The sequence below is a fragment of the Cellulomonas soli genome (assembly GCF_052036975.1).
GTDB classification, from domain to species: Bacteria; Actinomycetota; Actinomycetes; order Actinomycetales; family Cellulomonadaceae; genus Cellulomonas; species Cellulomonas soli_A.
In genome coordinates, this window is record NZ_JBQIAR010000004.1 from 1 (window position 1) to 57,671 (window position 57,671).

A 57,671-nucleotide genomic window follows, 5' to 3' on the forward strand; every position below is an offset into this window, starting at 1 on the left:
AGGAGTACCTCGCCGCGCCCGTGCCGGAGCCGCGCTGGCTGCGCGACGGCGATGTCGTGCTGGGGACGGTCGTGACCGCGGCCGCCCTGCTCGTGCTGGGCCCCCTGATGTTGCTGGTGGCCCGCACCGGGGAGGCGGTCGCGGTGCGCCGCGCGCGTTCGCGCACGGTGGCAGGTCGGCCGACGGTGCCGCGGGTGCGGCACCGGTACGCGGGGGGCGTGGCCTGGTGGGCCGCCGTGTTCGGCGTCGGCGCGAGCGCCACGGTGGTCGCCCTGGTCTGGTACCTGGTCGCGATCGCCCGCCTCGCGCTGGACTACGAGCGCAACGCCGCCGTGGTGCAGGGCGGCTGGCTCGTGGTCCGGGCGCTCGGCATCGGGGCGGTCGTCGCCGGCGTGCTGCTGGCCACCCGGGTACGTGCGGTGCAGGCCGTCGGGGGTCGGGCGGCGCCCGGGGCGGTGCGCACCCTGGCCCTGTGGTCGGTGTGCGTGGGCGCGCTGGTGCTCCTGGTCGTGCTCGCGTACTGGGGCGCGTTCCAGCTCGGCGTCTGATGTGGCAGGCTCGCAAGGCCGCGGGCTGGGCACCTGGTCCCGGGACGCAGGTACCGGCGACCAGGTAGGTTCCTCCCGATCCGTCCGGTGCTGGGGACCGGTGTGTGCGTGCTCACCTCACGTGAGGGACGATGTGCGCCGATGCAAGCAGAAGACCTTCGTGCGGCCGCACGAGGGGAGAGGGGAAGCCTGTGCGGACGTCCTGGGGCTCGGCGACCGACCGCGGACTCGTGCGGGACGTCAACGAGGACGCGCTCCTGGCGTACCCGCCCGTCTTCCTGGTCGCCGACGGCATGGGCGGGCACGAGGCCGGTGACCTGGCGAGCCGGATCGCGGTCGAGGAGTTCGCCCAGCTGGCCGGGCAGACCTCGGCCACGGCCGACGACGTGCACGCGTGCTTCCGGCGCACTGCGCGGCGCATCCGCGGTGAGTTCACGCGTGGCCGCCAGGGCGGCACGACCGTGGCCGGCGTGGCGGTCTCCGAGCACGACGGCGGGGCGTACTGGCTGGTCTTCAACGTCGGCGACTCGCGTGTGTACCTGATCGGCGAGGAAGGCATGCACCAGGTCAGCGTCGACCACTCGGTCGTGCAGGAGCTCATCGAGCTCGGCGACCTGGACCCGGCCGAGGCCTCGTCCCACCCGGAGCGCCACGTGCTGACCCGTGCGCTCGGTACCGGCGACGCACCCGAGCCCGACTACTGGTTGTTGCCCGTCGGCGCCCACGACCGCCTGCTGATCTGCACCGACGGGCTCACCCGTGAGCTCGACGACACGGCGATCGAGCGGGGTCTGCGCGCCAGTGCTGACCCCCAGGAGGTCGCCGACCACCTGGTGCGTCGGGCGCTGGATGCCGGCGCACGCGACAACGTCAGCGTGGTCGTCGTCGACGTCGCCACGACCGCGGGCGCCCTGGAGGACGTGCACATCACCGTCCCCCGGGCGGGCACCGCGGGGGAACCCGGGTCGTTCGCCTGGGACGAGATGCTCAACGGCGCGACGGTGCCACGGACGGCACCACGCCCGGCCGGTCTGCCCGGGGCGTCCCGGGTCGGCACGCCGACCGCACCGACGCCACGGACCGAGGGAGCCCCGTCATGATCGTGCCCGAGTACGTCCCCGGTCGGTGGACCGCCGTCGTCGCCGGCGGGACGCTCGCCCTGGTGGGTCCGCACGCGCGTCCGGCGACGGTGCGTGCGCTGTGGGACGAGGCGCCCGCACGCTCCGGTCTGGTGGGCCTGCTCGGCGTCCTCGTGCGGGAGGGCTTCGACGGGCTGCCCCCGTTCGCCCTGGTGGCGCTCGACGGCGACCGTGTGCACGCGGCGCTGCGCGGCGAGGTCGAGGTCGTCGTCGAGTGCGCGCAGGGGCCCGTCGTGCTGCGCGCCGGTGACGTGTCCACCTGGACGGAGCAGGTCGTCGAGGGGGCACGTGCACTGACCGTGCGTGCCGGTTCCCAGGTTCCTGATGCGGTCGCGCTGCCGCTGGTCGAGGGTGTCGTGCGTGCCGACGTCGTCACCCTGACGCTGGTCGCGAACGCCGAACCGTCGACGGCGGGCCGGCGCGCACCCGTGCGCGAGCCCGAGCGTGGTGCCCTGGGTGCCGGGCTGCCCGTGGACGATCTGCCGGTCGACGCGCCCGGCGGCCCGGCGGGCGACCCCGCGCCCCTCGGTGACGGGTTCGTCGAGGACGCACCGGTGCAGGAGCCGCCCGCGCAGGACGTATGGCCTGCGCCCGCGCTCTCCCTCGACGAGGTCCCGCTGAGCGCGCCCGTGAGCCCCGCTCCGGAGCCGGAGCCCCTCGCGCCGACCCCCCACCCGCAGGGGTCGGCCACTGCCCCCGGACGCATGCGCACCCGACCGGGTGTCGTCGAGGCCGCCGAGGCCCTGCTGCTCGAGGACGTGCCGGTCGCCCCGTCCTCGCCCGACGACCACGACGGCCTGACGATCATGTCCAGCGACCTCGCGGCGATCCGCGACCAGCTGCCCTCGTGGGCCTCGGACTCCTTGCCCTCGCCGTTCGGCGCGCCCGGTGCCGTCGGCGCCCAGGTGCCGATCATCACCGGCGCGCTGCCGACCGTCGGTGCGCCCGCCGGCCCCGAGTACCGCCTCGTGCTGTCCACCGGCCTGGTCGTCTCCCTCGACCGCGCGGTGCTGCTGGGTCGGGCCCCGCAGGTCTCGCGGGTCGCCAACCGTGAGCTGCCGCGGCTGGTGACCGTGCCCAGCCCGCAGCAGGACATCTCCCGTACGCACGCCGAGGTGCGCGTCGAGAGCGGGGACGTCCTGGTCACGGACCTCGGGTCGACCAACGGCGTGCAGGTGCTCGACGAGCACGGGCAGACCCGCCGCCTGCACCCGGGCGAGCCCAGCCGGGTGGCCGTGGGCGAGACCGTCGACCTGGGCGACGGCGTGACGTTCACCGTGGAGCGCGGTTCGTGACAGCACGCCGCGAGGCATCTGCACCGCCCCACCTGCCCGGGTACACCTACGTGCGTGTCCTCGGCCTGGGTGGGTTCGCCGACGTGTTCCTGTACGAGCAGGAGCTGCCCCGTCGTGAGGTGGCCGTCAAGGTGCTGCTCGCCGGCAGCCTCGACGACCAGGTGCGCACCCGGTTCCAGACCGAGGCCAACCTCATGGCCCAGCTCTCGCACCACCCGTCGATCGTCACGATCCACCAGGCGGCGATCGCCTCGGACGGGCGCCCGTACCTGGTGATGGAGTACTGCTCCCGGCCAGGTCTGGCCGAGCGGTACCGGCAGGAGCGCATCTCGGTGGCCGAGGCGCTGCGGATCGGCATCCGCCTGTCCTCCGCCGTGGAGACCGCGCACCGCGCCGGCATCCTGCACCGCGACATCAAGCCCGCCAACGTGCTCACGACGGACTTCGGGTGGCCGGCGCTGACCGACTTCGGCATCGCGGCGACCACCGGCCACGGCGGCAGCGCGACGGTCGGCATGTCGATCCCGTGGTCGCCCCCGGAGCTGCTCGGCGACCGACCGACCGGTGACGAGCGCTCCGACGTGTACTCGTTGGGCGCGACGATCTACTCGCTGCTCGCGGGCCGCACGCCGTTCGAGCTGCCCGGTTCGCCCAACGGTGCCGCCGACCTGGTCGGTCGGATCGAACGCATGCCGTTGCCCCCCACGGGGCGTGACGACGTGCCGCCCGATCTGCACGACGTGCTCGTGCGGGCCATGGAGAAGCACCCGTCGCGGCGCCTGCCGTCGGCTGCAGCCGTCGCCCGTGCCTTGCAGCAGGTGGAGGCCGGGCTGCGCCTGCCCGCCACCCCGTTGGACCTTCTCGACGAGCCGCCGGCACCGCCGAGCCCCGCGTGGCCGAACCTCGCGCCCGGGGGAGACGAGGCCACCCGCCTGCGTTCGATCGTCTCCGTCGACCCGCTCGGCGCGTCCCCCAGCGCCACGGAGGACGCCACCCGTGTGCGGCCCGTGGTGCAGGTCGACCCTGCCGGTGCGCGGGTGCCGACCGCCGACCAGGCGAGCGCCGCAGCCGGTGCCCCGGCCCCCTCGGGCCAGGCCGGGCCCGATGTCGTGCTGCTCGCGCCACCGCCGCCCTCTCCGCAGCGCACACGCGCGCCGCGGAGCCGGCGTCGTGCGGTCGGCGCGGCCGTGTCCGGCGCGGTGGTGCTCCTGGCGGCCGTCGCGATCGTGCTTGCCAACCGCGCGGGCGGGCAGAGCCCTCTGCCGCCCCAGGACGACTTCAGCGACGGCGCCTCCTCGACGCGCGGTGTGGAGAGCGTCCCCTCGCCGAGCTCGATCTCGGGTGAGCGCCGCAGCGACGGCACCGTGGTCTTCACCTGGCAGAACCCCGACCCGGAGCCCGGTGACGCGTACCTGTGGGGCGTCCTGACGCTCACCGGCGAGCCCGCGCTCGAGCTGGTCGAGACCGACACCGTGACGGTCCCCGCCGACCAGGCCGGCGGTGAGGTGTGCATCGAGGTCTCGATCGTGCGGGCCGACCGGCGCGCCTCGGCCGAGCCGGCCCAGGGTTGCGTGCCGTGAACGGCGAGACGAACCCCCTGACGACCGTCGCGGGCTGGCGTACCAGGGCGGCCCGTGCGGCCGCGGTCGTCACCGTGCCTGTGCTGGTGGCCGTGCTGGCGCTGCTCGACCAGGGCTTCCCGTTGGCCCGGGTGGACCTCAACGACGGCGCCGTGTGGGTGACCGCGACCGAGCAGCTGCGGCTCGGCCGCTACAACGTGCAGGTCGAGGAGCTCAACGGCGGTGTGGTCACCACCGGCAGCACGTTCGACGTGCTGCAGGACGCCGGCGACGTGCTGCTCGTGGAACCGGCGACCATCTCGGTGATCGACCCTGCGGGCGTGACCACGGTCGCACAGGTCGCGGCCACCGCCAAGGACGTCTCCATGGCCTCCGGGACGGTCGCCGTGCTCGGCGAGCAGGGCGAGGTCTGGGTCAGGTCCGTCGCCACGCTCGAGGGCCTCAGCGTCGGCCAGGACGTGCCCGAGGTCAGCGTGGGCGACGGCGGGTCGGCGGTCGTGGCCCGCTCCGGTGCGGTGCTCGCGGTGGCCGCGGACGGCACGGTGACGCGTGTCGACCTGGTCGACGGCACACCGGCGGTGAGCCCGGTCGGCTCGCTGGAGGCCGGTGCGGTCGACGCTCTGACGGCGGTGGGTGACGAGCCGGTCGTGCTCAGCGGTGCGGTGGTGCGCACGTTGCGCGGCGAGGTGACGCTGCCCGAGGAGGACGTCGTCCTGCAGCAGCCGGGGCCCTCGTCCGACCGGGTGCTCGTGGCGGGGCGCTCGGCGCTCTACGAGGTGCCGCTCGACGGCTCGGACATCGTGGTCCACCGCACCGAGGGTGCCGGTGTGCCGGCGGCCCCCGTGCAGGTCGGGGCCTGCGCCCACGCGGCTTGGGCCTCCGCGTCGGGCTCGTACCTGCGGCTGTGCGACGGCGCGGAGCCGTACGCGGACGACCTGGAGGACATGCAGAGCACCGACGCTCTGCAGTTCCGGGTGAACCGGTCGATGGTGCTGCTCAACGACACGCGCCAGGGCCGGCTGTGGATGCCGCAGCAGGACACCGACCTGCGCGTGCCGAACTGGCAGGACGTGGTGCCGCAGGAGCAGCCGGAGCAGGCGGAGGAGGAGTCCGAAGGTCAGGAGACGACCCAGGAGGTCTCCGCCGAGTGCTCGGCCCAGTCCGCTCCTCCGACGGCTGCCGACGACCAGTTCGGTGTCCGTCCGGGGCGCGCGACGGTGCTGCCCGTGCTCGCCAACGACTCCTCGTCCGACTGCGGGATCCTCGCGATCTCGCAGGTCGACGCCCTCGATCCTGCCTTCGGTCGGATCGAGGCCGTGCAGGGCGGGCGCGCGCTGCAGGTGCAGGTCACGGCCGAGGCCACCGGCAGCGCGACCCTCAGCTACACGATCTCGGACGGGCGGGGCACCACCGCCCCGTCGACCGCGACCCTGACCCTGACCGTGCGTGAACCGGGCACCGACGAGCCTCCTGCGCAGTCGCGCGTCTCCGTCGTCCAGGTCGAGGCGGGTGGGCAGGTGGAGCGCGACGTGCTGGCCGACTTCGCCGATCCTGACGGCGACGACCTGCTGCTGGTGGGTGCGGCCGCCGACCCGGTGGTCGGCACGGCCCGCTTCCGGCAGGACGGCACCGTCACGTTCCTGGCCGGCGGCGACAAGCTGGGGCGCACGCGCGTCACCGTGCAGGTCTCCGACGGCACCACCACGGTCGAGGGATACCTGGACGTGGACGTGCGGGCCGCCGGGTCGTTGCCCCCGCAGGTCGACCCGGTGCATGCCGTGACGTACGTCGACGAGGCCGTCACGCTGCGACCGCTCGACTCGGTGCGCACCACCGGTGGCGAGCCCGCCCGGCTGGCCGGCGTGGACGAGGTGGTCGGCGCGACCGTCGTCACCGACCTCGATGCCGGGACCTTCAGCTTCTCGGCGGCACGGGCCGCCACCTACTACGTGACGTTCGTCGTGGCCGCGGCCCCCCAGCAGGCCACCGGTGTGGCCCGCATCGACGTGCGCGAGCGTCCCGAGCAGGCCCAGCCGCCGATCGCGATGCGTGACACGGCGTTCCTGCCGGCGGGCGGGCAGGTCACCATCGACCCCCTGGACAACGACACCGACCCGGCCGGTGGCGTGCTGGTGCTCCAGCAGGTCGAGACGGGCGACGCCTCCGGGCTGCAGATCGCCGTGCTCGAGCACCGTCTGGTGCAGGTGCGTTCGCAGCGCACGCTCGAGGCGCCCGTCGTGGTGCGCTACACGGTCTCGAACGGCACGGACAGCGCGGTCGGCGAGATCGTCGTCCAGCCCGTGCCACCGTCCGGGACGTCCCAGCCACCCGTCGTGGAGGACGTCGAGGTCAGCGTGCGTACCGGTGGGGTCGTGACGATCCCGGTGCTGCAGAGCGCCTACGACCCCGACGGTGACACCCTCACCCTGGTCTCGCAGCTGCCCGAACCCCTCGCGGCCGGTCAGGGCCTGCTCTTCGTGTCCGGTGACGTGCTGCGGTACCAGGCGCCTGCCACGACGATGACGGTGCGTGCCACCTTCGCGGTGCGCGACTCGACCGGCAACGAGTCGTCCGCGAGCGTGACGGTGCGGGTGCACGAGTCCGATGCCGAGGCCAAGGCGCTGCCTCGTCCGCAGGACCTCACCGCGCGTGTGTTCGAGGGCGACTCCGTGCGCATCACCGTGCCGCTGGTGGGCATCGACGCCGACGGTGACGGGGTGACGCTGCTGGGTGTGGCCGAGCCTCCCGTCAAGGGCCAGGTCGTCGAGGTGGGTGCCGACTACCTGGTGTACGAGGCGCTGCCGGGTGAGGTCGGCACGGACACGTTCACCTACGCGGTCGAGGACTGGGTCGGTCAGCGGGCCGTCGCCACCGTGCGGGTGGGCATCGCCCCGCAGCCCACGGGGGCCTCGCAGGTGGTCGCCCGCGACGACGAGGTGACGGTGCGGCCCGGTCAGCAGATCGAGGTCCGGGTGCTGGCCAACGACGTGGACTCCGCCGGTGGTGAGCTCACGCTCGATCCGACGCTGGAGGTGCCGGCCGGCGTGGAGGCACGTGTCGAGGGTCGTCGGTTGATCGTGCAGGCGCCGTCGGAGGCCGCGGTGCTGCAGATCGCGTACACGGTGACCAACGAACGCGGCGGTCGGGACACCGGGATCCTCACCGTGAACGTCACGGCCGACGCCCCCGTGGTCGCCCCCGTGGCCCGCGACGTCGTCGTGCCCGCGATCGACACCCTCGGCCGCACCGAGGTCGAGGTCGACGTGCTCGCCGTCGCCCAGAACCCCAGCGGCCCGCTGAGCGACCTCGAGGTCTCGGTGCCCTCGGCGGTGGCCGACGTGGCCCGGGTGACGCCTACGGGCACCGTGGTGGTCACGCTCGTCGACCACGCGCAGACACTGCCGTACCTGCTGACGAACACCACCGACCCGACGGGCCAGGCCGCCTCGTACGCGTTCGTCACGGTGCCCGCGCTCGGCTTCTTCCCGCCCACCCGGCGGCCGAACGCGGAGCCGCTCCGCGTCGCGTCGGGCGAGCAGCTGGTGATCGCCCTCGGCGAGCAGATCCAGGTCGCCCCCGGCCGCACGGCGAGCGTCTCCGACCCGCTCACGGTCAGCGCGACGCGCTCCGACGGCACCTCGCTGGTGCGTGACGCCACCACGTTGCAGTTCACGTCGGCCGCCGGGTACGCCGGGCCGGCCTCGGTCACGCTGACGGTCACCGACGCCACCGGCGCGGGCGACACGACGGCGCGAACCGCCACGATCACGTTGCCGATCACGGTGTACGCGCTCGAGGACAACCCTCCGACGTTCCTGCCCTCGACGCTCGACGTCGCCCCGGGGGAAGCCCCGATCACGGTCGACCTGCGGGCGTTCACCACAGGTCCCGAGGGCGAGGACGTCACCACGGACCGCTACACCTACAAGGTCTCCTCCGACCAGCCGGCGGGTTTCAGCGCCGTGCTCACCGGGAGCCTGCTGAAGGTCTCGGCGGACGCCACGACGGCCAAGGGTGCCACCGGCAGGCTCGACCTGGTCATCGGGTACGGCGCCACGGGCACGATCGAGGCGGCCGTGGACCTGAGGGTGATCGCCAGCAGCCGGCGCGTCGCGCTGGTCAACGACCGCACGGTCACCAACGGCGTGGAAGGCAAGGACACGACCGTCCCTGTGCTCGAGGGCGCGTGGAACCCGTTCCCCGACTCGCCGCTGACCGTGGTCGGCGCGACGGTCGAGACGCCCGGTGCGGGCACGGCCAGCGCGACGTCCAGCACGGTCACGGCACGTCCCTCCGCCGACTTCGTCGGCACCATGGTGGTGCGGTTCCGGGTGCGGGACGTCACCGGCGACCCGGACCGTGAGGTCGAGGCGCGCCTGACCGTGGTGGTCCGCGGGGCACCGGCCACGCCGACACCGCCCCGCATCGGTGAGATCCGCGACCGGACGGTCGTGCTCTCGTGGGACGCACCGGACAGCCGCGGGGAGGCCATCACCGGCTACCGCGTGGTGGCCAGCCCGGGCAACCTCGTCACGCAGTGCTCGGCGACGACCTGCACGATCACCGGACTGACCAACGACCAGACGTACACGTTCACGGTCGCGGCGCAGAACGCCGTCGACTGGTCCCCGCCGAGCCTGCCCTCGGCCCCGGCACGCCCTGACGCGGTGCCCGAGGCACCCGGTGCCCCGAGCCTGAGCTTCGGCGACGGCTCGATCACCGCGACGTGGAACGCGCCGGCGTCGCCGGGCTCGCCCGTCAGCGGGTACGACGTGATGATCAGCCCGGCGCCGCTGTCCGGCCCGTCGACCGCGCAGGTGTCCACGACGCATCACACGATCACGGGCCTGAAGAACGGGACCGCCTACTCGGTGGTCGTGCGTGCGCGCAACAAGGCGACGGACACCACACCCGCCCCGTGGAGCGCAGCGAGCATCGAGACGCCCGCTGCGGTGCCCGACGCCCCCGCGGTCACGGCGACCCGGCAGTCCGCCGGCGGGTCCACGCCGGTGATCGTGGTGACGTGGGCCGCGCCCGCCAGCAACGGTGACGCGGTCAAGGGCTACGAGGTGCGTGTCGACGGTGCCACGGTGGCGACCCTCGGCGCCGACGACCTCGACCACGTGATCAGCCCCGCCGAGCGGGGCAGGGAGTACGCGATCAGCGTTCGTGCCACCAACAAGGCGGGCTGGTCCGGGTGGGGTCAGACCACCGGGGAGACCTGGACCGCACCGACCGCACCCCGGTCCCTCACCCTGACGGGCCGCTCCGGAGGGGACTGGGGCCAGGGCACGGCACGGCTGAGCTGGTCCGCGCCGACCGACGCCGGTGGCACGTCGGTGTCGATCTCCCGCTACACCATCACCGACGGCGGCGGTTTCGCGCAGGACGTGCCGGGCTGGCAGACGTCGCTCGAGCTGACGGGTCTGACGGCCGGTCAGGTCGGGCCGTACACGGTGGTCGCCGTCAACTCCCGCGACCTGCCGGGTGAGGCGGCGCAGTCCGGCTCGGCGACGGTGCAGACCAAGCCGCAGCCGCCCAGCCTCTCGGTGACGACGGGCGCGCTCGACCAGGTGAACATCTCCGCGACGCTCGGGGGTGCCGGCGTGGCCAGCGGCGTCCAGACCGCCCAGTACCGTTTCGGCACCAACGGGTCCTGGGTCGACGGGCTGCCGCCGTCGACCTACACCCAGCAGGGCGGCACGGTCACCGTGCAGGTCAGGGCCTCGAACTCGCTGGGCGGCTGGACCGATGTCGTCCAGGCCTCCGCGTCCCCCGGGTCCCCGCAGGCCCCTTCGGCGCCGACCGTCACGCTCGACGGGGCCTCGACCGCGGCCTCCGTGGTCTTCACCTGGGAGGCGCCTCCGGACGGCGGGCGCTCGATCACCCGCTACGACTGGGAGGTGCGCGACGGCAACGACGTGGTCCGCGCCAGCGGTCAGCACGCGGCCGGTAGTACCCCGTTGAGCGAGACGGTGACGGGCCTGCCGGCGGGCTGCCGCGTCCGGGTCCGCGCCGTGAACGTCATCGGGGCCGGCGCGTGGAGCACGGACGTGGCCGTCACATGAGCGATGTCCCGCACCCGCACAGACCCCCAGACCAGCAGACCCCGCACCGAGGAGAGCCCACGATGACCCCCGAGCAGAGCGCCTGGTTCGCCGAGACGTTCGACACCCTCGCCGAGAACGTCGGGCGTGCGCTGCTCGGCAAGGAGCGCACGATCCGCCTGGCCCTGACGGCCATGCTCGCCGAGGGGCACCTGCTGCTCGAGGACGCACCGGGGACCGGCAAGACGTCGTTGGCGAAGGCGGTCGCGGCGACCGTGCAGGGCAGCCACCACCGCATCCAGTTCACGCCCGACCTGCTGCCCTCGGACGTGACGGGCGTGACGATCTACGACCAGAGCACCCACCGCTTCGAGTTCCACCCCGGCCCGGTGTTCGCCTCGGTGGTGCTGGCCGACGAGATCAACCGGGCCTCGCCCAAGACGCAGGCCGCGCTGCTGGAGGTCATGGAGGAGGGAAACGTCACCGTCGACGGCGTCACGCACCCGGTGGGTCGCCCGTTCATGGTGATCGCCACGCAGAACCCGATCGAGCAGGCGGGTACGTACCGGTTGCCGGAGGCCCAGCTGGACCGGTTCCTCATCAAGACCTCGCTGGGCTACCCGGACCGCGCCTCCGCCGTGGAGATCATGGCCGGCGCCAAGGACCGCACGCTCAACCTGCCGGCGCGCATCACCACGCAGGCGGTGGGCACCATGGCCGACCTGGCGCAGACCGTGCACATCGACGCGTCGGTGCTCGACTACGTGGCGCGGCTGACGGAGGCGACCCGCGACGACTCCCAGACGGCGCTCGGTGCGAGCGTGCGTGGTGGCCTGGCGCTGGTGCGCTGCGCCAAGGTGTGGGCGGCCGCGACGGGCCGCGAGTACGTGGTGCCGGACGACATCAAGGACCTCGCCCAGCCGGTGCTGGCCCACCGCCTGGTGCTCGACTCCGAGGCGGAGTTCGCCGGCGTCACCGCCGAGCAGGTCCTGTCGCGCGTCCTGTCGGACGTGGCGCCTCCGGTGCTCCGGGTGGCCTGAGTGCACGTCTCCACCGCTGGCTGGGGGACCGCCGTCGTGGCGGTCCTCGGCCTCGTCGTGGGCCGGTGGCTGGGCTGGGTCGAGCTGGCAGCACTGGGTGTCGCGCTGGCCGCCGTGCTGGTCGTCGCGCTCCTGCTCACGGTCGGTCGCACCCGCTACGCCGTCCGGCTCGACCTGGCCGACCGCCGGGTGCGCATCGGTGAACGTGCCGTGGGTGGCCTGACCGTGCGCAACACCGCGCGGGGCCGCTCGTTGCCGGCACTCGTCGAGCTGCCGGTGGGGGAGGGGCGCGCGGACTTCGCGGTGCCCTCGCTCGCCTCGGGCGCCGAGCACGACGAGCTGTTCGCGATCCCGACCGCCCGCCGCGGTGTGGTCGTGGTGGGTCCGGTGCAGTCGGTGCGCGGCGACCCGCTGGGGCTGGTGCGCCGCACGCTGCGCTGGACGCGCCCGGTGGAGCTGTTCGTCCACCCGCGCGTGGTCCCGCTGGTCGGGGCGAGCGCCGGTGTGCTGCGTGACCTGGAGGGGCAGTCCACGCGTGACCTGTCCGACTCGGACCTCTCGTTCCACGCGTTGCGCGACTACGTGCAGGGTGACGACCGCCGCGCCATCCACTGGCGGACGACGGCACGCCGCGGCACGTTGATGGTCAAGCAGTTCGAGGACACACGCCGCACGCAGACGGCGGTGGTCCTGTCGACCGACCCGGCCGACTACGCCGACCTGGAGGAGTTCGAGACGGCGGTGTCCGTGGTGGCCTCGCTCGGCGTGCAGACGCTGCGTGAGCAGCGCGACCTGACGGTGCTGGCCGGTCCGGGACGGTTGCGGGTCAACACCCCGCCGCTGCTGCTGGACGACTGCTCGCGGATCGTCATGGGCGCCTCGGGCCCGCACGGGCGCACCAAGGGTGCTCCTTCGCCGACGGGGACGGCGCTGCTGGGTCGCCGTGTGGCGCGGGAGGCCTCGGACGCGACGGTGGCGCTGCTGGTCACCGGGTCGGCGCGCACCGACGCCGAGCTGCGCCTCGGTGCCCGGCACGTGCCGACCGGCACCCGCACCGTCGTCGTCTCGTGCGTGTCCGGCGGTGAGGTGGCCGTGCGGACGCAGGGGACGTTGACCCTGGCGTCGCTGCCCACGGTCGACGAGCTGCCCCGGGTGCTGCGGCGGGTGGTCGTGTGAGTGCCCGCACCCCGGCGCGACTGACGATCGACCTGGTCTGCCTGCTCGGCGCCCTGCTGCTCGCCCTGAGCCCGCTGCTGCCGGTGTACGGCGGGACCGCCGCGGTGCCCGCACTCGTCGGCGGGGTGCTGCTGGGGGCTGCGGTGTCCGTGGTCGGTGGTGCGCGCGGCTGGTCGGCGCCGACGGTCGTGTCGTGGTTGCTGGGTGTGTTCGTGGTGACCGGCGGTGCGCTGGCTGCCCCTGCGACGACCATCGGCGGTGTGGTGCCGACCGCGGCCACGGTCACGGGGCTGGCGCGCGGTGCCGCCTCGTCGTGGAAGCAGGTGCTGACGCTGCAGCCGCCGATCGGCACCGGGGGCACGCTGCTGGTCGCGGCGTTCCTGCTGGCCCTGGTGGGCAGCGCCACGGCGACGGCCCTGACCGTGCGGGCCCGACGCCCCGGGGTCGCCGCCTCGGCTGCCGTGGTGCCCGTGCTGGCCGGGGCGGCTGCCGCCCTGCTGGGCACGCGCGAGCCGGTCGTGGACCCCGTGGTGGCCGGTGTGGTCCCGGCGGTGCTGCTGCTGGGCTGGGTGTCGTGGCGGGTGGGTGCGTTGCGGGCGCGCCGCGGTGCGGCGCTGGCGGTGGTGACCGTCGCGGCGGTGGCCGGGGGCGTCCTGGCCGGCCCGGTGATTGTCGGCGACACCCCGCGGTTCGTGCTGCGGGACGAGATCACGCCGCCCTTCGACCCTCGGGACTTCCCGAGCCCGTTGTCGGCGTACCGCAGGTACGTCCAGCTCGACGAGGACGCGGTGCTCTTCTCGGTCGACGGGCTGCCGGAGGGCGCGCGGGTGCGGCTGGCCACGATGGACGCCTACGACGGTGTGGTGTGGAACGTCGCCGGCGACGGTTCGGCGGCGGACTCCGGCGAGTTCCGCCGCGTCGGCGCGCAGATCGACTCCTCCGCGCAGGGCCAGGAGGCCCAGGTCACCGTCGAGGTCGGGGCGCTCAGCGGCGTGTGGTTGCCCACGGTCGGGCAGGCGACCTCGGTGCGGATCGCCGACGCCGAGGCCACCGCGGGGCTGCGCTACAACGACGCCACGGGCGCCGCGGTGCTGACCGGTGGCCTGCAGCAGGGGCTGAGGTACACGCTGGACGTCGTGGTGCCCCCGGTGCCCACCGACGAGGAGATCGGTAGCGCGAGCGCCGCGGACGTGACCCTGCCCGCGCCGCAGGCAGTGCCCGAGGTCGTGGTGACCACCGCGCAGGACGTCGCGCGGGAGGCCGGCAGCCCGGTGCAGATCGCCCGGGTGCTGGCCGACTGGCTCTCGCAGGAGGGCTTCTACTCCGACGGGAGCGACCACCTGTCGTTGTCCGGGCACGGGGCCGACCGCATGCTCACGTTGCTCGACGGTGCGGCGATGATCGGCGACGGCGAGCAGTACGCGTCCGCGATGGCGCTCATGGCCCGGGAGATGGGTCTGCCTGCGCGCGTGGTGCTGGGATTCGTGCCGCCCGCCGGCGAGGGCGAGGGGCCCGTGGACGTCACGGGCGCCGACGTGCAGGCGTGGGTCGAGATCGCCTTCACGGGCTACGGCTGGGTGCCGTTCGACGCGACACCGCCGCCGGAGCAGACGCCACAGGAGGACCTCGAGGAGCAGCCGACCGACCCCGACCCGCAGGTCGTGCAGCCGCCCCCGCCGCCGCCCGAGGCCGTCACGCCGCCGGACGAGGACACCGAGCAGCCCCAGGCGGACGAACCCGCCCGTGACGAGGACGGTGCGTCCACGTGGCTGCGGGTGCTGCGGGTCACGGGCATGGTCGGCGTGCCGTTGCTGCTGCTCGCCTCGCCGTTCCTGCTGGTGCTGGTGCTCAAGGCCCGCCGTCGCCTGCGTCGGCGCCGACGGCCCGACCCGGTGTCCCGCGTGGCCGGCGGGTGGGACGAGGTGCTCGACGCGGCGCGTGACCTGCGCCGTCCGCCGCGTCCGCTCGCGACCCGCCGTGAGGCGGCTGGTGAGCTGGCCGGCGCGTTCGGTGGCGCGGATGCGCAGGGCGCGGCGGTGGTCGCCGCCTCGGTGGGTGCGCTGGCGCGGTCGGCCGATAGGGCGGTGTTCGCGCCGGGTGCACCCAGCGCCGAGCAGGTGGCGGCCTACTGGACAGACGTGGAGGCGGCGGTCACGGCGATGCACCGTGCCGTTCCCTGGCGGCACCGGGTTCGCGCCCGCGTGTCGACCGTCTCCCTGCGTCGACGACGTCGGAGCGATCCGAGCCGACGTCCGGACCGAGCTGGACGAGGTGCTTCATGAGTGTCCGACGGCCCTTGGAGCAGGCCGTGCCTGCCTCCTTCGCCCGCCGTGTCGCGGCCGGTCTGCTGGACGGCCTGCTGGCGATGCTGGTGGTCGGTGCGGCCCTGGTCGCCGTGGGCGGGCTGGCGCGCGCCGGGCTGGTGGAGCCGGTCGCGCAGGACCCGTCGGGCGGGCGGGTGAGCGTCGGTGATGTCTCGCCGGTGCTCCTGGTGCCGGTGCTGGCGGCGGGCGTGCTGCAGGTCGTCCAGTGGTTGCTGCACGGCCTGCGGGGCTGGACCGTGGGTCGACGGCTGCTCGGCGTGCGCACGCTGGACGCGGAGTCCCGGCGACCGATCGGCCCGCTGCGGGTGCTGCTGCGTGGCCTGGTGGTCGCCGCCGGGGGGCTGGTGCTCGGCGTCGGCTCGCTGGTGGTGCTGCTGTCCCCGTTGTTCGACCGGTCGGGTCGCCTGCGCGGCTGGCACGACCGGGCTGCCGGTGACGAGGTGCTCGACGTGCGCGGTGCACGCGACGACGCCCTCGTGGTGAGTTCGTGGTCGGTGCCGCCGCTGAGCCCCCGGGTACCGGGGCCACCCGGTGAGCTCTCGCTCGGTCCGGCACCTCAGGAGGCGGGCGTGGTGCGAGGTCCGATCACCGGTGCGCAGCCGGTGGTGTCGGGCACCGGGCTCGTGCTCGCCCCGTTGGCGCAGGAGCGTCAGGGACCGGACCTGGACACGCGGGCGATCCCGGTGGTGCGGCCGGTGACGCTGGCTTTCGGGCTGCACCCCGAGCTGGAGGTGACCCGGCCACGCCGCACGCCGGAGCAGGAGGCCCAGGTGGCTGCACCGTCGGTCGCGGCCCGCGTCTCGGCGGACATCGAGATGACGGACGGGCGCCGGGTGACGGTGCTGCGCACCGCGCTGGTGGGGCGCAACCCGCAGGCCGAGGGCGACGCGCAGCTGATCCGGGTGGTCGACCCGGGGCGGTCGGTGTCCAAGACGCACCTGCAGATCGGTGTCGAGCCCGGTGGGGTGTGGGTGTGCGACCGCGGGTCGACGAACGGCACGATCGTGACGCTGCCCGACGGTGCGCAGGTGATCTGCGGAACCGACCAGCAGGTCCGTCTGAGGGAGGGGTCGACGGTGGCCTTCGGTGACCACGGTCTGCGTCTGCTCCGGGCGCCGGGGACGGCAGCCGCGTCGTAGAGTCGACGTGTGACGGCGAAGAGGCTGTCGGGTGCGCGGATGCAGCCGGTCGAGCTCGACGAGGGCTCGATGTCGGCGGGCGTCCCGGTCCGCGCTGCGGCCGCCTCGCCTGACACGCACCGCGTCGCGGCTCGCCCGGTCGTCGGCCGGCGTGGTCGTCGGATCGGCGCCGTCGGTGCGCTCGTCGTCCTGCTGCTGGTGGCCGGGGTGGTGGGCGCCGTGCAGGTCCGCGACTCGTGGCGGGCGGATGCGATCGCGGCGGTGCCAGGTCTGGTGCGCCCGTTGGACGGCCCGCCCCAGGAGCTGTGGCGGGCGCCGGTGTCCTCGGTGGCACGCGAGGCGGTGCTGGTGGCCGACGGCGCGCTCGTGCTGCTGGACGACGACGGTCCCGTGTGGCAGCTGTCCGCCTACGAGGTGGGCTCGGGTGCGCCCCGGTGGTCGCGGCGGCTCGTCCCGGTGGTCACCGCGCCGGAGACGACCGGGACGCAGGCCGTCAACGGGGTGACGGTGCGGTGCCCGTCGCAAGGGGCGGATGTCGGGCCGTGGGTGGTGTGCGCGATCACGGGCCCGGACCCGACGGTGTGGTTCGGGCGCAGCCGGGTGGTCATCGTCTCGGCCGAGGACGGGTCGACGGCGGCGCGGTGGACCGTCCCTGGACGGTTGCTGGGTGTCTCGCGCGTGCAGGACGACGTGGTCGTGGTCAGCGCCGACCGCACGGGCCTGGTCGAGGTCACCCGGCTCGAGGCACCCTCGGGCGAGGTCCTCTGGTCGGTGCCCACCGGTGACCAGCTGATCTCGTGGCTGGGTGCGGATCCGGTCAAGGTCGAGGCGGACGCACGGTTCGTGCTGGTCAGCGGGGCCGGGTCGGCCGCGTTGCGGGCACGCGACGGTGTCGCCCTGGTGCCCACCCCGCCGCTCTCGGCGATCCGTCTGGCGGCCGCGGGCGATCACCTGGCGGCGTGGAGCATCGCCGAAGGCGGCTGGTGGTTCGACGCGTCGGGGACCCCCTTGTTCCCCTTGCCTGCACTGCCTGTCGAGGCGCGCGCCGACGACGGGTCGGTGGACGTGGTGCTGCTGGTGGACCTCGGGTCCCGCCTGCAGGGCCTGGACTCCCGCTCCGGTGCGGTGCTGTGGTCGATCGACTCCCGCAGGGACGTGGCGCTGCTGGTGGACTCGCGGGCGGTGGTGACGGGCGCCGACGGGTACGGGGTGATCGATCCGCGCGACGGGCACGAGGTCTGGACGGTCGACCGGGACGAGCCGTTGCCGTGGATCCCGGTCAGCGATGGGGGCTCTGTGCTGGCGCCGGGTCCCCCGGGGTCGAGCTCGCTGGTCGCACTGGGGCTGGGTGACGGCATCCGGTACTGGTCGATCGAGCTGCCCGAGCGGGTCGTCGACGTGCGGGGCGTGGACGGCCACCTGCTGGTGCGGACTCCGGACGAGGTCGTGGTCATGGGTTGATGGCGTCCGCCGTGGCGGGCGGGTGCAGCGGCGGGGGTGCAGCGTCGGGGGTGCGACGGCGGGTCGCCCTGGCAGGCCGGGGAGGTGGTCCTGTGCGGCAGTCGCCGATGCAGCAGGTCCCGGTCGAGGAGGCCGAGGGGGTCGTCGACCCGGGGCTGCGCGAGCGCAGCGGTCCGGAGCGGCTGCGGGCGCTCCTGGCGGGGGTGCGCCGTCGGTTCGGGGGCAGTCCGCGCCGGTCGGCGATCGCACTGCTGGTGGTCGTCGTGGTGCTGGTCGGTGCGGTGCTGGGGGTGCCGGCCGCGGTGACGGCCTGGGAGCGGCACGGTGTGCTGCGCGCGGCGCCGTTCGAGGGCGGTGTGCACGCACTGCCGGGTGCTCCGGCGGTGCGCTGGATGGCGACCTACGACGAGCAGATGACGCCGGTGCTCGTCGGCGACGTGATCGTGGTGGCCGGCTGGTCACGCGGGCGCCGGGCGCTGGCCGGGCTGGACGTGGTGAGCGGTGAGCGACGGTGGACGCTGCCGTTGGAGGCCCGGCGGGAGGGCAGCGACCTGCTGTGCACGGCCCTGCCGGAGGACGGCGCCGGGCGGGCGGCCGAGCGGTCGGTGGTGTGCTCGGTCGGCGCGGCGCGCGGCGCGGGTGACCTCGGGCAGCCGGAGTCCGGTCTGTCGCCGGCGGATCCGGGGGCGCGTTCGACGGTGCTGGTCGTCGACCCGCGAGACGGTGAGGTGCGCGCCGCGCTGGGTGTGGACGGCCAGGTGGTGGCGCTGATCGCGCTGGGGCAGGACGTCGTGCTGGGGCGCGTGGGCGCGGCGGGAGTCCTGGTGGAGCGCCGGGACCCGATGACGGGCGAGCGGCGGTGGTCGACGGTGCTGCGTGAGCCGTCCCTCACCGGGGTGGTGCGTGCCATGCGGGTGGCCGCGTCGGTGCCGCGGGTGCTCGTGCGGGGTGTGGGCGCCACGCGGGTGCTCGATGCGCGCACCGGTGAGCCGGTGCCGAGCGAGTCGGCCGGTGCTGGTGCTGATGTCGTGCGTCTGCGGCCTGACGGGACGCTCGAGTGGATCAGGTACCGGCTGGCGGTCGGGGGCATCGAGGTGACCAGCACCTTGGTGGAACCCGAGGGTGGGCGGCAGGTCACGGTGCAGGGCGTGCTGGTCGACGTGCCGGTCTCGGACGGGGCGTCGGGGCTGATGTTCTCGGCCTCGATGCTGGCGGCCGACCCGGCGGGGGGGCGGGTGCGGGCGTTCGACGCGGTGACGGGCGCCCAGGTGTGGCGTGCGCCGGTCGACACCTCGACGGTGGACGCCGATGTGGCAGGTGTGGTGGTGCTGCGGGCCTCGGGGACGTTCGTCGGGGTCCGTGCGGGGACCGGTGAGCTGGTGTGGCGCTCGCCGATCGGCCTGGGGCTGGTCGGCACGTTCTCGGACGGTGACCGCCTGCTGGTGCTGCGTCGGACCGTGCGGTTCGGCGCGGTGCTGGAGGCCCGGCGGCTGTCCGACGGTGAACGGGTGTGGCAGATGGCGTTGCCACCCCGGGTCGACGGTGTGCTGCGACTGGGTGGTCTGCTGTATGGGACGGGCGACGGACTGCTCGTCGCACTGCGCTAAGGTGACCGGGTGCTGCTCGTTCGTCACCTCCTCCTTCGCTGCCGCGACGAGGCCTTCTAGGCCGGATCCTCGTCGCGGTGTTCGTGGTGCCGGCTGACCTGCCGATGACGAGCGAAGGACCCGACTGATGCTGTACGACGAGCGCAACCCCCAGCAGGCCTCCGGGATGCCGGTGCACAAGTACCGCCCCTTCCACGAGCAGATCGCCGTCGACCTGCCGGACCGGACGTGGCCCGGCAAGCGCGTGACGAAGGCACCGCGCTGGTGCGCGGTCGACCTGCGTGACGGCAACCAGGCGCTGATCGAGCCGATGAACCCTGCCCGCAAGCTCGAGATGTTCGAGCTGCTGGTGCAGATGGGCTTCAAGGAGATCGAGGTCGGCTTCCCGGCCGCCTCGCAGACCGACTTCGACTTCGTGCGGATGCTCATCGAGGAGAACCGCATCCCGGACGACGTGGTCATCCAGGTGCTCACGCAGGCCCGCGAGCACCTGATCGAGCGCACGTACGAGTCCATCGCGGGCGCCAAGCAGGCGATCGTGCACCTGTACAACTCGACGTCGGTGCTGCAGCGCGAGGTGGTCTTCCGCTCCGACGAGGACGGCATCGTCGACATCGCCGTGTCGGGCGCCCGGTTCTGCAAGAAGTACGAGGAGCTCGTCCCGGACACCGAGGTGTTCTACGAGTACTCCCCGGAGTCGTACACGGGCACCGAGCTGGAGTTCGCCGTCCGCATCTGCAACGCGGTGCTCGACGTGTTCGAGCCGACGCCCGAGCGCAAGGTGATCATCAACCTGCCGGCCACGGTCGAGATGGCCACCCCGAACGTGTACGCGGACTCCATCGAGTGGATGGGTCGGCACCTGCGTCACCGCGAGAACGTCGTCATCTCGCTGCACCCGCACAACGACCGCGGCACGGGGGTGGCGGCCGCGGAGCTGGGGTACCTGGCCGGCGCGGACCGCATCGAGGGCTGCCTGTTCGGCAACGGCGAGCGCACGGGCAACGTGTGCCTGGTGACCCTCGGCATGAACCTGTTCAGCCAGGGCGTCGACCCGCAGATCGACTTCTCCGACCTGGACCACGTGCGCCGCACGGTCGAGCGGTGCAACCAGCTTCCCGTCGGTGAGCGGCACCCGTATGGCGGTGACCTGGTGTTCACCGCGTTCTCCGGCTCGCACCAGGACGCGATCAAGAAGGGCCTGGACGCCCTGGAGTCGACGGCCGCCGCGCAGGGCAAGACCGTCGACGACGTGGTCTGGGCGGTGCCGTACCTGCCGATCGACCCGAAGGACGTGGGCCGCTCGTACGAGGCGATCATCCGCGTGAACTCCCAGTCCGGGAAGGGCGGCGTGGCGTACCTGCTCAAGTCCGAGCGCGACCTGGACCTGCCGCGCCGCCTGCAGATCGAGTTCTCCCAGGTGGTGCAGCGGCACACCGACCAGCACGGCACGGAGGTCACCGCCGACGACCTGTGGCGGATCTTCAACGACGAGTACCTTCCCGTGGAGCCCGGCGGGCCGCTGGCCCCCTGGGGTCGGTTCGCGCTGCGGGGCACCCGGGCCACCAGCAGCGAGGACGGCCCGGACACCCTGTCGGTCGACGTGGTGGACCACGGCACGCTGCGCACCCTGGAGGGCTCCGGCAACGGTCCGGTCGCGGCGTTCGTCGACGCGATGCGCTCGCTCGGGGTCGACGTCGCGGTGCTCGACTACGCCGAGCACGCGCTGTCGGCCGGTGGGGATGCCACCGCGGCCGCGTACGTCGAGTGCGCCGTCGGCGACCAGATCCTGTGGGGCGTGGGCATCGACCCGTCGATCACCACGGCGTCCCTCAAGGCGATCGTCTCCGCGGTCAACCGGCACGAGCGCTGAGCCACGTCCCGCGCGGTGCCGTACCGGGGACCCCGACCGGTGCCGCGCGGGTGTGCAGGCCGGGCGCCGCGGCGACCCCGCGCCCCGTCCTGCACGACGACCCCGCGTCGCCGACACGTGTCGACCACAGCCGTGTCGGCGACGCAGGGGACAATGGTGCGGTGATGCGCGCATGAGTCTCTACCGTGACGAGGCGATCGTCCTGCGCACCCACAAGCTGGGCGAGGCGGACCGCATCGTGACGCTCCTGACCCGCCAGCACGGCAAGGTCCGTGCGGTCGGCAAGGGGGTGCGGCGCACGTCGTCGCGGTTCGGCTCGCGCCTGGAGCCGTTCATGCACGTCGACGTGCAGCTGAGCACGGGCCGCAACCTCGACATCGTCACGCAGGCCGAGACGCTCGGGGCGTACGGGCGGCCGGTGTGCGAGGACTACACGCTGTACACGGCCGGCACGGTCATGCTCGAGACCGCCGAACGCCTGGTCGAGGCCGAGCACGAACCGGCGCTGCAGCAGTACTGGCTGCTGGTCGGCGCGGTGCGCGCCCTGGCGGGGCGTGAGCACACGCCCGGTCTGGTGCTCGACTCGTACCTGCTGCGCGCGCTCGCGGTGGCCGGCTGGGCCCCGTCGTTCACCGACTGCGCGCGCTGCGGGGCGCCCGGACCGCACCACGCGTTCGCGATCGCGTCGGGTGGGGCGGTCTGCCAGGCATGCCGCCCGCCCGGTGCGGCGGCCCCGGCGCCCGAGACGTTCGCGCTGCTCGCGGCCCTGCTCGCCGGTGACTGGTCCGTGGCCGACGCCAGCGCCGAGCGGCACCGCGGTGAGGGCAACGGCCTGGTCGCCGCCTACTGCCAGTTCCACCTGGAGCGCACCCTGCGCTCGCTGCCGATGGTCGAGAGGGTCTAGATGCCGGTCCCACCCCCGCCCCACCCGAGCGGCGCCCGTCCGCCGGCGATCCCCAAGCAGTTCGTGCCGCGGCACGTGGCCGTGGTCATGGACGGCAACGGCCGCTGGGCGAACGCCCGAGGGTTGCCGCGCACCGCCGGGCACGCTGCGGGGGAGGCCTCGCTGCTCGACGTGGTGGCCGGTGCCATCGAGGTCGGTGTCGAGTACGTCTCGGCGTACGCGTTCTCCACCGAGAACTGGTCGCGCTCGCCCGAGGAGGTGCGCTTCCTGATGGGCTTCAACCGGGACGTGCTGCGCCGCCGGCGCGACGTGATGAACGACTGGGGCGTGCGGGTGCGGTGGGCGGGTCGCCGGCCGCGCCTGTGGCGCTCGGTGATCGCCGAGCTGGAGGAGGCCGAGCGTCTGACGGCCGGCAACTCGACCTGCACGTTGACCATGTGCGTCAACTACGGCGGGCGGGCGGAGATCGCCGACGCCGCCAAGGCCATCGCCATGGACGTCGCGGCCGGCCGGCTCAAGGCCGAGCGCGTGAACGAGAAGACCGTGCAGCGCTACCTCGACGAGCCGGACCTGCCCGACGTCGACCTGTTCCTGCGGTCCTCGGGTGAGCAGCGCACGTCGAACTTCATGCTCTGGCAGGCCGCGTACGCCGAGCTGGTGTTCCTCGACGAGCCGTGGCCCGACGTGGACCGCCGGCACCTGTGGCGGGCGGTCGAGACGTACGCCCGGCGCGACCGGCGGTACGGCGGGGCGGTGGACGCACCGGCTCCGGTCTGAGCGCTCCAGGTCTGAGCGCATCCGGGGTACCCGTGCAGGTGGGGCCCCGTTACTGTCGGGCCCATGACCGTCTCGGTGGGCATGGTGACCTTCGACACGCGCGACGCCCGGGCTCTGGCAGCCTGGTGGGCGCGGCAGCTGGACGGCCGCGTGCACGACCAGGACGACGGCTGGTTCGTGGTCGTCGTGCCGGCCGGCGGTGGCATGCCCCTGGGGTTCCAGCGCGTCGAGGACCCCACGCCCGGCAAGAACCGCGGTCATGTCGACGTGCATGCACCCGACCGGGATGCGGAGGTCGCCCGGCTGGTGGCGGAGGGGGCGAGCTTCGTCGCGCAGCACGAGCACGACGGGTTCGTGTGGGCCGTGCTCGAGGACCCGGACGGGAACCAGTTCTGCGTGCTGAGCGCACCGGAGACGGCCACCCAGGCACCGGAGGCGGTCGTCAGTCCCTGACGGGCTCGGACGCGAGCATGAGGGCCGCGCGCGCATCGGGCCCGGGCGCGTCGGCCGCGGCGTCCACCGGAGGGTGCCCGCGGCGCCGGCCGTGCCGGCGGGCGAGCACGAGCCCCGCGAGCGCCACCACGAGCGCGGCGAGGGCCCACGGTGAGGCGGCGGCCAGCCGTACGGTCCCCCACACGGCGCCGAGCCCGACGGTGCCCCAGATGGCCGCCCAGGCGGCCGCCCCGGGCAGCGAGGCCAGCGTGAACCGCAGGTAGGGCATGCGCAGCAGCCCTGCGGCCAGCATCACGGCGGTCTGCAGCCCGACGGTGACGTACGCGGCGCTGACGGCGAGGGGGCCCCAGCGGTGCACGAGGGCGCGGCCGCGCCGTGCGGCGGGTGTCTGCGACCAGCCGCCCGCCCGTGCGAGCAGCCTGCGCCACCAGGCCGGACCGCGCCCGGACGTGCCGACGCGCCCTGCTGCGCGCGCCAGCCAGTACGTGCCGTGCGAGCGCGCCAGGACGATGAGGAACAGCGCGACGAGCACGCCGGCGACCGGGAGGCCGTCCAGCCCGTAGGCGCGTGCCACGTCCGTCATGCCCACGATCCTAGCCCGTGGTGAGGTTCGCCTTACCTGCGCGGGGCGTCGTCTCGGTCACGTCCGGCAGGCACGCGGGGTCGTCGCTCACGTCGTCCACGATGAGCAGGTCGTCGACCAGGTCCGGGTGCGGGTCGCCGATCGGCACCGGTCTGCGCAGCAGCGGGTGCAGCACGGCCACCGCGGCGTACACCGCGATCGCGAGCACGACGATCGTGGCGCCCGGCGGGATGTCCTGCCAGTAGGTGAGGACCAGGCCCACCAGGCTCACGGTGGCGCCGAGTGCGCTGGCCAGCATCATCGTGCGGCCGAACGAGCGGGCCACGATCTGCGCGATCGCCACGGGCACGATCATCAGCGCGCTGACCAGCAGTGCACCCACCACACGCATCGCCACGGTCACGGTGAGCGCGGCCAGCGTGGCCACGACCATCGACAGCAGCCGGACGGGCAGCCCGCTCGCGCGGGCGAACTCCTCGTCCTGGCTGACCGCGAACAGTGCGTGCCGCAGTCCGACGCCGACGACGAGGATGAGCACAGCCAGGCCGACGGTCCAGGCCAGGTCGGCGGTCGAGACGGTGGAGATCGAGCCGAACAGGTAGCTGACCAGGTTCGCGTTGGTGCCGCCGGCCACCTTGATGAGCAGCACGCCGCCGGCGATGCCGCCGTAGAACATCAGGGCGAGCGCCAGGTCGCCGCTGGTGCGTCCCCGTTCGCGCACCAGCTCGATGACGACCGACCCGATCACCGCGGCCAGCACCGCACCGGGCAGCGCCAGGCTGTCCTGCGGCACGAGTCCGGCCCAGTTGCCGACGAGCCACCCGAGGGCGACACCGGTGAGGGCGACGTGCCCGATGCCGTCGCCCATGAGGGCCAGGCGTCGTTGCACGAGGAACGTGCCGACCACGGGGGCGGCGGCCCCGACGATGAGGGCGACGAGCATCGCGCGCTGCATGAGCGGCGAGGCGAGCATCTGGGCGACCTGGTCCCAGTCGATCACGGGGTCACCTCCACGGAGAGCGTCGGGCCGGTGCCGGGCGGGGGCGGGTCGGCGTGGGCGTGGGTGTGGTCGTGGTGCGCCGAGGCGTGGTCGACGCGCGGCTGCGGCGGGGCGCCGTCATGGGCGACGCGTCCGTGGCGCAGCACGATCGCCCGCTGGATCAGCGGCGCGAACGGGCCGAGCTCGTGCAGGATCACCACGACGGTCGTGCCACCCTCGTGCAGGCGGGCGACGGTCTCGACGAACGTGCTCTGCGTGGGCACGTCGATCCCGGAGGTCGGCTCGTCGAGCACCAGCAGCTCGGGTTCGCGCACGAGCGCGCGGGCGATGAGGACCCGCTGCTGCTGACCGCCGGACAGCTCGTGCACCCGGCGCTGGGCCTTGTCGGTCATGCCGACATCGGCCAGGGCTGCCAGCGCGCGCCGCCGTGCGCCGTGCGGCAGGCGCAGCGTGCGCCCGTGCAGCAGGCCCGAGGTGACGACCTCGAGGGCGGTCGCGGGGATACCCGAGGCGGCGGGCAGTCGTTGCGGGACGTACCCGACGCGGTCCCAGGGGGCACTCGGTCCGAGCGGTTCGCCGAACAGCCGTACCTGCCCGCCGCTGATCGGCACGACGCCGAGCAGCGAGCGGACGAGCGTGGACTTGCCGGAGCCGTTCGCGCCGAGCAGGGCGAGGACCTCGCCGCGGTGCACGCTCAGGTCGATGCCGGCCAGGATGCGCTGGCCGCCGAGCGTGACGGACAGGTCCTGCGCCTGCACCACGGGTCTGGTGGGGGTCTGCCCTTCGGTGGCGGTGTCGGTGCTCACGAGCAGGACGATGCCACGGACAGCGCCTCGAGGTTGGCCTGCGCGACGCTGAAGTAGTCCGACGAGTCGTCGGTGACGCCTTCGATGGGGTCGAGCACGGCAGCCTCGATGCCGAGGTCCGCGGCGAGGGTCTGGGCGACCTTGGGGCTGACGAGGGTCTCGAAGAACACCGTGGTGACCCCGGCGTCCTCGATGGTCCGGGACACCTCGGCGAGCCGGGCGGGCGAGGGCTCCGACTCGGGGTCGAGGCCGGAGATGCCGACCTGCTGGAGGTCGTACCGGGCGGCCAGGTACCCGAAGGCCGCGTGCGCGGTGACGAAGGTGCGCTGGGTGCAGGTGGCCAGCCTCGTCTCGTACTGCGCGTCGAGGTCCTCGAACTCCTGCGCGAGCGCGTCGGCGTTGGCCTGGAAGTCGTCGGCCGCCTCGGGGTCGAGGGTCGAGAGCTCGTCGGCGACGGCCTGCACGAGGCCGGGCATCAGGCTGGGGTCGAGCCAGAAGTGCGGGTCGAGCGTGCCGTGGGCCTCTGCCTCGTCAGCGGCCTCGTCCTCGTGCTCGTCGCTGCCCTCGGCGGCCTCGCGCAGGGTGACGACGTCCGCGGCGTCCAGCGTGGCGGCGGGGCCGGCCTCGGCCACCGCGTCGTCGACGGCCGCCTGGAAGCCGGACAGGTAGACCACCAGGTCGGCGGCGCCGACCTCGGAGACCTGGGCGGGGGAGAGCTCGACGTCGTGCGGTTCTGCTCCCGGCGGGGTGAGCGAGCTGACGCTGACGTGCTCGCCGCCGACCCGTTCGGCGACCAGCTGCAGCGGGTAGAACGAGGCGAGCACCTGCAGCTCGGCGCCGGACCCGCCGGCCGTTCCCTGCGCGCTGCCGGTGCTGCCGCACGCAGCCAGGGCCAGCGCGAGGCCTGCGGCGCCGGCGGCAGCGCCGATCCGGGTGCGGGCGGCGCGGGCGGGGAGCGGGGCACCCGGGGGAGCGGTGCGGGAGGTCGGCGCGGAGATCATGACGATCATTCTCATCAAGACGAGAACGGTTGTCAAAACGCCGACGCGCCGTCCCCGGTAGCCTGGGCGACGCTCGCCCGCTGCACCCAGCCGCGGGCCACCGTCCCTCTGGAGTGATCGATCGTGGCTGCGCCTTCCCGTCTGGATTCCGTCGTCTCCCTCGCCAAGCGCCGGGGGTTCGTCTTCCCCAGCGGCGAGATCTACGGAGGGACGCGCTCCGCCTGGGACTACGGCCCGCTCGGCGTCGAGCTCAAGGAGAACATCAAGCGTCAGTGGTGGCGCACGATGGTCACCAGCCGCGACGACATCGTCGGCCTGGACTCCTCGGTGATCCTGCCCCGTCAGGTCTGGGTCGCCTCCGGCCACGTCGGGGTCTTCACCGACCCGCTCACCGAGTGCCTCTCGTGCCACAAGCGGTTCCGCGAGGACCAGATGCTCGAGGAGTTCGAGGAGAAGAAGGGCCGCGCCCCCGAGGGTGGCCTCGCTGAGATCGCCTGCGCCAACTGCGGGACCCGCGGGCAGTGGACCGAGCCGCGCGACTTCAACATGATGCTCAAGACCTACCTCGGCCCCGTCGAGGACGAGTCCGGGCTGCACTACCTGCGTCCGGAGACCGCGCAGGGCATCTTCGTGAACTTCGCCAACGTGCTCACCGCCGCGCGCAAGAAGCCGCCGTTCGGCATCGGCCAGATCGGCAAGTCGTTCCGCAACGAGATCACGCCGGGCAACTTCATCTTCCGCACGCGCGAGTTCGAGCAGATGGAGATGGAGTTCTTCGTCGAGCCGGGCACCGACGAGGACTGGCACCAGTACTGGATCGACACGCGCACCGCCTGGTACACCGACCTGGGCATCAGCCGCGACAACCTGCGCCACTACGAGCACCCCTCCGAGAAGCTCTCGCACTACTCCAAGCGCACCGTCGACATCGAGTACCGCTTCGGGTTCCAGGGCAGCGAGTGGGGCGAGCTCGAAGGCATCGCCAACCGCACCGACTTCGACCTGACGACCCACACGCAGCACTCCGGGCAGGACCTGTCCTACTTCGACCAGGCCAAGAACGAGCGCTACGTGCCGTACGTCATCGAGCCGGCCGCCGGTCTGACCCGCTCGCTCATGGCGTTCCTGGTCGAGTCGTACACCGAGGACCAGGCACCCAACACCAAGGGTGGCGTCGACACGCGCGTCGTGCTCAAGCTCGACCCGCGACTGGCCCCCGTCAAGGCCGCCGTGCTGCCGCTCTCGCGCAACGAGCAGCTCTCGCCGAAGGCGCGCGACCTGGCCGCCGAGCTGCGCAGGAACTGGAACGTCGACTTCGACGACGCCGGGGCGATCGGTCGCCGCTACCGCCGCCAGGACGAGATCGGCACGCCGTTCTGCATCACGGTCGACTTCGACACGTTGGACGACCAGGCCGTCACGATCCGCCACCGCGACGACATGTCGCAGCAGCGCGTCGCGCTCGACCAGGTCACCGCCTACCTGGCGCAGCGCCTCGTCGGCGCCTGACGTGACGGTCCCGGTGACCCGGCCGGGGACGCCGGCGGCGGACACGGAGCCCGACTGGGTCACCTGGACGATCGACGACGGGTTCGCCGCCCGGCTGGCCCGGGCGCGGCTGCGCCTGGAGGGGATCGTGCTGATCATCCCGGCGTCGATGCTCCTGCTGGTCGGTCTGATCGTCGGGCTGGTGCTGCAGGCGTGGTTCGTCCCTGTCCTGGCTGTCCTGGCCAGCGCGCTGGTCGTCCCGCTGTTCGTGCTGCGCCAGCGATCCAAGGCCCGGCGCACCCACCCCGTCGGCACGGTGCTGCGGTCCTGCGTGACGATGGACGAGCTCCTGCTGGAGGGCCCCCGGGGTACGTCCCGGGTCGGCCACCGGCTCGTGCGGTCGGTGCGGCGGTGGGGCGACATGGTCGTGGTGCGGTTCGCGAACGGCGTGCACGAGGTCATCCCGGTCGAGCTGCTCGGTGAGGACGGTGCCGCGCTGCTCGCGCGCCGCGCCGGGCACAAGCCCCACAAGCCCCGCACACCCCGTCAGCCCGGCGCAGGAGCCGGGCCTGCCGGGGGGTCGGCACCGCCCGGCTGACGGCCCGGCGTGCGCCCAGCGGCCGCCCGCAGGAAGGTGGAGGCATCGATCCCAGCCGTGGCGGAGGTGGTCAGCGTGCCCCGAGTCGTGCACTTCGAGATCCAGGCCGACGACGTCGAACGGGCCAGGGCGTTCTACACGGCGGTCTTCGGCTGGACGTTCGAGGACTACGGGCCCATGGCGGGCTCGGAGTACTGGGGGATCACCACCGGCGGTGACGACGAGCCCGGCATCAACGGGGGGCTGCTGGGCCGGCCGGCAGCGGCTCCCGGTGCGGGCTACGGCACCAACGCCTGGGTGGGCACCGTGCAGGTCGAGGACTTCGACGCCACGGCGGCCGCGATCGAGCGGGCCGGCGGCGTGGTCGCCCTGCCGAAGACGGCCCTGACGGGTCTGGCCTGGCAGGGGTACTTCCTGGACACCGAGGGCAACACGTTCGGCGTCCACCAGCCCGACCCCGAGGCGCGCTGAGTCGACGGACCCCGGCGGGCCCGCGCCAAGGGGTGGCACCGGGGTTTGCGACACTGGGAGCATGACCACGACGCTCCCGGCGCCCACCAGCGTGCTGCCGCCCCTGCGCATCGGCCCGTTGACGGTCGCCACGCCCGTCGTGCTGGCCCCGATGGCCGGTGTGACCAACGCGGCGTTCCGTCGGCTGTGCCGTGAGTCCGGTGCGGGCCTGTACGTGGCCGAGATGGTCACCTCTCGCGCACTGGTCGAACGCAGCCCCGAGTCGCTGCGGATCATCTCGCACGAGCCCGACGAGCGGCCGCGCTCGGTGCAGGTCTACGGCGTGGACCCGGCGACCGTCGGCGCGGCGGTGCGGATCATCGCGGAGGAGGACCGGGCCGACCACGTCGACCTGAACTTCGGCTGCCCCGTGCCCAAGGTGACGCGCAAGGGCGGCGGCGCGGTGCTGCCGTGGAAGTCGGGGCTCTTCCGCGCGATCGTCAAGGCCGCGGTCGACGCGGCCGCCCCGCACGGGGTGCCGGTGACGGTCAAGATGCGCAAGGGCGTCGACGAGGACCACCTGACGTACCTGGAGGCCGGTCTGGTCGCGCAGGACCTGGGCGTTGCGGCCGTCGCGCTTCATGCCCGCACGGCGGCCGACTACTACTCGGGTACGGCCGACTGGGAGTCGATCGCCCGGCTGAAGCAGACCGTCACGGACATCCCCGTGCTGGGCAACGGTGACATCTGGTCGGCGGAGGACGCGCTGGCGATGGTCGAGCAGACCGGGTGCGACGGCGTGGTCGTCGGCCGGGGCTGCCAGGGGCGCCCGTGGCTGTTCGCCGACCTGGCCGCCGCCTTCGCCGGCTCGGACGTGCGGGTGCGGCCCGGCCTGGGCGAGGTGGCCCGGGTGGTGCGTCGGCACGCCGAGCTGATGGTCGAGCACTTCGGCGAGGAGTCCAAGGCGCTGCGGGAGATGCGCAAGCACATGGCCTGGTACTTCAAGGGTTACGTGGTCGGCGGCGAGCTGCGCGCCCAGCTGGGGCTGGTCTCCACCCTGGCCGAGCTCGAGGACCGCTTGGCCCAGCTCGACCTCGACCAGCCGTACCCGGGTGCGCCGGCCGAGGGGCAGCGCGGGCGGGCCGGGTCGCCCAAGCGGCCGCACGTGCCCGACGGCTGGCTCGACTCGCGTGAGCTGTCCGAGGACTTCCGGCGTGCGCTCGCCGAGGCCGAGCTGTCGGTCTCGGGCGGCTGACCCGAGGGCGTCATAGGGTCGTCCGCATGGTCATGGAGTCGGGCGACTACCTCGAGGTCAACCGCGCGAACTGGGACAGCCGGGCGCCGGTGCACGCGCGCGGCTACAACATCGACGGCCTGCTGGCCGACCCGGCGGCGCTGTCGGGCGTGGTGCGCTTCGACCTGCCGCACCTGGGTGACCTCAGCGATCTGGACGTGCTGCACCTGCAGTGCCACATCGGCACGGACACGTTGAGCCTGTCCCGGCTCGGCGCCCGGGTCACCGGGGTGGACCTGTCGGGGGCGTCGCTGGCCGAGGCCCGCCTGCTGGCCGACCGCGCGGGTGCCGACATCGACTACGTCGAGTGCGACGTCTACTCCGCGCCGCAGGCGCTGGGCGAGCGCCGGTTCGACCTGGTCTACACCGGCATCGGGGCGTTGTGCTGGTTGCCCGACATCGAGCGGTGGGCGCAGACGGTCGCCGCACTGCTGCGACCGGGCGGCCGTCTCGTCGTGCGCGACGGGCACCCGGTGCTCCTGGCCGCGCTCGGTGCCGCGGTGTCGGCGGAGGTCGAGGACAGGGCCCAGCAGCCGTGGATCACGGCGGAGGGCGAGCTGACGGTTGCGCTCGAGCTGCCGTACTTCGAGCAGGTCGAGCCGTTGGTCTGGAACGACGACTACAGCTACGCGGGCACGGACAAGGTCGCCTCGCCACGCTCGGTGGAGTGGAACCACGGCCTGGGGGAGATCGTCACCGCGGTGCTGGGCGCCGGGCTGGAGCTGACGGCGCTGCTCGAGCACGACAGCGTGCCGTGGGAGGCGCTGCCGGGGTTGATGGTCGAGGACGAGACGGGCGAGTACCGGCTGCGGGACCGTCCGCAGCGGCTGCCGGCGAGCTTCACGCTGACGGCGCGGCGGCCGGCCGTCTGAGGCTCGGCGCCTCGTCGGGCGCTGCGTCGGGTCAGACTCGACGGACCGCCAGCGTGCGGGCGATCCGCTCGGCCTCGGCCGGCGTCGCGTGCGGGGCACCCAGGTCGCGCGTGCCGACAGCCAGTGCGCCGACGGCGGAGGCCAGGGCGAGTGCGTCGAGGGTGCCGGCGCCCGCCAGGCGTGCGTGCAGGAGCCCGGCCAGGAAGGCGTCGCCGGCCCCGTTGGTGTCCACGACCTCGGTGACGGCGGCGGCGGGTACCTCGATCCAGCCGTCGGCGTCGAGCGCGAGCGCGCCGTCACCTCCGCGGCTGCAGACCGCGAGGGTGCACCCGGCCGCGACCCGGGCTTCCAGGTAGGCCGCGGGGTCCTCCAGGCGCGCGTCGCTGACCAGCAGCACGTCGGCGGTGTCGGCGAAGGGTCGCTGGAACGCGCTGCGCCCGTCGTCGTCGTGCACGTCGCACCACACGGGGATGCCGGCTGCGCGTGCGGCGGCGAGCACGGGCAGCGCGTGCTCGGCCAGGTCGACCACGGCGGCGTCGGCACGTTCCAGCGCAGCGCCCACCTCGGGGTCCAGCGTGGCGCCGGCCGGCAGTGCTGCGGGCAGCTCGAGGTACACGGACACGCGTCCGCCGTCGTCGGCCATGAGGTTGAGGTGTCGCTCGGTGCGGCCGTCGCGCGCGGGTGCGGCGATCAGGCGGAGGCGGGGGTGGGTCAGGGCGGCGCGCACGTGATCGGCGGGTTCGTCGTCGCCCAGCAGGGTGCGCAGGACGACGTCGGTGCCCAGTGCGGCGAGCGTCAGGGCCTTGCCGGCCGAGGTCCCGCCGAGCCCGTCGTGGTGGCTGCGTGCGGCCAGGGTCTGCGACCGGGCCTCGGGCAGGCGGTCGACGTGCACGAGCGTGTTCCAGGACGCGGGACCGACGACGAGCACGTGTGCCATGCGCAGCACTGTACGCATCGGCGTGCGCCGGTGCTGCAAGCTGCTGCAACTCGTTGCAGTCGCGCCTCGGTGTGACGAAGGCCCCGGGGTGTGTCCCGGGGCCTTCGTGCGACCCGGCGTGGCCGGCCGGGTCAGTCAGTCCTGCCGGACAGCCCAGACCGTCGCGTCGGACGGCAGCAGCAGCGAGCCGTCGACTCCCGTCGTCACGTCCGCCGAGGCGAGCACGACGCGCAGGCCGCCCGGCAGCTCGACGGGCTCCTCGCCCAGGTTGGCCACCACGAGCAGGTCGCCGTTGTGGAACGCCACGACGTCCTCGCCGTCGATCTCCCGGGCCCACTGCAGGCCGCCGAGGCCCAGGCCGCGTGCGCGGCGCTCGGCCAGCGCGGCCCGGTACAGCTCGTACGTCGAGCCGGCGACCCCGCGCTGGGCGTCGGCGGCGTAGGCGGCCCAGCCCTCGGGCTGGGGCAGCCAGGAGACGCCCGAGGGGGAGAACCCGAAGCCGGGGGAGTCCTTCTCCCACGGCAGCGGCACACGGCAGCCGTCACGGCCCCGCTCGGAGCCCTGCGTGCGGAAGAACGCCGGGTCCTGGCGCAGGTCGTCGTCGAGCGCGGTGTGCTCGGGCAGGCCCAGCTCCTCGCCCTGGTACACGTACGCGGAGCCGGGCAGGGCGAGCATGAGCAGCGCGGCGGCGCGGGCGCGGCGCAGGCCGAGTTCCTCGTCGGGCTGCTCGTCGCCGTGGCCGATCCCGTTGGGGCGTGCCCCGGGGTCGGGCAGCCCGAACCGTGAGGCGTGCCGCACGACGTCGTGGTTGGACAGCACCCACGTGGTGGGCGCGCCCACCGAGTCGTTCACGGCGTACGAGGCGGTGATGACCTGGCGCAGCGGTGCGGCGTGCCAGCCGGCGGCCAGGAACGCGAAGTTGAACGCCTGCTGCATCTCGTCGGGCCGCACGTACAGGGCCAGGCGCGAGAGCGGCTCGACCCACGCCTCGGCGACCAGCGCGCGGTCTCCGGCGTACCCGGCCAGCACGCGGTGCCAGGCGCGGTAGATCTCGTGCACGCCGTCCTGGTCGAACATGGGGCCGGCGTTGCCGGACCCGGTGACCTCGTCGGCCCGGTCGACGGGACCGCCGTCCGTGCTGGTGTCCGTGCCTTCGATCATCGACACGTGCCCGTCCCAGTCGGGCAGACCCGGCTGCTTGACCATGCCGTGCGCGACGTCGATGCGGAACCCGTCCACGCCCCGGTCGAGCCAGAACCGCAGCACGTCCTCGAACTCGCTGCGGACCTGCGGGTGCTCCCAGTTCAGGTCGGGCTGGCGCGCGTCGAACAGGTGCAGGTACCACTGCCCGGGGGTCCCGTCGGCGTCCGTGGTGCGGGTCCAGGCGGGGCCGCCGAAGATCGACTGCCAGTTGTTGGGCGGCAGCTCCCCGTGCGCGCCGCGCCCCTCGCGGAACAGGTAGCGCTCCCGCTCCGGCGAGCCGGGGCCGGCGGCCAGGGCGGCCTGGAACCAGACGTGCTCGTCGGAGGTGTGGTTGGGCACCAGGTCGACGATGACGCGCAGGCCGAGCGTGTGGGCGCGCTCGAGCAGCGCGTCGAAGTCCTCCAACGTGCCGAACAGCGGGTCGACGTCGCGGTAGTCGGCCACGTCGTACCCGGCGTCGGCCTGGGGCGAGCGGTAGAACGGCGAGAGCCACACGGCGTCCACGCCGAGGGCCGCCAGGTGGTCCAGCCGGGCGGTGATGCCGGGCAGGTCGCCGATGCCGTCCCCCGAGGCGTCGGCGAAGGACCGCGGGTAGACCTGGTAGATCACCGCGTGGCGCCACCACTGCTCACCCGGGGCGCCGGGGGCGTGGGCCAGGGCGGTGGCGTCGCCGGTCAGGGGGTTCACGGTCGTCACGGGGGCGTGCCTCGATTCAGGTGCGGCGGGGTTCGGTGGCTTCGGCGCCGGTGGGTGGGGGTGCAGCGGTCTGGGTGCGGGGCGCGGGACGCAGTGGTGCGTCCGGTCGTGCCCGCGCGGGAGGTGGCTCCGTGCGTGTCAGGAGGCGGCGTGCGCGAGCGGTGCGGCGCCCGTCGACCCGCGGACGATGAGCTCGGGGTGGAACAGCAGCTCGGTCCGTGAGGCGGGGTGCCCGCTGATCTCGGCGGCCAGCGCGGAGACGGCGGCGTGGCCCATGGCGAGCACCGGCTGGCGCACGGTGGTCAGCGGCGGGTCGGTGAACGCGATGAGCGGGGAGTCGTCGAATCCGACGACGGACAGGTCGCCGGGTACGGACAGCCCGCGCGAGCGGGCCGCGCGGATCGCACCGAGGGCCATGAGGTCCGAGCCGCAGATGATCGCGGTGTGGCCTGAGTCGATGAGCTCGAGCGCTGCGGCCTGGCCGCCCTCGACGGTGAACAGCGTGGACACGATGTGCCCGCTGGGGTCGTCGATGCCGAGCTCGCTGTGCAGCAGGCGGGCGAAGGCCTCGTGCTTGCGGCGGGCGGGCGTGAACCGGTCGGGTCCGATGGCCAGCCCGATCGAGCGGTGGCCGAGGGAGAGCAGGTGGCGCACGGACTGCTCGAGAGCGGCGGAGTCGTCGGTCGAGACGGTGGGGGCGTCCACGCCCTCGGCGTAGCCGTTGACCAGCACGATCGGCAGTCCGCGGCTGCGCAGCCGGTGGTAGCGCTCCTTGCTGGCGCTGGAGTCGGCGTGCAGGCCGGAGACGAACACGATGCCGTCGACGGCGTGCTCGAGCAGCATCTCGACGTACTGGTCCTCGGTGGTGCCCCCGGGGGACTGCGTGCACAGCAGGGGGGTGTAGCCGCGCTCGGTGAGCATGGTCTCGATGACCTGGGCGAACGCCGGGAACACCGGGTTGGACAGCTCGGGGACGACGAGCCCCACGAGTCCGGCCGAGCGGGTGCGCAGCTTCTCGGGGCGCTCGTAGCCGAGCACGTCGAGTGCGGCCAGGACCGCCTGGCGGGCCTGTGTCGAGACGCCGTGCTTGCCGTTGAGGACCCGCGAGACGGTGGCCGTGCTGACGCCTGCCTGTTCGGCGAGGTCGGTCAGACGGGTGCGCACGGGTGGCAGCGTATTGGACATCCGGACCTCCTCGTCCTCGGTGTTCGAACTGTCCGGCCGGGTGTCGGAATCGTCCGGGGATGTTCTGCCGGAGCGTGCCCCGGAGCAGCATCGTACGGCCTGTGAAACCGTTGCCTGAAAGTTACCGTAACGACTTGCAAGCGCCGTGGCAACGAGGTTAGCGTCGCGCCATCAGGCCAGCGTCGGTGGGTGAACCGCCGGCGACCGGCATGCCACACCGACCCTCTTGGGAGAACACGATGCGACGGAGCATCCCCGTTGTCGCTGCGACGCTCGGCCTTGCGCTGACGCTCGCGGCCTGCTCGGGCTCGAGCGACGAGCCCGCAGACGACTCGACCTCCTCGGCGCCGGCCGCGGACGGCGGCAGCCTCACGATCTGGGTCGACGAGACCCGCCAGTCGGCCGTCGAGGCCGCCGCTGCGGCGTTCGAGGACGAGACCGGCGCGACCGTCGAGCTCGTGCTGAAGAACTTCGGCGACATCCGCGCCGACTTCCTCGCCCAGGTGCCCACGGGCGAGGGCCCCGACATCACCGTCGGCGCGCACGACTGGCTCGGCGAGCTGACCACCAACGGCGTCGTGGCACCCATCGAGCTCGGCGACAAGGCCGCGGAGTTCGAGCCCGTCTCGATCGAGGCGTTCACCGCGGACGGCCAGGTCTACGGCCTGCCCTACGCCGTGGAGAACCTCGCGCTCATCCGCAACACCGCGCTGGCCGCGACCGCGCCGGCCACGTGGGACGAGGCCGTCGCCGCCGGGCAGGCAGCCGGCTCGAAGTACCCGATCCTCATCCAGACGGGTGTCGAGGGCGACCCCTACACCTACTACCCGTTGCAGACCTCGTTCGGTGCGCCCGTGTTCACGCAGAACGAGGACGGCACCTACAACCCCGAGCTCGCGCTCGGCGGCGAGAACGGCAACGCGTTCGCCACGTGGCTGCAGGGACAGGGCGCGGCCGGGGTGCTCAGCACCGACATCACCTACGACATCGCCGTCGACGCGTTCTCCAAGGGTGAGTCGCCGTTCATCATCGGCGGCCCCTGGATGATCGAGTCGTTCGAGGGCCTCGACCTGGCCATCGACCCGATCCCGACCGCGGGCGGGCAGCCCGCGCAGCCGTTCGTGGGCGTCTCCGGCTTCTACGTCAGCGCCCAGAGCCAGAACGCGCTGCTCGCCAACGACTTCCTCGTCAACTACATGGCCACCGAGGACGCCCAGCTGGCGCTCTACGAGGCCGGCAACCGTCCGCCGGCCCTCATCGCGGCCGCCGACTCCGCGGCGTCCGACCCGATCACCGACGGCTTCCGCAAGGTCGGCGCGGCCGCCGTGCCGATGCCCTCGATCCCCGAGATGGGCGCCGTGTGGGCCTTCTGGGGCGTCACCGAGGCCAACATCATCTCCGGCGCGGCCGAGCCCGTGGCCGCCTGGGAGAAGATGGTGACCGACATCCAGGGCGCGCTCGGCTCCTGAGCCGCACCGCCGCCCGTCGGTCCGGCGGCGCGCAGGGGTCGACCCCGCGCGTCGCCGGGCCGTGTGCCCCACCTCGTCATCCGCCCGGAGGCCGCAGATGTCCACCCCGCAGTCCACCCTCGACGGCCCGGTCAGCACCGGCGCACCGGGCGGCGGCGAACCCCCCACCGACCGACCCCGCCGCGGCGGCGACGGCTCGCACGCCCGCAACTACTCGCGCGGCTTCTTCGTCAAGCTCGCGATCATCGCCCTGGTCGACGCGCTCGGCGTGCTGGGTGTGATGGCGGCCTGGGGCCAGGGCTCCTACGGCATCCTCGCCTCGATGGTGGCGCTGCTGGCGGCCGCCAACTGGGCGTACTTCTCGCGGCGCGCCCTCCCGATGAAGTACATCCTGCCGGGGCTGGCGTTCCTGCTCGTCTACCAGGTGTACGTGGTCGTCTACACCGGCTTCGTGGCGTTCACCAACTACGGCGACGGCCACAACTCGACCAAGGAGCAGGCCATCGAGGCGCTGCTCATCCAGAACGAGCGACGCGTCGAGGGCTCGCAGGCGTACCCGCTGACCGTCGTCGAGGTCGACGGCGAGCTCGGCTTCGCGATCGTCACCACCGACGGCGACGTCCAGGTGGGCACCGCGGACTCGCCGCTGGCCACGCAGGACGACGCGACCGTGACCGACGGGCGGGTCTCCGAGGTCCCCGGCGCGAACGTGCTGGACCGCAACGCCGTGCTCGCCCAGCAGGACGCCGTCACGACGCTGCGGGTGCCGTTCTCCGACGACCCCGAGGACGGGTCGATCCGTACGCAGGACGCGCGCACCGGCTACGTCTACACCTCCACGCTGGAGTACGACGAGCAGGCCGACACGATGACGGACACCACGACCGGCACCGTGTACCGCCCCAACGACCACGGCCAGTTCGAGGCCGAGGACGGCTCCACGCTCGCCGTGGGATGGCGCGTCGTGGTCGGCCTCGAGAACTTCACCACCGCGTTCGGCGACAGCCGCTACGCCGGGCCGTTCGTCAAGATCCTGGTGTGGACGTTCGCGTTCGCGGTGATCTCCGTGGCCAGCACGTTCCTGCTCGGGCTGTTCCTGGCGATGGTCTTCAACGACACCCGCCTGCGCGGCCGCAAGATCTACCGGACGCTGCTGATCCTGCCGTACGCGATCCCCGGGTTCCTGGCCGCGCTCGTGTGGGCCGGCCTGCTCAACCGCAGCTACGGGTTCATCAACCAGGTGTTCTTCAACGGCGCGGCGATCCCGTGGCTCACCGACCCCTGGCTGGCGAAGGTCTCGGTCATCGGCGTGAACCTGTGGCTCGGCTTCCCGTACATGTTCCTCATCTGCACCGGCGCGCTGCAGTCGCTGCCCTCCGACGTGCTCGAGGCAGCCAAGATCGACGGCGCGGGCAAGCTGCGCACGTGGCGCTCGGTGATCCTGCCGCTGCTGCTGGTCTCCACCGCGCCGCTGCTGATCTCCTCGTTCGCGTTCAACTTCAACAACTTCACGCTCATCTACATGCTCACCAAGGGTGGTCCGCGGTTCGCCGACGCCTCGGTGCCGCTGGGGCACACCGACATCCTCATCTCGATGGTCTACTCCGTCTCCGGCATCGACGGCACCGCACCGAAGAACTACGGGCTGGCCAGCGCGCTGTCGATCGTCATCTTCCTCATCGTCGCCACCATCTCGGCCCTGGCCTTCCGCCGGACCCGCTCGCTCGAGGAGATCAGCTGACATGGCCGCCGACACCCTCTCCGTCCCTGTCCGCTCCCAGGGCCCGCAGGTGCACCACCAGCGCATGAAGCCCGGCCGGTGGATGCGCGAGCTCGGCTGGCGCCACCTGGTCGGCGTGATCGGCGTCGCCTACGCCGCGTTCCCGATCGTCTACATCGTCTCGGCGGCACTGTCCGACAAGGGCACCCTCACGGGTTCGAACGAGCTGTTCGCCCAGGTGAGCACCGCGAACTTCGACAACCTCAACGCGACCGCGTTCTGGACGTGGATGGTCAACACCCTCGTCATCGCCGTGGTCACCGGCCTGGGCACGGTCCTCATGGGCGCCGCGGCCGCCTACGCGTTCTCCCGGTTCCGGTTCAGCGGGCGGCGCACGGGCCTGACCTCGCTGCTGGTGATCCAGATGTTCCCGCAGATGCTGGCGTTCGTGGCGATCTTCCTGCTGCTCATCGGGCTGGGCAACGTCGTACCGGTGCTCGGGCTGAACAGCAAGCTCGCGCTCATCTGCGTCTACCTGGGCGGCGCGCTCGGCGTGAACACGTTCCTCATGTACGGGTTCTTCAACACCGTGCCGCGCGAGCTGGACGAGGCGGCCAAGATCGACGGCGCCACGCACGGGCAGATCTACTGGACGATCATCCTGCGGCTCGTCTCGCCGATCCTCGCCGTCGTGGCCCTGCTGTCGTTCATCAGCACGTTCGGCGAGTTCATCATCGCCCGCTCGGTGCTGCAGTCGGAGAGCAACTGGACGCTCGCCGTGGGCCTGTACGCGTGGGTCGCCGACCGGCTCGACGCCAACTGGGGGCTGTTCGCCGCCGGCGCCGTGATCTCCGCGATCCCCGTGCTGGTCCTGTTCCTGTTCCTGCAGAAGTACATCGTCGGCGGGCTGACCGCCGGCTCCGTGAAGGGCTGAGGCGTGGCGCACCACCTGCTCGACCAGCCGCACCACGACGGGTCCGAGCAGTACGTCCCTACGGGCGTGCCCCGGCTCGGCGACGTGGTGCCCGTGCGGTTCCGCGTCCCGGCCGGCGGCACCGAGCGCGAGGTCTGGGTCCGCACCGTGCGTGACGGAGAACCGCGCATGGAGCCGGCCCGGCTGGATCGCGTGGACGAGCACGAGCGGTGGTACGTCGCCGACGTGCCCGTGCACAACCCCGTCACGAGCTACCGGGCGCTGCTCGTCGAGCCCGGCGGGTACCGCTGGCTCAACGGGCGCGGCGTGCACGCCCGCGACGTCCCCGACGCCGCCGACTTCCGGCTCACCGTGCACGAGCCGGCACCCGCGTGGCTCGACGATGCCGTCGTCTACCAGGTGTTCCCCGACCGGTTCGCGCGTTCCAGCGGGCACGAGGGGCCGCCGACCGGTCCGCTGCCCGACTGGGCGTTGCCGGCTGCCTGGTCGGACGAGCCCATCGGGGAGGGGCCCGGCACGCCCACCCAGCTGTACGGCGGCGACCTGCCGGGCATCGAGTCCCGGCTGGCGCACCTGCAGCGCCTCGGGGTGGACACGCTGTACCTGACCCCGGTGTTCCCCGCCCGTTCCAACCACCGGTACGACGCGAGCACGTTCGACCACGTCGACCCGCTGCTCGGCGGCGACGTCGCGTTCGCCTCGCTCAGCCGCGCGGTGCACGCACGCGGCATGCGGATCATCGGTGACCTCACCACCAACCACACCGGTGCCGGGCACGAGTGGTTCGCCCGCGCGCTGGCGGACCGGACCTCGCAGGAGGCCGAGTTCTACTACTGGCAGGACGCCGAGCCCGGGTACGTCGCCTGGCTCGGGCACGCCTCGCTGCCCAAGCTCGACTACCGGGCGGCCTCGCTGGCCCGCCGGATGATCGAGGGCCCCGACTCCGTCATCGCCCGGGGCCTGCGCGAGCCGTACGCGCTGGACGGCTGGCGCATCGACGTGGCCAACATGACGGGTCGGTACGCCGCCGACGACGTCACCCACCAGGTCGCCCGCACCATCCGTGCCACCATGCGCGCGATCAACCCCGACGCGGTGCTCGTCGCCGAGCACTTCCACGACGCCGGCACCGACCTGCAGGCCGGCGGCTGGCACGCCAACATGAACTACTCGGCGTTCACCCGCCCGGTGTGGACCTGGCTCGTGGACCCGGCCACCACGCTGGACTTCCTCGGGCTGCCCGCCCGGATCCCGCGGCGCGACGCACGCGCGATGGTGGACACCATGCGTGACTTCGACTCCGCCGTGCCGTGGAACGTCACGACCCACCAGTGGAACATGCTCGGCTCGCACGACACCCCCCGGGTGCGCACGGTCGTGGGCTCACGCGAGCACGTCGAGGTCGCCGCCGGTCTGCTGTTCACCTACCCGGGCACACCGGCCATGTTCGCCGGCGACGAGGGCGGTCTGACCGGACGCAACGGCGAGCACGCACGCGTGCCCATGCCGTGGGCGCAGATCGACGCCGGGGGAGGCCCTGGCTGGGACGCCGCGACGTTCGAGGTGTTCCGTCGCCTCGTCGCGCTGCGTCGCTCGTCGCGCGCGCTGCGGCAGGGCGGTCTGCGGTGGGCGCTCGTCGAGGACGACGCCGTGGCCTACCTGCGCGAGACCGCCGACGAGCGGGTGCTCGTGCTCGCCGCACGCGCCCCCTGGGTGGGCGCACGCCTGCCGCGTCACCTGCTGGGTCGGGGAGCCGAACCGGAGAACCTCTACGGCGGGGCACCGCTGGAGGTCACCCAGCACGGCCTGGTGCTGCCCGGCGACGGGCCCGGTGTGCAGGTGTGGCGGCTGCCGTGACGGGCATCGACACCAGCACCAGCGCCAGCACCGGTCTCGGCGTCCGCGGGGACGGGCCGCCACCGGGGCCCCACCTGCCCACCGAGCTCGCGGCGCAGTTGCGTGCCCTCGGCGTCCGCCCCGGCGGGGTGCTGCTGGTGCACGCGAGCCTGCGGGCGATCGGCACGGTCGTCGCCGGTGCGCAAGGTGTGGTGCTCGCGCTCGAGGACGCGCTCGGACCCGCCGGGACCCTCGTGATGCCCAGCCAGTCGTGGCAGCTGTGCGACCCGCAGTACCTGGACGACCCGCAGGTGCCCGCCGAACGACGTGACGAGGTGCGCGACGCCCTGCCCGCGTACGACCCGGCGTGGACGCCGTCGCGCACCATGGGCGCCGTCGCCGAGGCACTGCGCACCCAGCCGGGCACGCTGCGCTCGGGGCACCCGCACCGCTCGTTCGTGGCGCGCGGACCCGCCGCCGCCGACCTGCTGGCACGGCACGACCTGGACGACCCCGTCGGAGAGGGTTCCCCGCTGGCGCAGGTGCACGCGGCGGGCGCCCAGGTGCTGCTGCTGGGTGTCGGGTACGACAAGTGCACCGCCCTGCACCTGGCCGAGGCCCGCTCCGGTCTGCCCGTGGCCCGCGTGCCCAACGGTGCCCCGTTGATGCTCGACGGACGCCGCACCTGGGTGCGGTTCGAGGAGCCTGCCGTCGACGACGGCGACTTCCTCGCGCTCGGCGAGGCGTTCGCCGTGACCCGCCGCGAACGCTCCGGTCAGGTCGGGGGAGCCACCGCACGGCTGGTCGACATGCGTGAGCTCGTCTGCTTCGCCGCCGCCTGGTTCGCCCGGACACGGCTGGCGCAGGCATAGCACCGGCCCGGTCCTGCGACCGGGCCGGTGCTATGCCGTCAGGTCAGACCTGCTGGCCTGAGCAGGTCGTGGTGCACGACGTCCGCCACAGGCCGCTCAGCGCGGCGAGGGCGTCGTTGCGGACCAGGCGCTCACCGTTGGGGCCGAGGCGCGTCGCGTTCGGCGTGGACGGGGTCGTCGCGTCCCCGTCGTCCGGAGTGGTGCCCGCACCGGGGGTCGTGCCCGACCCCGGCGTGGTCCCCGGGTCAGGAGTCGCTCCTGCGTCGGGCGTGGTGCCCGACCCGGGTGTGGTGCCCGACCCGGGGGTCGGGTCCGGTACGGGGGTGGTGCCCGAGCCGGGGGTCGGCTCGGCGCCGGGCTCGGACGTCCCCGGGTCGGTCCCACCGGTGCCGGGGGTCGGGTCAGGGGTGCTCGAGCCTCCGTCGCCCACGATCAGGGCCGCGGTCAGCACGCTGGAGCGGCCCGCCTTGTACACCGTCACGTCGTAGGTCCCCGGGACCAGGGCCGGGGTCAGGAAGCTCACCCGGGTCGAGGTCGCGGAGATGACGTCCGCGATGCCCATGGCGCCCACGCGCACACCGACACCGGACTCCAGAGCCAGGCCGCGGATCTCGACGAGGTCACCGCCGTCCACCGAGACGTGGACGGGGCTGATCCGGGTGACCTGGAAGGCCCCGACGTTCGCGTAGGACTTGTAGTCCGGGCCCGTCGGGTCCTCCGTGCCGGGGTCGCTCGAACCCGGGTCGGAGCTTCCTGGGTCGCTGGTCCCGGGGTCGGTACCGGTGCCGGGGGTTCCGGGGTCGGTGCCGGAGCCCGGGTCGGTGGTCCCGGGGTCGCTCGTGCCGGGGTCCGTGCCGCTGCCGGGGTCGGTGGTTCCTGGGTCGGTGGTTCCTGGGTCGGTGGTGCCGGGGTCGGTGCCGGAGCCCGGGTCGGTGGTTCCCGGGTCGCTCGTGCCGGGGTCCGTGCCGCTGCCGGGATCGGTGGTTCCTGGGTCGGTGGTGCCGGGGTCGGTGCCGGAGCCCGGGTCGGTGGTTCCCGGGTCGCTCGGGCCGGGGTCCGTGCCGCTGCCCGGGTCGGTGCTCGGCTCCGGGACCGGTGTGCCCGGAGTGACGGTGCCCGGGTCCGGGATCACCACGTCGGCGTCGACGATCAGCGGCGCAGCGTACGGACGGCTCATCGGCTGCCCGTCCTTGAGCACCTGCGCGAGCAGGGCGAACCGGCCCTCGCCGAGTGTCAGCGCCGGGGTGAGTGACGTCGTGCCCAGGAAGGGCAGCGTGCCCAGGTCGAACGACGCCGAACCGGTGTCGTCGGTCTCGGCGGTGACGCCCGCCAGGGTGATGTCCTCGCCGGAGACAGCCCAGACCTCGCCCTCGACCAGCATCGCCAGCCCCAGACGCACCGTGTAGGTGCCCGTGCTCGCCGTCGAGGTGACCTGCACGGCCGGTTGCTGGGCACCGGGGCGGGCGACCATGGAGGAGAACTCGTAGCTGATCGACTCGTTCGCGCCGGCGCCGGCGCTCCTGATCGACCCGATGCTCAGGCGCCCACCGCTGACCGACCTGGCCGTCAGGGCAGCGAGCCTGGTCGTGTCGGCCAGGACCGCGGCCTTGAGCTCGGCGACGGTCGCATCCGGGTTGACCGACCGGTACAGCGCCATCGCACCCGCCACGTGCGGTGCAGCGATGGACGTCCCCGACACGAGCCGGTAGCCACCGTCGTTCCACGTCGAGACGACCTTGTCGCCGGGTGCGAACAGGTCCACGGATGTCTGCCCGTAGGCGCTGGTGGACGCGGGCGTGTCCAGGGCCGTGGTGGACCCGACCGTGATCAGGCCGTCGTTCGGCATCGAGGCGGGGTAGACGAGGTTGGCGTCGCGGTTGCCCGCGTCGTTGCCCGCAGCGGCCACGACGGGCACACCGTGGGCGCTCGCGTAGTCGATCGCCGAGCTCATCGCCGCCAGCGTCGAACCGCCGAACGTGCCACCGAAGCTCGCGTTGATGACGTCGGCGCCGTTGTCGACCGCGTACCGGAACGCCTGGATCGCCAGGTTGACGTCGACGTTCTCCCCACCGCCGACCACCAACGGCATGATCTGCGTCTTGGGTGCCACCCCGACCAGGCCGTGGCCGTTGTCGATGCGGGCGGCGACGGTGCCGGACACCGTCGTGCCGTGCGAGCCGTAGCTGCCGTTGTCGACGTCAGGGGAGTTCGCGTAGAAGTTCCAGCCGTGGCAGTCGCCGACCTTGCCGTTGGCGTTGGTGTCCGCGGTGCCGCACGCCTCGGTCGGGCTCGTCCACAGGGCACCGACCAGGTCGGGGTGGTCGGAGTCGAAGCCGGTGTCGACCACGGCCACGACGGTGTCCTGACCCTGGGTCACGTCCCACCCGGACGGGGCGTCGATGTCGGCGCCGGCCTTCGCCTCCTGCAGGTACGCGTTGGACCCGGTGTTCTCCAGGTTCCACCCGTACGGGGCGTACAGCGGGTCGCTCGCGCTCGCGGCGACGGGCACCTCGACGGACTCCTGCGCGTGGGCGACCTGGGGCAGCGCACGGACGGCCTCGAGGCTCAGGCGGGTGGCGACGAGGACCTGTCCGTCGTGCAGGCGCTGCGCCGAGGCGATCGCCGGCGTCGCCGCCAGGGCTCGCAGCACGTCGTCCGAGCCGGCAGGCAGGGCCGCAGGGGTGGGCTCGACCGCACCGGTCGGTACCGGCTCGACGGGGGAGGTGACGGGCGGCGCGGTGGGAGGTACGGCGGCGGGGGCGCCCTGCGACCCGGCAGCAGTGACGGGCAGGATCGTGCCGTCAGCGCCGGGGGACACGGCCATGGCGGCGTCCGCGGTCACGTAGTAGCCGAGTCCCTCGGAGGTCACCACCTGCCCGTCGGTGCCCAGCTCGGCCTGCGCCTTGCTGAGCAGCGCCAGGTCGATGCGACCGCGCACGGCGCCCGCGTCCGAGCCGTCGACGACGGACGGGGACGGTGTCATCGGTGCAGCCGTGGTCTGCGCGGCCCCGGGCGTCGGTGCCGAGACCGCGTCCGGCGTGCCCACGCCCGGGTCGCCTGTGAGGGTCACGACGTACCGGTTCAGACCGTCGCCCTGGCCGTAGGAGTCGGCGACGGCCACCGCGGGGCTCGCCATCGACAGGCCGACGACCCCGAGGGTGGCCATGACGCTCAGGGTCGCCGTGGCGGCGACGCTCCGCGTGCGCCAGGTCCGAGGGTGCTGGGGACGCATCATGCCCGCCCTTCCATGGGTCCGTGGGGCTCTGGTGCGGCGCACGGTGCCGGTCTGTCCGCCGCAGACCATGGTGGGTCCGTCGGTCGGGCGCCGCGAGCCCCGTTCGCCCGGGTCGAGCAGGGATTGCCCGGGGTTGGGTCAGCCGAACGGCCTACCAGGTTCATCCCTGTCGCACCCGCTGCCGGGGGCCGGACGCCCGGCGCGGTGAGCGACGACGGGGCCGACGACCCCTGCCGGCTCGTTAGTCTGGTCGCGTGACCGCCCTCGAGCAGACCCGCGCTGTCGACGGCTACGTCGACACCGACCGGGAGCGGTGGTTGCGCGAGGCCCCCAAGTCCAGCGAGCGCAGCGCGTTCGAACGGGACCGCGCCCGCATCGTCCACTCCTCGGCCCTGCGTCGGCTCGGTGCCAAGACCCAGGTGCTCGGCCCGTCGACCGACGACTTCGTGCGCACCCGGCTCACTCACACCCTCGAGGTCGCGCAGGTCGGCCGTGAGATCGGCAAGGCCCTGGGCTGCGACCCGGACGTCGTGGACACCGCGTGCCTCGCGCACGACCTCGGGCACCCCCCGTTCGGGCACAACGGCGAACGGGCGCTCGCGGACCTCGCGCGGGACATCGGCGGGTTCGAGGGCAACGCCCAGACGTTGCGGCTGCTGACCCGGCTCGAGCCGAAGGTCGTCGACCGCGACGGTCGATCGGTGGGGCTCAACCTCACCCGGGCCAGCCTCGACGCGTCCGTGAAGTACCCGTGGCGGTTCGGCCAGGGGCCGCTCAGCGCGGCCAGCGGCCGTCCGACGCACAAGTTCGGTGTCTACGAGGACGACCTGCCGGTGTTCACGTGGCTGCGCGCCGACGCACCGGTCGACCGCAAGTGCCTCGAGGCGCAGGCGATGGACCTGGCCGACGACATCTCCTACTCGGTGCACGACGTCGAGGACGCCGTGGTGGGCGGACGGTTCGACCTGGCGGTGCTGGGACAGGCCGAGGAGCGCGACCGGGTCGTGGAGGCCGTGCAGACCTGGTACGGCGGCGCCGTGCCGGCCGAGGGCCTGCAGGACGCGATGGACCGGTTGGTCGCCGCCGAGCTGTGGCGGCCCGGGTTCGACGGGTCGCGCGGGGCGCTGGCCATGCTCAAGGACGCCACCAGCCAGCTCATCGGCCGGTTCGCGAAGGCCGCCCAGCTGGCCACCCGGGAGCGGTACGGCCCCGGGCCGCTCACGCGGTACGCCGCCGACCTCATCGTGCCGGTGGAGACCCTCGCCGAGATCCTCGTGCTCAAGGGCCTGGCCGTCGCGTACGTGATGGCGCCGCGCGAGCTCGAGCCGCTGTACCACCGCCAGCGCGAGGTGCTCGCCGACCTGGTGCAGGTGCTCAGCGAACGTGCCCCCACCGCCCTCGAGCCGCCGTTCGCCGCAGACTGGGCCGCTGCCGCGGACGACGCCGCGCGGCTGCGCGTGGTCATCGACCAGGTGGCCTCGATGACCGACGTGTCCGCGGCGGCCACGCACGCCCAGCTGGTCCGGCCCCCGCGCCGCTGACGCCTAGACTTCGCGCGTGGCAGGTCGGATCCGTCGGGAGGACGTCGAGGCGGTCCGCGAGCGTGCGCGCATCGAGGAGATCGTCGGCGCGCACGTCTCCCTGAGGCCCGCCGGCGTCGGCTCGATGAAGGGCCTGTGCCCGTTCCACGACGAGCGCTCGCCCTCGTTCCACGTGCGCCCGCAGGTCGGCCGCTACCACTGCTTCGGCTGCGGCGAGGGCGGTGACGTCATCGCGTTCGTGCAGAAGGTCGACGGCCTGGGCTTCCAGGAGGCCGTGGAGTACCTGGCCGGGCGGGTGGGGCTGCAGCTGCGGTACGAGGAGGGCGGTGCACCCCGGCCCGGTGAGGAGCCCGGCAAGCGCCGCCGGCTGCTCGACGCGCACCGCGTGGCCGAGGAGTTCTACCGTGAGCAGCTGACCTCGCCGGGTGCGGCCGCGGGCCGGGCGTTCCTCGCCGAGCGCGGGTTCGACCGGTCGGCTGCCGACCAGTTCGGGGTCGGGTTCGCCCCTCAGGGCTGGGACTCGCTCATGAGGCACCTGCGCGGGCGCGGGTTCACCGAGGCCGAGCTGACCGCGTCCGGCCTGGTCAGCCAGGGCAATCGCGGCATCTACGACCGGTTCCGCGGGCGGCTGGTCTGGCCCATCCGCGAGGTCACCGGCGACACGGTCGGTTTCGGTGCCCGCAAGCTGTTCGACGAGGACCAGGGCCCCAAGTACCTGAACACCCCCGAGACACCGCTGTACAAGAAGTCCCAGGTGCTCTACGGCATCGACCTGGCCAAACGCGAGATCGCCAAGGAGAAGCGGGTCGTCGTCGTCGAGGGTTACACCGACGTCATGGCGATGCACCTGTCAGGGGTGGGCGGCGCGGTCGCCACGTGCGGGACGGCGTTCGGCTCCGACCACGCGCGGATCGTGCGCCGGCTGGTCGGCGACTCCGGTTCGGCCGGCGGGGTCCAGCTGGCGTCGGGTACCTCGCTGGGCGGCGAGATCATCTTCACGTTCGACGGTGACGCCGCCGGACGCAAGGCGGCGCTGCGCGCGTTCGGCGAGGACCAGGCGTTCTCGGCGCAGACGTTCGTGGCGGTCGAGGCCTCCGGCATGGACCCGTGCGAGCTGCGGCAGGCCAAGGGACCGGATGCCGTGCGTGCCCTGGTGGCGCACCGCACGCCCCTGTACGAGTTCGTGATCCGCTCGACCCTCGCCTCGTTCGACCTGGGCACCGCGGAGGGCCGGGTCGCCGCCCTGCGGGCCGCGGCGCCCGTCGTGGCGGGGATCCGGGACGCAGCCCTGCGGCCGGAGTACACGCGGCTGCTGGCCGGGTGGCTCGGCATGGACGACCAGGGCGCCGTGCGGCAGGCGGTGCACGGGGCGTCCCGGACGGGTCAGGTCCGCGGCGCACCGGACCGCGGCCGCGACACCCGCGCCGCCCGGCCGGACCACGGCGGTGCACGCGAGGAGGTCGAGTCGAGCGCCCCGCCCGTCGCCCGCATGCCGGTGCCCGACCGCCGGGATCCCGTCGCCCAGGTGGAGCGCACCGCGCTCGAGGTCGTGCTGCAGCACCCCGAGCTGGTGCCCGAGGAGTTCGACGAGCTCGCGGCGGACGCGTTCGCGGCACCGGCCTACCGCGCCGTGCACGAGGCGGTGCGCGCGGCCGGTGGTCTGGGTGCGGGCCGTGCGGCCGTGCAGGGCGCCGGCGGGACCGCCACGGGCTGGGTCGGCCAGGTCATCGAGCAGGCGGCCGCACCGGTGCAGCCGCTGGTCACCGAGCTGGCCGTCGCCCCGCTGCCCGAGGACCGGCCCGACGTGCTGGGCGACTACGTGCGCGGAGTGGTGCTGCGGCTGGTGGAGATCGGGTTCACCCGGCACATCGCCGAGCTGCGCGGACGCCTGCAGCGCATGGACGCCACCGCCGACCCCGCCGGGTACCAGGCCGCGTTCGCCGAGCTGGTCGCGGTCGAGGGGCGCCGACGCACGCTGCGCGAGAGCGCCTGACGCACCGACCGGTCAGCGCAGGACGACCGGTGCGGTGCCGTCGTCGGTCGTGGTGCCGCCGTGCACGGCCGCGGTCACCGTCATCGAGCGCAGCGTGACCTGCCCGCCGTAGTACGACAGGAACGCCGTGTCGGTCGCGTCGCGGCCCGTGCCGATCCGTAGCATCGACGCGCGCGGCGCCAGACCCGTGGCGTCCACCACCTGCCACGCCCCGTCGACGAACGCCTCGGCCACCGCATGGAAGTCCATCGGGCGCAGGCCCGGGGCGTACACCGACGCGAGCCGGGCAGGGGTGTCGTTGGCACGCAGCAGCGCCACGACCAGGTGCGCGAAGTCGCGGCACACACCGCGGCGCTTGAGCAGCGTGTCGGACGCGCCGTCGGTCGGCAGGCTCGAACCCGACAGGTAGGTCACGTGCCGGCGCACCCACCCCACGACCGCCGCCAGCAGCGCCTCGTCGCGCAGACCGGCGAACTCGTCACGGGCGAAGGCCAGCAGACGGTCGGAGTCGACGTACCGGCTGGGGCGTCGGTACTCGACGAGGTCCTCGTCCTCCACCGCGGGGGGCTCGGCCTGACCGGTCACCGTGGCCTGGTAGTCGACGACCAGGCGGCCCACGGGAGCCATCACGCGGTGCAGGCGCGACCCGGTGCGCCCCTTGATCTCGACGACCTCCAGCGGCCCGTCCTCGTGCCGCACGGTGAGCAGCTCCGTGCGGTCGTGGGCGCCGTCGGCGACGGCGATCTGCAGCAGCATCTCCACGGGCGCGTGGACGTCCATCGACAGGTGCGAGGAGACGATGCGCTGCACGGCGGGGGTCCTTCCACGGCGGGTCGCCACGCGGCGTGGCAGAAGATGAGGGGGCCGTCGAGGGCGACGCGCAGCGCAAGTGTGGGGCCTGGGAGGCCGGGAGTAAAGGGGCCCAGATCGGACGACGACCAGCCGGCGACCAGCGGAGCTCAGCGCCGCGTCGTGGCCCCTTCCGGGTCGAGCGCCGGCTCGGCGAGCAGGGGGAGCAGCCGCTCCTCCTCGAGCAGCCATCGGCGCTCGCGGAACCACGCCAGGGTCAGCGGGATCATCGCTGCGACCCAGGCCAGGGGCCCGGCCAGGGACACCCCGAGGAACCCGAGCGGACCGGTCAGCAGCAGGGCCGCCGCGACGCGCGTGACCAGCTCCATGATCCCGGCGACCGTCGGCACCACGGTGCGCCCCAGGCCCTGCAGCGTGCCGCGCAGCGCGAACAGCAGGCCGAGCACGACGTACAGGACGCCGTTGCTCACCAGGTACACGTACGCGAGGTCGACGACGTGCTCCTCGCCCTGACCGACGAACAGCCGCACGAGGGTCGGGCCGGCCAGGATCGTCACGGCGGCGATGGCCAGGCTGAACCCTGCGGTGATGAGGCACGTCTGCCGGACACCCTGGCGGATGCGGGCGTGCAGCTGGGCGCCGTGGTTCTGCGCGGAGAACGTGGCCAGCGCCAGGCCGAAGGACGACATCGGGGCGATGGCGAGGGCGTCGACGCGCTGCGCCGCGGTGAATGCGGCCACGGACTGCGCTCCGAGCCCGTTGATGGCGTACTGCAGCACGAGCGTGCCGATGGCGATGATCGAGGTCTGGAACCCCATCGGCAGGCCGAGGCGCAGCTGCTCGGTCAGGTCGGCGCGCGAGACACGCCAGTCCTGCCGGGTCAGGCGCAGGATCGGCATGCGGGTGCGGACCAGCCACAGGCAGGCGATCACCGACACCAGCTGGGAGACGACGGTGGCCAGGGCCGCGCCACCGACGCCCATGCCCACCCCCTTGATGAAGGCGAACACGAGCACCACGTTCAGGCCGCACGCGACCACGAGGAACACCAGCGGTGTGCGGCTGTCGCCGAGGGCGCGGATGGTGCTCGAGAGGAAGTTGAACGCGATGGTGGCCGCGGTGCCCCAGAACGTCACCTCGATGAAGACCGTGGCCTCGTCGAGGATCTCCGGCGGCGTGTGCATGAGCTCGAGCAGCGGGCGGGCGGCCGGGACGGCGATGGCGGTGAGCACCACCGCGAACGCGGCGGTCAGCACCGCGCCGGCGGCCACGCTGCGGCGCACGGCGGCGTGGTCGCCGGCACCGAACGCGTGCGCGGTCGGGATGGCGAACCCGGAGGTCAGGCCCCAGGCGAAGCCGAGCATGAGGAACGAGAGCCCACCGGTCGCGCCGACCGCGGCGAGGGCGTCGACACCGATGGTGCGGCCGACGACGAACGCGTCGGCGAAGCCGTAGAGCTGCTGGACGACGTTGCCGATGAGCAGCGGGACGGCGAAGGCGAGGATGAGGCGGGCAGGGCGACCGGTGGTGAGGTTGGTGGTCACAGGGGAGGGCTCCGGGAGCGACGGTGCTAGGCGCCTGGGTGGTGCGGTGCCGGGGCGGCACGCAGAGCAGTGACGCGGTGCTGGTGCGAGGGGTGTGGGCTGGTGGTGCACTGCCCTCGGTGCGGTGGTGCCGTCGTCCGCGGAACAGGGGGCCGAATCGATTCGACCTCCGGATGATGTTAGCGCTCGCAGTGCCCTGCGCGCATCAAGCCGGGCCCGCGGCTCGCGCGTCGCGGGCGGGAGATCGGACGTGGCGTGACAAGTCCGAAGCACCACCACGGAGAGTTCCCTGCCAGGGGGACCGCAACGACGTGCGCGACGCCGTCGAGGAGCCGGACGGCAGGGCCCCGGAGCGAGTCGGCGAGGTCACCGACCACGACCGGCTCGGGTCCGAGGGCAGGGAGGGCTCAGAGCTCGTCGAGGAGTCGCCGCATGAGGGCGATCTCGGCGCGTTGGTCCGTGACGATCGTGCTCGCCAGTCCGAGCGCATCGGGGTTCGCGCCGTCGTCGAGCTCCTGCTCGGACATCATGACCGCACCCTCGTGGTGGGCGACCATCAGCTCGAGGAACCGGCGGTCCAGGCTCGGTCCGGTGAGGTCGTCCAGGTCGGACATGGCCTCACCCTGGCTCATCCCGTGCATCCGCATGCCGTCCATGTCCATGCCGTCGTGGTCCATGCCCGGCATGGACCAGTCGGTGTCCTCGCCCCATGCCTCCAGCCAGCCGGTCATGAGGTCGATCTCCGGCCCCTGCGCCGCGGCGATGTCCTGCGCGAGCTCCCGGACCTGCGGTGTGGTGGCCTCGCGCTCGGCGAGCTCGGACATCTCGATGGCCCCCTCGTGGTGCACGATCATCGCCTGCAGGAACCAGGTGTCGGCGTCGTTGTGCACGTCGGAGGCGGTCGAGACCGTGCCGGTCGGCTCGTCGGTGCCGCCGCCGGGGCTCGCGGCGGGCCCCGCGCACGCGGCGAGCGTCAGGGCGAGGGTGGCACCGGCGGCGGTGGCCGCCAGACGGTGGACGAGCGGGTGACGAGGCATGCCTCCAGCCTCACCCGGCACGGGCAGAGGGGCCATCAGGGTGCGCTGAAGATTCGATGAAGGTCGCCGTGGCCCGACGCGTCGGCCTGCGGCGCGTGACGGGTCGCGGACAATGAACCGGGTGACCCCTCCTCACCCGTCGGCGGACCGGCACGCGCCGTCGGCACCGCGTCGGGCCGTCGTGGTCGACGACGAGGTGCCGTTGGCCACCCTGGTCGGCAGCTACCTGCGCCGGGACGGCTTCGAGGTGCACCTGGTGCACGACGGTGCGGACGCCGTCGACGTGCTGCGGCAGGTCGACCCGGACGTGGTGGTGCTCGACCTCGGCCTGCCGGGCGTCGACGGGGTCGAGGTGTGCCGCCGGCTGCGCACCTTCTCCGACTGCTACGTACTCATGCTGACCGCCCGCGCCGACGAGGTGGACACCCTGATCGGCCTGTCGGTCGGTGCCGACGACTACATGACCAAGCCGTTCAGCCCGCGCGAGCTGATGGCCCGCATCGCGGTCCTCATGCGCAGGCCGCGGCGCCCGCCGGGCGGGACGTCCGCCCCCGCGGCGCCTGCGCTGCAGGTCGGTGACCTGGTGATCGACCCGACCGGCCGGGAGACGCGTCTGGCCGGGGAACCGGTGCCGTTGACCCGCACGGAGTTCGACGTGCTGGCGGCGCTCGCAGCCGAGCCGGCGCGCGCGTTCACCCGCCGCGCGCTCATCGAGGCGGTCTGGGGCGCCGGGTGGGTCGGCGACGAGCACCTGGTGGACGTGCACGTCCTGCACGTGCGCCAGAAGCTCGGCGACACCGCCGAACGGCAGCAGTACGTGCGCACGGTGCGGGGTGTCGGGTACCGGATCGGGACAGGCCGATGAGCGCGGTGCGCGGCTGGTGGGCGCGGCGAGGTCTGGCTGCCCGGCTGCTGGTGGCGCTGGGTGTCGTCATCGGCGTGGGGACGGTGACCGCGTGGGTGGTGGCGGCGGCCACGGGTCCGACCCTCTTCCACGAGCACATGGTGCGCGCCGGCATGGGCGCGCACCAGGCGACGATCCTGCACGCCGAGGAGGCCTTCACCTCGGCCTCGGCGCTGTCGCTCGCGGTCGCCCTGCTGGCGGCCGTCGTGGCGTCGTTGGCGGTCAGCGTGGTGCTCACCCGACGGATCGGTCGCTCGCTCGGGTCGGTGACGGCGGCGGCACGGCTGGTGGGTGCCGGACGGTACGACACCCCGGTGACCTCGGCCGGGCTGGGCGTGGAGTTCGACGAGCTGGCCGCGTCGTTCTCGGGTATGGCCGCCCGGCTGGCCGAGGCCGAGCGGCTGCGGGCCCGGCTGCTGGCGGATGTCGCGCACGAGGTGCGCACCCCGGTCGCCACGATCGACGCCTACCTGGAGGCCGTCGAGGACGGTGTGCACCCCCTCGACGGCGCCACGGTGCACCTGCTGCGCGAGCAGGGGCGACGGCTGACGCGCCTGGCCGACGACCTGGCCGCGGTGACCCGTGCCGAGTCCGGGGACCTCGAGCTCGACCGGCGCCGGACGCCGGCGGCCGACCTGGTGGATGCGGCGGTCCGTGCCGGTGCCGAACGGGCTGCGACTGCGCGCGTCGACCTGACCGCGACGGTGGAGCCCGGCGTGCCCGACGTCGACGTGGACGCCCAACGGCTGGCGCAGGTGCTCGACAACCTCGTGACCAACGCGCTGCGGCACACGCCCCCCGGGGGGCACGTCACCGTGTCCGCGCGGTCCGACGCCTCCGGGCGCCTGCTGCTGCAGGTCGGTGACGACGGCGAGGGCATCGGTGCCGAGCACCTGCCGCACCTCTTCGAGCGCTTCTACCGGGCCGACACGGCCCGTGACCGCGCACGCGGCGGCGCGGGCATCGGGCTGGCGATCAGCCGGGCGCTCGTCGAGGCGCACGGCGGCACGATCACGGCCGACAGCCCCGGTCCCGGCCAGGGTGCGGTGTTCACCGTCGTGCTGCCACCCGCCTGACGGGGGCACCTCACATGCGGTGCGCCATGGGCAGCAGGAACAGCCACACGTTCACGGCCGTCAGCAGCGCGACGACAGCCAGGAACGGGGTCAGCGTGGCGCGGCGGCGGGCGGCGGTGCGGTAGCGCCGGTACGCGATCCGCCGCGCGGTGTACGCCGAGCCGAGCGCACCCAGCGCGAGCAGCACGAACTGCAGCACCTGGATCGTGCCCGCACCGACCAGGGCGGCGTCGCCGGTGACGCCCGCACCGAACAGGTTCGCGACCGTGGTGTACACCGAGCCGCCCTCGGCCAGCAGGTGGAACAGGTTGTGCGCCAGGTGCCCGGCCACGTCGAGCGGGATCAGGGCGTACCCGAACCGGGCGAAGTTCTGCCAGGTGCTCTCCAGGTTGGCCCGGGCGGCGACGCGGCTGGCCAGCGCGAGCAGTCCCAGGGGCAGTGAGACGGCTAGGGCGAACGCGAGCGTGAAGATCACCGGGTAGCTGGTGATGCCCGTCAGCGCCGCGATCTCGTCGAGCACGTCCTGCCAGATGCTCAGCATCGTCACGTTCTGGATCAGGACGATGCCCATGATCGCCATGGCCAGGGCGGACTGCTCGAGGCGGGGCTTGTCGAGGAACCACAGCTCGGAGGTGGGCTTGCGCACGCGGATCGTGATCGCGTCGTTCGGGCACGACTTCACGCAGTTGGCGCACAGGTTGCAGTTCGCGGAGTCCTCCATGGTCCGCGGGAACGTGAACAGCGGGCACCCGGCGACCTTCTCGGTGCCGTTGTAGCAGGCGGCCTTCGCCGTGCAGGTGCGGCAGACCTCGGCGTCGGCGCGCAGCTCGACCATGCCGGTGCGGGCGTAGTTGCCCGACAGCCCGCCGAGGAAGCACAGGTAGCGGCAGAACGTGCGGCGCTGGAAGAACGCCCCCGAGGCGATCACCGCCGTCGTCAGCAGCAGCAGCAGGATGCCGGAGCCGAACGGCGACTCGACGATGCCCCACACGTGGTCGGCCCAGGTGATCGCCAGGAACGAGGCGTCGATGAGCCAGATGCCGTTGTTCTTCAGGAACCGCGGGACCGGCTGGTTGACCCCGACCCAGCGTTGCACCGTGTCGGAGATCAGCCCGAACGGGCACACCGCGCACCAGAACCGACCCAGCAGCACGAAGACGATGGGGATGACGGGCCACCACAGCACCCACATCAGGGCGGTGCCGGCGTTCTCGTGCGCGACGTCGGGCCCGACGAGCAGCTGGTAGGCCACGAGCCCGAAGACGGCCGTGACGGGGATCTGCAGGATCTTCGGGTACCAGCCGCTGCGCAGCGTGCGGGCGACCCACGGGACCGTCAGGAGGTTGCGGCCCGCGGGTGGTGGGCTCAGGTCGGGCAGGGTGTCGGGGTCGACGACCGTGTCGTCCAGGGGCGGGGCGGGGGCGCTCATGGGAGCTCCTCGGGTCGGCGGGCGTGAGATCGGGGGCGGTGGTGTGCGGTCGGGTGCAGCCAGGTGGTGCTGCCGGGTGGTGCGGTCGGGTGCGGTCAGGCAGGGCCGGGGGAGCGGCGGGGTCGGTGACGGGGATGGAGCCGCTCGCGGCGTCGCCGCCAGGCGGCCGCGGCCAGCACGGCGAGGTTCACCGCACCGAAGCTCGACAGCGCCGCCACCCGTGGGCGCGGTGTGCTGCTCGTGGTCCCGGCGGCCTCGTGCGCCGGTGCGCCGCTCTCGCCGTGGTCCATCCCGGCCATGTCGTCCAGGTCGTGCGATCCCGACGGGTCGTCGGTGTCGGTGGCCCCCGCGGAGCCGTCCGGTGCGGTCGCGCCCTGCCCGGGCCCGGCGGTCTGCGCAGGCCCGGCGGTGCCACTCGGCGCGGCTCCGGCGGAGGCGCTCGCTGCGGGTCCGCCGGGGGTGGCCGGAGCGGTCGCCGCGTGGTGGTCGTGCTCCGTGGTGTCGTCGGCTGCCTGCCCCGGGGCGGAGGACAGCACGAGCAGCACGCCGGCTGCTGCGGCGGCGAGCAGGTGGCGAGGGGGGACGGGTGGGCGCATCGGTGAGCTCTTTCGCGTCGAGGTGGCGGGCCCACTGTCGGGTGCAGGGCGGCGCGCGACGCGGGACCTTGCGGTCCGGGCGGCCGATCTCCATCAGAACTTCATCGCCGGTCGCTGGCCGACGAGCCGTGTGCTTGTGGGCGAGTGTGTTCAGTTCTGTTCGTTCGTGTCATACTCTGTTCGGCGAGAGCGTCGCGATCGAGGAGGAGCTGTGAGTACCTGGATGGTCACCGGCGGTGCCGGTTACATCGGAGCCCACGTCGTGCGGGCGTTCCGCGAGGTCGGGCTGGACGTCGTCGTGCTCGACGACCTGTCCTCCGGGCACGCGTCGTTCGTGCCGGCCGGCGTACCCCTCGTCGAGGGCACGATCCTCGACACCGACCTGGTCGCCGGAGCCCTGCGTGACCACGCCGTCTCCGGTGTCGTGCACCTGGCCGGCTACAAGTACGCCGGTGTGAGCGTGCAGCGACCCCTGCACACGTACGAGCAGAACGTCACGGGCACGGCCTCGCTCCTGGCCGCGATGGCACGCGTCGACGTGCCGCGCATCGTGTTCAGCTCGTCGGCCGCCGTGTACGGCACCCCGGACGTGGACCTCGTCACCGAGGACACCCCCACCCGCCCCGAGTCGCCCTACGGTGAGTCCAAGCTCATCGGCGAGTGGCTGCTGCGCGACCAGGCGCGGGCCGTCGAGCTCGCGCACACCTCGCTGCGCTACTTCAACGTGGTCGGCTCCGGGACCGACGAGGTCGTGGACACCAGCCCGCACAACTTGTTCCCGCTCGTGCTGGACGCTCTCGCGCAGGGGCGCGCCCCCCGGATCAACGGCGTGGACTACCCGACCCCCGACGGCACGTGCGTACGCGACTACGTGCACGTGGCCGACCTCGCGGCCGCGCACGTCGCCGCGGCACGGGCGCTCGAGCAGGGCACCGAGCTGCAGCGCGTGTACAACCTGGGCAGCGGCGAGGGCAGCTCCGTCCGGCAGATCATGGACGCGGCGGCCGCCGTGACCGGCGTCGACCTCGAGCCGCAGGTCGCCCCGCGTCGGCCCGGCGACCCCGCACGCATCGTGGCGTCGGGCGAGCTCGCGGCGCGTGACCTCGGCTGGCGCAACACGCACACGCTGCACGACATGCTGGCCTCCGCCTGGCGCGCGCGGGCGGCCGTCTGAGCGCGGTCCGGACTGCACCTGCCCA

General features: G+C 73.4%; 42 protein-coding genes and 1 pseudogene. 30 read left to right on the plus strand and 13 right to left on the minus strand.

All coding sequences use genetic code 11. From position 1 onward, the window contains the following. The 15 genes and pseudogenes from ACTHAM_RS05305 to ACTHAM_RS05375 form a co-directional block, all read left to right on the plus strand. A pseudogene (locus ACTHAM_RS05305) lies at positions 1 to 548 on the plus strand (alpha/beta hydrolase family protein); the annotation flags it as partial. 191 nt (positions 549 to 739) lie between these two features. Then, a complete protein-coding gene (locus ACTHAM_RS05310; protein WP_440685102.1) occupies positions 740 to 1,648 on the plus strand; it encodes a PP2C family protein-serine/threonine phosphatase in 909 nt (302 codons plus the stop codon). Continuing rightward, positions 1,645 to 2,982 (plus strand): FHA domain-containing protein, encoded by a 1,338-nt coding sequence (locus tag ACTHAM_RS05315; protein ID WP_440685104.1) that lies wholly within the window; start codon positions 1,645 to 1,647, stop codon positions 2,980 to 2,982. Before ACTHAM_RS05310 ends, ACTHAM_RS05315 begins: the two co-directional genes overlap by 4 nt. After that, positions 2,979 to 4,562, plus strand: coding sequence for a serine/threonine-protein kinase (locus ACTHAM_RS05320; protein WP_440685106.1), 1,584 nt, complete (start codon positions 2,979 to 2,981; stop codon positions 4,560 to 4,562). The genes ACTHAM_RS05315 and ACTHAM_RS05320 overlap by 4 nt, the downstream gene beginning before the upstream one ends. Continuing rightward, positions 4,559 to 10,630 (plus strand): Ig-like domain-containing protein, encoded by a 6,072-nt coding sequence (locus ACTHAM_RS05325; RefSeq protein ID WP_440685108.1) that lies wholly within the window; start codon positions 4,559 to 4,561, stop codon positions 10,628 to 10,630. The genes ACTHAM_RS05320 and ACTHAM_RS05325 overlap by 4 nt, the downstream gene beginning before the upstream one ends. A 62-nt stretch (positions 10,631 to 10,692) precedes the next feature. After that, entirely contained in the window at positions 10,693 to 11,649 is a 957-nt protein-coding gene (locus ACTHAM_RS05330) for an AAA family ATPase (RefSeq protein WP_440685110.1), read from the plus strand. Beyond that, complete coding sequence (locus ACTHAM_RS05335) at positions 11,650 to 12,825, plus strand: DUF58 domain-containing protein (RefSeq protein ID WP_440685112.1); 1,176 nt, start codon at positions 11,650 to 11,652, stop codon at positions 12,823 to 12,825. Further along, a complete protein-coding gene (locus tag ACTHAM_RS05340) occupies positions 12,822 to 15,107 on the plus strand; it encodes a transglutaminase family protein (protein WP_440685114.1) in 2,286 nt (761 codons plus the stop codon). The genes ACTHAM_RS05335 and ACTHAM_RS05340 overlap by 4 nt, the downstream gene beginning before the upstream one ends. Beyond that, positions 15,104 to 16,288, plus strand: coding sequence for an RDD family protein (locus ACTHAM_RS05345; protein ID WP_440685116.1), 1,185 nt, complete (start codon positions 15,104 to 15,106; stop codon positions 16,286 to 16,288). Before ACTHAM_RS05340 ends, ACTHAM_RS05345 begins: the two co-directional genes overlap by 4 nt. A 9-nt stretch (positions 16,289 to 16,297) precedes the next feature. Then, positions 16,298 to 17,749: an outer membrane protein assembly factor BamB family protein gene (locus ACTHAM_RS05350; protein ID WP_440685118.1), complete on the plus strand. Its 1,452-nt coding sequence runs from the start codon at positions 16,298 to 16,300 to the stop codon at positions 17,747 to 17,749. A 92-nt stretch (positions 17,750 to 17,841) separates the two neighbouring features. Then, positions 17,842 to 19,356, plus strand: a complete 1,515-nt coding sequence (locus ACTHAM_RS05355) for an outer membrane protein assembly factor BamB family protein (protein ID WP_440685120.1) — start codon at positions 17,842 to 17,844, stop codon at positions 19,354 to 19,356. A gap of 127 nt (positions 19,357 to 19,483) precedes the next feature. Continuing rightward, positions 19,484 to 21,229, plus strand: a complete 1,746-nt coding sequence (gene leuA / locus ACTHAM_RS05360; protein WP_440685122.1) for a 2-isopropylmalate synthase — start codon at positions 19,484 to 19,486, stop codon at positions 21,227 to 21,229. 172 nt (positions 21,230 to 21,401) lie between these two features. Beyond that, positions 21,402 to 22,133 carry a DNA repair protein RecO gene (recO, locus tag ACTHAM_RS05365; RefSeq protein ID WP_440685124.1) on the plus strand — a complete coding sequence of 244 codons (732 nt, stop codon included), beginning with the start codon at positions 21,402 to 21,404 and terminating at the stop codon, positions 22,131 to 22,133. Next, positions 22,134 to 22,910: an isoprenyl transferase gene (locus ACTHAM_RS05370; protein WP_440685126.1), complete on the plus strand. Its 777-nt coding sequence runs from the start codon at positions 22,134 to 22,136 to the stop codon at positions 22,908 to 22,910. It abuts the gene before it with no gap. A gap of 63 nt (positions 22,911 to 22,973) precedes the next feature. After that, positions 22,974 to 23,363, plus strand: coding sequence for a VOC family protein (locus ACTHAM_RS05375; RefSeq protein WP_440685128.1), 390 nt, complete (start codon positions 22,974 to 22,976; stop codon positions 23,361 to 23,363). Here ACTHAM_RS05375 and ACTHAM_RS05380 read toward each other — a convergent pair. From ACTHAM_RS05380 to ACTHAM_RS05395, 4 genes are read right to left on the minus strand one after another with little or no spacing between them, the layout of a single operon-like run. Then, the gene (locus ACTHAM_RS05380) at positions 23,353 to 23,946 is read right to left on the minus strand and encodes a DedA family protein (protein ID WP_440685130.1); all 594 of its coding nucleotides are present in this window, start codon (positions 23,944 to 23,946) and stop codon (positions 23,353 to 23,355) included. The two genes, ACTHAM_RS05375 and ACTHAM_RS05380, sit on opposite strands and share 11 nt — an antisense overlap. A gap of 10 nt (positions 23,947 to 23,956) precedes the next feature. Then, complete coding sequence (locus ACTHAM_RS05385) at positions 23,957 to 24,919, minus strand: metal ABC transporter permease (protein ID WP_440685648.1); 963 nt, start codon at positions 24,917 to 24,919, stop codon at positions 23,957 to 23,959. A gap of 23 nt (positions 24,920 to 24,942) precedes the next feature. Next, the gene (locus ACTHAM_RS05390; protein WP_440685131.1) at positions 24,943 to 25,752 is read right to left on the minus strand and encodes a metal ABC transporter ATP-binding protein; all 810 of its coding nucleotides are present in this window, start codon (positions 25,750 to 25,752) and stop codon (positions 24,943 to 24,945) included. Continuing rightward, on the minus strand, positions 25,749 to 26,753 hold the full coding sequence (locus ACTHAM_RS05395; RefSeq protein ID WP_440685133.1) for a metal ABC transporter substrate-binding protein: 1,005 nt from the start codon (positions 26,751 to 26,753) through the stop codon (positions 25,749 to 25,751). The genes ACTHAM_RS05390 and ACTHAM_RS05395 overlap by 4 nt, the downstream gene beginning before the upstream one ends. A 123-nt stretch (positions 26,754 to 26,876) precedes the next feature. On the opposite strand from ACTHAM_RS05395, the gene ACTHAM_RS05400 reads away from it, so the two are divergent. The 5 genes from ACTHAM_RS05400 (at position 26,877) to ACTHAM_RS05420 (ending at position 31,455) form a co-directional block, all read left to right on the plus strand. Then, positions 26,877 to 28,262 (plus strand): glycine--tRNA ligase, encoded by a 1,386-nt coding sequence (locus ACTHAM_RS05400; protein ID WP_440685135.1) that lies wholly within the window; start codon positions 26,877 to 26,879, stop codon positions 28,260 to 28,262. A 13-nt stretch (positions 28,263 to 28,275) separates the two neighbouring features. Continuing rightward, positions 28,276 to 28,839 (plus strand): hypothetical protein, encoded by a 564-nt coding sequence (locus ACTHAM_RS05405; protein ID WP_440685137.1) that lies wholly within the window; start codon positions 28,276 to 28,278, stop codon positions 28,837 to 28,839. Positions 28,840 to 28,914: 75 nt separating this feature from the next. Then, positions 28,915 to 29,310: a VOC family protein gene (locus ACTHAM_RS05410; protein WP_440685139.1), complete on the plus strand. Its 396-nt coding sequence runs from the start codon at positions 28,915 to 28,917 to the stop codon at positions 29,308 to 29,310. Positions 29,311 to 29,371: 61 nt separating this feature from the next. Beyond that, entirely contained in the window at positions 29,372 to 30,544 is a 1,173-nt protein-coding gene (gene dusB, locus ACTHAM_RS05415) for a tRNA dihydrouridine synthase DusB (protein ID WP_440685141.1), read from the plus strand. Positions 30,545 to 30,570: 26 nt separating this feature from the next. Further along, on the plus strand, positions 30,571 to 31,455 hold the full coding sequence (locus tag ACTHAM_RS05420; RefSeq protein ID WP_440685143.1) for a class I SAM-dependent methyltransferase: 885 nt from the start codon (positions 30,571 to 30,573) through the stop codon (positions 31,453 to 31,455). Positions 31,456 to 31,486: 31 nt separating this feature from the next. Here ACTHAM_RS05420 and ACTHAM_RS05425 read toward each other — a convergent pair whose 3' ends face one another. The 3 genes from ACTHAM_RS05425 to ACTHAM_RS05435 all read right to left on the minus strand — a co-directional run bounded on the left by ACTHAM_RS05425 (position 31,487) and on the right by ACTHAM_RS05435 (position 35,476). Continuing rightward, a complete protein-coding gene (locus ACTHAM_RS05425; RefSeq protein ID WP_440685145.1) occupies positions 31,487 to 32,392 on the minus strand; it encodes a carbohydrate kinase family protein in 906 nt (301 codons plus the stop codon). 135 nt (positions 32,393 to 32,527) lie between these two features. Next, positions 32,528 to 34,291 (minus strand): glycoside hydrolase family 13 protein, encoded by a 1,764-nt coding sequence (locus tag ACTHAM_RS05430; RefSeq protein ID WP_440685147.1) that lies wholly within the window; start codon positions 34,289 to 34,291, stop codon positions 32,528 to 32,530. A gap of 138 nt (positions 34,292 to 34,429) precedes the next feature. After that, positions 34,430 to 35,476 (minus strand): LacI family DNA-binding transcriptional regulator, encoded by a 1,047-nt coding sequence (locus ACTHAM_RS05435; protein ID WP_440685149.1) that lies wholly within the window; start codon positions 35,474 to 35,476, stop codon positions 34,430 to 34,432. A 239-nt stretch (positions 35,477 to 35,715) separates the two neighbouring features. Between ACTHAM_RS05435 and ACTHAM_RS05440 the strand changes: the two genes are divergently transcribed. From ACTHAM_RS05440 to ACTHAM_RS05460, 5 genes are all read left to right on the plus strand, one after another. Beyond that, the gene (locus tag ACTHAM_RS05440) at positions 35,716 to 36,945 is read left to right on the plus strand and encodes a sugar ABC transporter substrate-binding protein (RefSeq protein WP_440685151.1); all 1,230 of its coding nucleotides are present in this window, start codon (positions 35,716 to 35,718) and stop codon (positions 36,943 to 36,945) included. Between the two features lie 97 nt (positions 36,946 to 37,042). Beyond that, complete coding sequence (locus tag ACTHAM_RS05445) at positions 37,043 to 38,686, plus strand: ABC transporter permease subunit (RefSeq protein WP_440685153.1); 1,644 nt, start codon at positions 37,043 to 37,045, stop codon at positions 38,684 to 38,686. Between the two features lies 1 nt (position 38,687). Further along, positions 38,688 to 39,599 (plus strand): sugar ABC transporter permease, encoded by a 912-nt coding sequence (locus ACTHAM_RS05450; protein WP_440685155.1) that lies wholly within the window; start codon positions 38,688 to 38,690, stop codon positions 39,597 to 39,599. Positions 39,600 to 39,602: 3 nt separating this feature from the next. Then, positions 39,603 to 41,456, plus strand: a complete 1,854-nt coding sequence (locus ACTHAM_RS05455) for a glycoside hydrolase family 13 protein (RefSeq protein ID WP_440685157.1) — start codon at positions 39,603 to 39,605, stop codon at positions 41,454 to 41,456. Then, positions 41,453 to 42,307 carry an aminoglycoside N(3)-acetyltransferase gene (locus ACTHAM_RS05460; protein WP_440685159.1) on the plus strand — a complete coding sequence of 285 codons (855 nt, stop codon included), beginning with the start codon at positions 41,453 to 41,455 and terminating at the stop codon, positions 42,305 to 42,307. Before ACTHAM_RS05455 ends, ACTHAM_RS05460 begins: the two co-directional genes overlap by 4 nt. A gap of 43 nt (positions 42,308 to 42,350) precedes the next feature. Here ACTHAM_RS05460 and ACTHAM_RS05465 read toward each other — a convergent pair whose 3' ends face one another. Continuing rightward, on the minus strand, positions 42,351 to 45,473 hold the full coding sequence (locus ACTHAM_RS05465; protein ID WP_440685161.1) for a S8 family serine peptidase: 3,123 nt from the start codon (positions 45,471 to 45,473) through the stop codon (positions 42,351 to 42,353). 323 nt (positions 45,474 to 45,796) lie between these two features. On the opposite strand from ACTHAM_RS05465, the gene ACTHAM_RS05470 reads away from it, so the two are divergent. Both ACTHAM_RS05470 and dnaG read left to right on the plus strand, forming a co-directional pair. Then, the gene (locus tag ACTHAM_RS05470; RefSeq protein ID WP_440685163.1) at positions 45,797 to 47,083 is read left to right on the plus strand and encodes a deoxyguanosinetriphosphate triphosphohydrolase; all 1,287 of its coding nucleotides are present in this window, start codon (positions 45,797 to 45,799) and stop codon (positions 47,081 to 47,083) included. 16 nt (positions 47,084 to 47,099) lie between these two features. Next, on the plus strand, positions 47,100 to 49,076 hold the full coding sequence (gene dnaG / locus ACTHAM_RS05475) for a DNA primase (RefSeq protein ID WP_440685165.1): 1,977 nt from the start codon (positions 47,100 to 47,102) through the stop codon (positions 49,074 to 49,076). Positions 49,077 to 49,088: 12 nt separating this feature from the next. Here the strand turns inward: dnaG and ACTHAM_RS05480 are convergent, their stop codons facing one another. The 3 genes from ACTHAM_RS05480 to ACTHAM_RS05490 all read right to left on the minus strand — a co-directional run bounded on the left by ACTHAM_RS05480 (position 49,089) and on the right by ACTHAM_RS05490 (position 52,467). Continuing rightward, on the minus strand, positions 49,089 to 49,886 hold the full coding sequence (locus ACTHAM_RS05480; protein ID WP_440685167.1) for a transglutaminase-like domain-containing protein: 798 nt from the start codon (positions 49,884 to 49,886) through the stop codon (positions 49,089 to 49,091). 149 nt (positions 49,887 to 50,035) lie between these two features. Then, a complete protein-coding gene (locus ACTHAM_RS05485; RefSeq protein ID WP_440685169.1) occupies positions 50,036 to 51,430 on the minus strand; it encodes an MATE family efflux transporter in 1,395 nt (464 codons plus the stop codon). A 407-nt stretch (positions 51,431 to 51,837) separates the two neighbouring features. Then, on the minus strand, positions 51,838 to 52,467 hold the full coding sequence (locus ACTHAM_RS05490) for a DUF305 domain-containing protein (protein WP_440685171.1): 630 nt from the start codon (positions 52,465 to 52,467) through the stop codon (positions 51,838 to 51,840). A 112-nt stretch (positions 52,468 to 52,579) separates the two neighbouring features. Here ACTHAM_RS05490 and ACTHAM_RS05495 point away from each other — a divergent pair, with 112 nt between their 5' ends. Together ACTHAM_RS05495 and ACTHAM_RS05500 are read left to right on the plus strand one after the other, a co-directional pair. Then, positions 52,580 to 53,332, plus strand: coding sequence for a response regulator (locus tag ACTHAM_RS05495; RefSeq protein WP_440685174.1), 753 nt, complete (start codon positions 52,580 to 52,582; stop codon positions 53,330 to 53,332). After that, positions 53,329 to 54,447, plus strand: coding sequence for a sensor histidine kinase (locus ACTHAM_RS05500; protein WP_440685177.1), 1,119 nt, complete (start codon positions 53,329 to 53,331; stop codon positions 54,445 to 54,447). The genes ACTHAM_RS05495 and ACTHAM_RS05500 overlap by 4 nt, the downstream gene beginning before the upstream one ends. Before the next feature lie 10 nt (positions 54,448 to 54,457). Here the strand turns inward: ACTHAM_RS05500 and ACTHAM_RS05505 are convergent, their stop codons facing one another. Together ACTHAM_RS05505 and ACTHAM_RS05510 are read right to left on the minus strand one after the other, a co-directional pair. Continuing rightward, positions 54,458 to 55,876, minus strand: coding sequence for a 4Fe-4S binding protein (locus ACTHAM_RS05505; RefSeq protein ID WP_440685179.1), 1,419 nt, complete (start codon positions 55,874 to 55,876; stop codon positions 54,458 to 54,460). A 95-nt stretch (positions 55,877 to 55,971) separates the two neighbouring features. Continuing rightward, positions 55,972 to 56,472, minus strand: a complete 501-nt coding sequence (locus tag ACTHAM_RS05510) for a hypothetical protein (RefSeq protein ID WP_440685181.1) — start codon at positions 56,470 to 56,472, stop codon at positions 55,972 to 55,974. Positions 56,473 to 56,695: 223 nt separating this feature from the next. On the opposite strand from ACTHAM_RS05510, the gene galE reads away from it, so the two are divergent. Beyond that, positions 56,696 to 57,646: a UDP-glucose 4-epimerase GalE gene (gene galE, locus ACTHAM_RS05515; RefSeq protein WP_440685650.1), complete on the plus strand. Its 951-nt coding sequence runs from the start codon at positions 56,696 to 56,698 to the stop codon at positions 57,644 to 57,646. Positions 57,647 to 57,671 lie beyond the last annotated feature (25 nt).

Coding starts and splice junctions, on each gene's coding strand:
- ACTHAM_RS05315 (WP_440685104.1), top strand. CDS start 1,645: ATGATCGTGCCCGAGTACGTCCCCGGTCGGTGGACCGCCGTCGTCGCC.
- ACTHAM_RS05330 (WP_440685110.1), top strand. CDS start 10,693: ATGACCCCCGAGCAGAGCGCCTGGTTCGCCGAGACGTTCGACACCCTC.
- ACTHAM_RS05345 (WP_440685116.1), top strand. CDS start 15,104: ATGAGTGTCCGACGGCCCTTGGAGCAGGCCGTGCCTGCCTCCTTCGCC.
- leuA (WP_440685122.1), top strand. CDS start 19,484: ATGCTGTACGACGAGCGCAACCCCCAGCAGGCCTCCGGGATGCCGGTG.
- recO (WP_440685124.1), top strand. CDS start 21,402: ATGAGTCTCTACCGTGACGAGGCGATCGTCCTGCGCACCCACAAGCTG.
- ACTHAM_RS05370 (WP_440685126.1), top strand. CDS start 22,134: ATGCCGGTCCCACCCCCGCCCCACCCGAGCGGCGCCCGTCCGCCGGCG.
- ACTHAM_RS05375 (WP_440685128.1), top strand. CDS start 22,974: ATGACCGTCTCGGTGGGCATGGTGACCTTCGACACGCGCGACGCCCGG.
- ACTHAM_RS05380 (WP_440685130.1), bottom strand. CDS start 23,946: ATGACGGACGTGGCACGCGCCTACGGGCTGGACGGCCTCCCGGTCGCC.
- ACTHAM_RS05385 (WP_440685648.1), bottom strand. CDS start 24,919: ATGCTCGCCTCGCCGCTCATGCAGCGCGCGATGCTCGTCGCCCTCATC.
- ACTHAM_RS05395 (WP_440685133.1), bottom strand. CDS start 26,753: ATGATCTCCGCGCCGACCTCCCGCACCGCTCCCCCGGGTGCCCCGCTC.
- dusB (WP_440685141.1), top strand. CDS start 29,372: ATGACCACGACGCTCCCGGCGCCCACCAGCGTGCTGCCGCCCCTGCGC.
- ACTHAM_RS05420 (WP_440685143.1), top strand. CDS start 30,571: ATGGTCATGGAGTCGGGCGACTACCTCGAGGTCAACCGCGCGAACTGG.
- ACTHAM_RS05425 (WP_440685145.1), bottom strand. CDS start 32,392: ATGGCACACGTGCTCGTCGTCGGTCCCGCGTCCTGGAACACGCTCGTG.
- ACTHAM_RS05435 (WP_440685149.1), bottom strand. CDS start 35,476: ATGTCCAATACGCTGCCACCCGTGCGCACCCGTCTGACCGACCTCGCC.
- ACTHAM_RS05440 (WP_440685151.1), top strand. CDS start 35,716: ATGCGACGGAGCATCCCCGTTGTCGCTGCGACGCTCGGCCTTGCGCTG.
- ACTHAM_RS05445 (WP_440685153.1), top strand. CDS start 37,043: ATGTCCACCCCGCAGTCCACCCTCGACGGCCCGGTCAGCACCGGCGCA.
- ACTHAM_RS05450 (WP_440685155.1), top strand. CDS start 38,688: ATGGCCGCCGACACCCTCTCCGTCCCTGTCCGCTCCCAGGGCCCGCAG.
- ACTHAM_RS05465 (WP_440685161.1), bottom strand. CDS start 45,473: ATGGCCACCCTCGGGGTCGTCGGCCTGTCGATGGCGAGCCCCGCGGTG.
- ACTHAM_RS05490 (WP_440685171.1), bottom strand. CDS start 52,467: ATGCCTCGTCACCCGCTCGTCCACCGTCTGGCGGCCACCGCCGCCGGT.
- ACTHAM_RS05495 (WP_440685174.1), top strand. CDS start 52,580: ATGAACCGGGTGACCCCTCCTCACCCGTCGGCGGACCGGCACGCGCCG.
- ACTHAM_RS05500 (WP_440685177.1), top strand. CDS start 53,329: ATGAGCGCGGTGCGCGGCTGGTGGGCGCGGCGAGGTCTGGCTGCCCGG.
- ACTHAM_RS05505 (WP_440685179.1), bottom strand. CDS start 55,876: ATGAGCGCCCCCGCCCCGCCCCTGGACGACACGGTCGTCGACCCCGAC.
- ACTHAM_RS05510 (WP_440685181.1), bottom strand. CDS start 56,472: ATGCGCCCACCCGTCCCCCCTCGCCACCTGCTCGCCGCCGCAGCAGCC.
- galE (WP_440685650.1), top strand. CDS start 56,696: ATGGTCACCGGCGGTGCCGGTTACATCGGAGCCCACGTCGTGCGGGCG.